We start from the raw sequence: 57,671 nt of genomic DNA, 5'->3' as shown, positions 1-57,671 counted from the left end.
GCTTCTTTCTCCGCTTGCTTTTTCGCTTCATCCGTTGCTTGGGAAGCCAAATATTCAAAGCCCACTTCTTGCTTCAGAATGGACTCCTTAAACGCATCGATCTCTAAATATTGCGCTTGTTGTGGAGAGAGAAATTTCATGATTTTCTGATCCATTGCAAATTCCTTTTGTGTAATCGTTCCACCTTTATAAGTGGCCACAGCTTGATTATCATCCGCACTATTTCCACATGCTGCTAGCATAGAAAAGGAAACTGCCGCTGCCAATGAAACGAGCAGCACTTTCCATGATTTTGTTTTATTTAACGACATTGTGTAGTTCTCCCTTCGATTTAAAAGACTGTTTAGCTTCCTTAAGAAACTGTTCAAGCAAGTCAAGCAGCTGTTTATCACTTAAATCTTTCGATTTGACCCGGATACTGGCTTTCGCATCCCTATCAAATTGTACACGTCTTTCGAAGCTATTTCCAACTTTGGCGAGTTTCGCTGTGTCTAAAGCGCCGAGACTTCCCTCATAGAAATTCAAGGTAACATCATCTCCGCGTCTAATCATGGAATCAATGCCATACATTTTTCCATACACTTTCAAACGAGCGACCGATAGTAGATTTACCACGGCTTCAGGTAACTCACCGAACCGATCCAAGAGCTCATCTTCAAGCTCGGAAGCATCATCAAAGGAGGTTACTGCCGCCACTTTTTTATAAATTTCAATTTTTTGGATACTGTCGTAAATATACTCTGACGGCAGATACGCGTCAATCGACAAATCAATGACTGTATTGCCTTCTTTCAGGGATGTATCTTCCTCCCCAAGCACAGTAACCTTACGCTTACGAATTTCCTCCGCCAGCATTTGTGAGTACAGATCAAACCCCACGGATGCGATAAAGCCATGCTGCTCTGCACCCAGCAAGTTACCTGCACCGCGAATAGACAGATCTCGCATCGCTATTTTGAAACCAGAGCCCAGCTCCGTAAATTCCTTAATAGACTGCAGACGTTTCTCTGCAACCTCTGTCAGAACCTTGTCCCGTTGATACGTGAAATAAGCGTAAGCGATCCGATTGGACCGGCCTACACGTCCACGCAGCTGATAGAGCTGAGACAAGCCCATTTTATCCGCATCATGCACAATAAGTGTATTAACGTTCGGAATATCTACGCCCGTCTCAATAATACTTGTGCTGACGAGCACATCGTATTCTCCGTCAAGGAAATCGAGAATGGTCTTCTCCAGCTCAGATTCCGACATTTGACCATGTCCGATGCCAACTCTAGCCTCAGGAACAAGCATAGAGATTTGAGCAGCCATTTCTTGAATGCCCTGCACACGATTATAGAGATAATAGACTTGACCACCACGAGCTAATTCCCGCTCTACAGCTTCCCGCGTAAGGGTCTGGCTATGCTCCACTACATACGTTTGCACAGGGAATCTGTTCTCTGGCGGGGTCTCAATGACAGACAAATCCCGCACTCCGAGCATCGACATATGTAGCGTACGAGGAATTGGAGTTGCAGTCAGCGTAAGAACGTCTACATTCGTTTTCAGTTTTTTCAGCTTTTCTTTATGAGTCACGCCGAAACGCTGTTCTTCATCCACAATTAATAACCCCAGATCCTTGAATACAAGGTCCTGAGATAACAGACGATGTGTACCGATAACTACATCGACAGTTCCTGCCCTAACGCCTTTAATCGTCTCGTTCTGCTCTTTACGGCTGCGGAAACGACTTAAGACCTGAATATTAAGCGGGTAATTAGCGAAACGTTCCCGGAAGGTCTCATAATGCTGCTGAGCCAAAATCGTTGTCGGGACTAGCACCGCCACCTGTTTACCTTCAATCGCTGATTTAAAAGCCGCCCGAATAGCCACTTCAGTCTTACCATACCCAACATCACCGCAAAGCAATCGGTCCATTGGCCGGTTTTGTTCCATATCCTTCTTAATCTCTTCGATAGCCCGAAGCTGATCTCGGGTCTCCTCGTAAGGGAACATTTCTTCAAATTCATGCTGTTCCTGTGTATCCTTTTCAAAACCATATCCTGCGGCACTTTGGCGCTCAGCATATAGCTTTATTAAATCATCAGCAATATTCTGAACGGAGGAACGAACCTTATTGGTCACTCGTGTCCATTCATTGCCGCCTAGCTTATATACTTTCGGCTCTTTATCTTCGGAACCGACATATTTCTGAATCAGGTCAATCTGCTCAATCGGAACTGAGAGCTTATCGCCGCCAGCATACAAAATATGCATGTAATCACGGTGAATACCGCTGACCTCAAGCGTGCCGATTCCCATATATTTTCCGATACCATGGTTCTGATGGACGACATAATCACCGATTTTCAGCTCTGTGTAACTCTTGATCCGTTCTGCATTATCTATTCCTTTGGAGATCTTCCGTGCCTTCCGCTGCTTCTGAGAGAACATTTCTCCCTCAGTTATAACAGCTAGATGAATAGAGGGCAGCTCAAAACCAGAACCCAGATTTCCTTGTATAATCATCGGCTCGTTAATGCCGTAATCATAAAGAACTCTGCGCACTCGTTCAATCCGTTCCTCACTGCTCGCAAGCATCATTACCTTAACACCGGACTTCTGCCAACGCTCCATTTCCGATTTCAGCACATTCATCTGGCCATGGAAATCCTGCATTCCACGACTGATAAACCCAAGAATGTTCTGAGGCTGAATATGCGGAACCTGACGTAAAAAGATTGACATAAACAGGCTTTGGAACGGGCGCTGATACATAACAACATCCGTATCGACAGAGAGATCTAGATCCGGCAATGATTTGCCGTTTTGCAGCAAATGCAGATTCCATTCCGATTCATCCCGTTCAAGCTGTCTCGCCGTTTCGAGCAGTCTTGTCGGCTCATCTAGAATAAGAATGGTATCCTGGGCCATGTAATCAAATAAATGAGAGCGTTCAGGATATAAAAGACTGATATATTTATAGATCTCCGGGAAATAAGTACCTTCCCGCAGCATTTCCAGCTCACGGCCAATTTCTTCCCGCAGCCTGAGCTTCGCCTGGCGATCCGCCATCTTCTCCAACTGTCGCTCCATCATAGCTGAGGCTTCAGCAGAAGCAGATTCCTGGCGCAATCTACTAGCTATAATCTCTTTAGCCGGTGTAATCTTCACACTACGTACCTTATCAATAGAACGCTGATCCACTGGATCAAAAGTTCTTATGGAATCAACCTCATCGTCAAATAACTCAACCCGATAAGCCAAAGGAGATGTCATTGGATAAAAATCAATTATTCCACCCCGTACGCTCAGTTCACCACGATTTTCAACCCGCTCTACTCTTTCATAGCCCATTTCAATCATGGACATCAAAAATTCATCCAGAGCAAGCGTTCCATCTTGGGAAACGGTGACTTGTGCCTCTGCCATAACCTCTGGGGCTGGCAGCAATCTACGCACTCCTGAGTAAGGAACTACAACAATACCACGGAAGCCCTGAGCGCATTTGGTCAGCACATCTATACGCTGAGCCAGTGTCTCTGGGCTTGATACAGCCGCTTCTGCAGCCACTAGTTCATTGGCGGGATAGAGCAGAACCCGGTCAGGGGAAAGCGCTTCCTGCAAATCATCGGCCATCTTCTGGGCCGAAAACATATTATGAGTCACTACAAGTAAGGGACGAGTTGTCTCTTCATGTAATGCTGCAAGCATAATCTGTCTAGCAGAACCTGTAAGCCCCGAAATGAGCTGCTCTTTCATACCTGCAGCAACACCATGGGTGATAGACTGGAAATCGGGATCCTTGGAAAAAGCTTCTATAAGACCTTGTAACAACAGGCGCACCTCTCTTACTAAACAGGCTAACGGTGGCATAGCCACCGTCACCTATTATGATTGGAATCGAAAAGAAGCCTCAGCTGTAACGCCAAGGCTTGCGGATGACGATAGAGACAGGCGCTTCCACCTTACTGAAGCGGACTTGTCAGCAGGCTAAGCTCCGGATTGTTCTCTAAAGCCTCCTTGCAATAGTCGCAAGTAACCTTTACCGTGATTTCACCTTCTGAATTATACGCTATTATATCTCTGCGCTCCGCAGGGGTCAAGGAATGAAGGCCCAACTGCATTTCTGTAACATCACTTCTATTAATACTGCCTAGAGATGTCTTACAGTGCCTACAAACATAGTTTATTGCCATCTATATGCCTCCTGAAGGTACTATATACCTTCAGTATGTCCGGGCAGCTTCATCTTTAGCCTTAAAAACAACAGGGTTTACAGATTAACCATTGAACTTAGCCATTGTCTGCTCGAATGAATGCTGTAAGCTGTATTCCAGTGCATCACAAGTATTAAGGATCATTTGCTTAAGCGGATCGCTTTCCTTCTTAGGAAAAGTAGAAAGAACATAATCGACAATAGCAAAACCTGGCTCAGGACGAGAAATACCCATTCGTACCCGATTGAAATTCTGTGTTCCTACATGCTGTATGATGGATTTAATTCCATTATGTCCACCAGCGCTTCCTTGATAACGCAAGCGGACTTTTCCGATTTCTGTATCCAAATCATCATAAACGACGATCATATCTTCAAGTTGAACTTTGTAATAATCCATATAAGCGCGAACGGCCTCACCGGATAAGTTCATAAAGGTCATGGGCTTAATCAATACGGTTTTGACGCCACCAATGACCCCTTCACCGATGACGGATTTACATTTGCTCTGGTTGAAGGCAATTCCGTTCTGGGCAGCAAGCTCATCCAAAGCCATAAAGCCAACATTATGCCTTGTTTTCGCGTACTGTGTTCCGGGATTTCCCAATCCGACAATCCATTTCATTATCGAACCTTTCCTTTCCGTTCGGGCTCTCCGGCAAGAGGAGTCCGTTTTTGGTACAATAGATCTAATCTACATATCTCTGTGCAACCAGAGCGAAATTATACTCCGAAGACAGGTGATAACCCATGCCGCACAAAGGCGAATTATTGACACATCAACGCCATTTTCAGTACCACATCCAATATGCTGTGCCCGTGGAAATATACAAGGGCGACGTGCATATTGATATCGGTGTATTAACAGCGGTAGACGAAGCTTTCGTGGAGCTACAAGGGACACTATATAACCGCAGTTTATTCACCTTTGTCTCCCGTCCCGGATATTAAATCCAGTAGTTCTACCTGTAGCACGCCGATAAGGGTTACATCTCCGAGAACGGAGGTGTAACCCTTTTGTACTATTCATTCGTTATATTTATTCAATCTCGAACAATTTACTAATCGACAACTCTTCATGAACGCGGATAATTGCCTCACCCATAAGTGGAGCCACGGACAACACCTTGAGCTTAGAGGTTGGATTCGCGCTGCGAATTGGAATGGTATCCGTCACGATAATTTCTTTGATTGGAGAATTCTCCAGACGCTCGTGTGCAGGACCAGACAATACTGGGTGTGTACAGCATGCGTATACTTCCTTCACGCCGCCTTCCATCAAAGCATTAGCACCAAGTACGATCGTTCCAGCGGTATCGATGATATCATCGATCAGGATGGCTGTTTTGCCTTCGATATTACCGATGATGTTCATAACTTCGCTGACGTTAGGTTCTGGACGACGCTTGTCTATAATAGCCAGTGGAGCGTTCAGGAAATCAGCAAGCTTTCTTGCACGTACTACACCGCCATGGTCCGGCGATACGACAACTGGGTTCTCGATTTGCTTGGAACGGAAATACTGAGCCAGAATCGGTACACCAAGCAAGTGATCCACTGGAATATCGAAGAATCCTTGAATCTGCATGGCATGAAGATCCATCGTGATTACACGGTGAGCGCCAGCCTTTTCAATTAGATTCGCTACCAGCTTAGCGGTAATGGGGTCACGGGAACGGGCTTTACGATCTTGACGGGCATATCCGTAGTAAGGGATAACCACGTTGATGCTTTTTGCGGAGGCACGTTTAAGCGCATCTACCATAACCAAAAGCTCCATCAGGTTATCATTTACAGGGCCACAAGTGGATTGAACAATATAAACATGGCATCCCCGAACGCTTTCTGACAGCTTGACCTGAATTTCTCCATCGCTGAAACTTGTGGTGTGTGATTCACCCATCGGAATCCCGATGTAATCAGCAATTTGACTAGCTAGCTTAGGATTGGAGTTACAGGTGAAAATCTTTAACTTGGAATCACAATAAGTCATAAAATATAAACCCTCCGTGACGGAATTTAGCTTTCCAAAGGCGCCGGCGCGGAAATATAAGTCCGTCCGGCGCTTCTTAGCAACGCTTTACGATGGACTCGAGTGGTCTTTCTTCGCTTTTGCACGGGAACGGATCTTCTCTGCATATCCCGGTTTGTTCTCTTGTCTTACTCTAGCTACAGCCAGATCGTTCTCGGAAACGGAACGTGTAATTGTCGAACCTGCTACAACAAAAGCCCCTTTGCCCACAGTAACTGGAGCAATAAGGTTAACATTACTGCCAATAAAGGCATCGTCTGCGATTGTTGTCTTGAATTTATTATACCCGTCGTAGTTAACGGTAATCGCACCGCACCCGACGTTTACATTCTTACCTACAGATGCGTCGCCGACATAACTAAGATGTGACACTTTTGAACCGTCACCAATAGTAGCATTCTTGATCTCGACGAAATCTCCAACCTTAACTTCTTCTCCAAGCACAGAGCCTGGACGCAAATAGGCAAAAGGCCCAACGGTTGTCCGTGCGCCGACTTGAGCTTGATTCAATACGGACTGCTTAATCGTTGCATCATCCATAATCTGACAGTCTTCGATTTCACTAGCCGGTCCGATCACACAATTGTCCCCGATTACAGTCTTCCCTTTCAGGATGGTTCCTGGATAAAGCGTAGTATCTGATCCGATAACTACATCTGCTCCGATATAAGTGGAGGCTGGATCAATGATGGTCACACCGCCCAGCATGTGTTTACGATTAATACGTTGACGCATAAAGGCTTCCGCTTCGGACAAAGCTAAACGATCATTAACGCCGATAGACTCAGCTGCGTCATGGGTCTGATATCCTAGTACGGTATCCCCTTGTGAACGAAGAATCCCAATCACATCAGTCAAATAATACTCCTGCTGGTTATTACTGTTCGTTACCTTCTCGAGTGCAGCAAATAATTTAGCATTATCAAAACAATAAGTGCCTGTATTGATTTCTTGAACGGCATCTTCTTCAGTAGTGCAATCCTTCTGCTCTACAATCTTCAGAACGCCGCCATCTTCACCACGAATAATTCTTCCGTAGCCTGTAGGCTTTTCCATAACAGCTGTCAATACGGTTGCAGCCGCATTACGCTGTTCATGAAGCGCCATGAGTCCTTCCAGGGTCTCCGTGGTTACGAGTGGTGTGTCTCCACAAATAACTATAGTTGTTCCTTCTTCGCCAGCAAGTAAATCCTTTGCTTGTTTGACAGCATGGCCAGTGCCGAGCTGAGTTTCCTGCAGAACGTATTCCGCTCCTTCACCTACATAGGCCTTAACTTTCTCTGCGCCATGCCCAACAACAACAACGGTGCGCTGGCATCCGGTCGCTTTTACTGTATCAAGCACGTGCCCTACCATCGGCTTACCGCAAACGGGGTGCAGCACCTTATATAATTTAGATTTCATTCGCTTGCCTTGACCTGCGGCAAGTACTACAGCCATTCTTTTCAAGAATGCCAACCTCCTACTCTTGAACTCACTACTGAATATATCTCATTCCGGGCAAAAAGAAAAGAGAACCATGAAGTCATGGTTCTCTTTTCTATAAACCCCAAGTTAGAAAAGCATTTATCGCTGCCTTTCGAAGATGTCGTCAAATCCTTCACCAGCAATAGCTTTTCTTGCAAGATCAGGCTGCTAATTCATGAAGTGTATGTCGGTGTGATCTTATCAAAAACGGCGGATCCTACGCCACCCAAAAGGTAGCCGTCTTCCGAGGAAGCCTAAGCTCCCTCTTCAATAACTTCTTCTTCTTCCGTAGCGGCGCGATCGTACTCGGCCAGAACCGCGGATTGAATCTTCTCGCGTGTTCCCGAAGAGATCGGGTGCGCGATATCGCGGAATTCGCCGTCCGGTGTACGCTTGCTGGGCATTGCAACAAACATCCCATTATTGCCATCGATGACGCGAATGTCATGAACAACAAACTCGTTATCGATGGTAATGGATGCGATTGCTTTCATTCTCCCCTCAGAGTTAACGCGGCGGAGTCTGACATCCGTAATTTGCATGTGTGTGTTCACCACCTTTTTCCATCAGAGACTTGGTGTATAATTCCACACAGCAAAGCGAATTCCTTCTTTTTGATTCCATAAAATACCTAAAAAAGAAATATATTTTTTGGGATATGTTGTTTTCGACATACATCGAGTAGTTTTCTTAATATTCCTTACGTTTTCGACAATTTCCACGCTTTTTGAAAATGTAAGAGAATGGCTAATCAAGAGGAAAAGTAGTTGCCCGGATGCGCCGAAATTCTCCGCTCTTTCGAGTCTACTTCACTTAGTTTTACCAAGGACACGTAATCGTGCAACAGACGCTCTTCCGTCTCTACAGCGCCTGATTCCACTAAAACGCCTACCCCAGCAACCTCGGCATTAAATTCACCGAGCAGATCGACCATACCACGTACAGTCCCTCCCGCCTTCATGAAGTCATCTACGATAAGTACTCGCGATTTCTCCTTGAGTGCACGTCTGGAGAGAGACATTGTGTGTATGCTTTTATGAGATCCTGATACGTAGTTAATACTTACTGCTGATCCCTCTGTAACCTGATGGTCACGTCGCACAAGCACTACCGGCAAGCCTAGCTGTGCTGCTGTTGCATAGGCTAGTGGAATGCCTTTCGTTTCAACGGTCATCACCACATCGATTTCCGATCCGTAAAAGGCCGTTGCGATGATCTTACCCGCCTGTTCCATCAAAGACGGCAACCCAAGTAGATCCGACATATACAAATAACCGCCAGGCAATATCCGGTCAGTCTGCTCTAGCTGCACACATAAGCGCTGCACAAAGGTAAGCGCCATATCTTTAGGCATAACCGGGATATAACGTACTCCACCCGCTGCACCAGCTAAAGTCTGCAGCTCTCCGATGCCTTCACCTTCAAATACTTCTTTTATGATTGCCAAATCTTCACTAATGGAGGACTTAGCCGCTCCATAGCGATCGGCAAATATAGACAGCGGCAGTAGTTCATGCGGCCGCTCAAGTAAAAACTGAGTCATGTCTACCAAACGTTGGCTTCTTTTTAATTTCTTCACGGAATGCTCCTCGCCAAAACCGAATATTTTAGAAAAATATATCACTTTTGTACGGGTTTACACAAGAGAAGCAGACTAATTCAGTGATCTCACTGCGTAGACTTCCTTGCAGAACCCTCGCAGTCCGTTGTAAATCCTTGCTACTTTAGACTGCTTGGACACTAACCCGAATACGGTAGGTCCGCTGCCTGACATCAGTACGCCATCTGCTCCAAGCTTTATCATCGCTTCCTTAAGCTGCTGAACCTCTGGATGCAGCTTTAGGGTAACATCTTCAAGCACGTTGCCCAGATGGTTGCACACGCCCCCAAAGTCTCCAGCTTCTATCGCTTGCTGCATCTTTCGAGCAGAAGGATGAACCGCTATATTATTGCTCCGAACGCGTCCATACACTTCTGCAGTCGATACATTGATCGGTGGTTTCGCCAACACAACCCAGCATTGTGGCGGGTTATTGATTGGTGTCAGCTTTTCGCCTCGTCCTGTAGCCAAGGCTGTGCCGCCTGTGACGCAGAAAGGTACATCAGAACCCAGCTCAGCGCCAAGCTCCTGTAGCTCCTGCGCAGGAATACCCAGACGCCACAGACGGTTTAGACCGCGTAGCGTAGCTGCGGCATCACTGCTGCCGCCAGCCAGGCCAGCCGCAACCGGAATTCTTTTATCCAGATGGATATGTACCCCATTCTTCACGTTATAACGGTCTTTAATAAGCCTTGCCGCCTGGAAAGCTAAATTTTTCTCGTCCAGGGGAATATAACCAGCCTGACTTGATATTATAATAGTATCCCTTGGCAGCTCAGACAGCTCTAAGCGGTCTGCTAAATCTACCATGGTCATAATCATTTCCACCTCATGAAAACCGTCAGCACGTTTGTGCAGCACATCCAGCATCAAATTAATTTTAGCTGGTGCCTTTTCATACATTTTCAAGGCGTTCACCCACCTTCAGCTTTTCCCGTAAAAACAACTTAACATATTATATGAGAAACTTCTAATGAAGTCCAATAATAAAAGGGTGTCGCCATTTAGACGCACCCTTTTTCAGTAATATTCACTTTATAGCCTAAAATTTAAGATTTCCGCGCAGCCTGTTCAGCAAGCTGTATCGCTTTTTTCACCATGTTGCCAGCGTCTTGAGTTGTAATTCCACCCCAGCCCTCACGTTCCACGGTTTCATAAAAACCCAGCTCCTTGGCTAACTCTGTCTTCAATTCCTCCGACATCATGCCTCGTTTTCTGCGGCTCATTACGGAATTCCTCCCTTATGAAAATAAATGATTAACCCGTTGCCCAATTAGTATGCTTGCTTAGCACACGGATCATGCACCAAATATTTGTCCCAAAAAACGCAAACAAAAAACAGCCTCCAAGGGAGACTGTTCGTGAAACATTAAGCTTTAATATACATAATCCGCATCTGCCCATCGTCTTCACAAACTGTGATTTCCACAGATTCAGTAAGTATATCGGCATAGCTATAGGAGACTCGCTTAAAAGTTTGCTGCTCCTGATCCAGTTTGACAATAAATACAGAAGGGTACGTTTCTTCCAGGACACCTGTGCGTTCAACGGTTTTACGACGACCTCCGTTTGCACGCAATGTGATCTTATGACCGACGTGAGCTTCAAGACTGCGTTTGATTTCCAACAGCGCGTTATTAGCCATTACCTGACGACCACCTCTTTTCTTGTCCATTATACAACTTTTTCAGGACAATGTCAAAGCAAATAAATAATTAATTATAGTTGATGCATATTTCGTTGTCAACGGAATTTTTTTGCGAGAAATCAGCGCCGGACTAATATCCTTGTTATCTGTAATATAGGCATTACAAAGAAAAAAAGAAAGGGTTAAGCTCAGCGCTCACCCTTTCTTTCGGATATTCTATTCAGCCCATTCAAATTACCTATATTCCTGACACCATAGACCTATCTCTGCCGCTTAAATGGCTGATGGTGTCACTTTTAGCGCCGACAGATTCTGCAGTCGCGGCATTCCGATGCGGAAGCTGCCACGGGTCTCAACACCACCAATACCCTGATTGCCGCTGATGGTATTATTCAGAACATCGCTAAGATTTACAGTATCCCTGATGGAAGTAAAGGATGATTTTGCTGCTACATACACGGGATCCAGAGCATGGATCAAAATTCGACCAGGTGAACTGGCAAAATTAGCTCCAGCTCCAAGTAAGGCCTCGAAATGAGATTGACAAGCACCGGCAACAATAGTCAACGCATCAAAATTCCGCTCATACTCCCTAGCTACCCTAATAGCAGCTATAAAGTTTTGCGAATTTTTATAGCTATTCAGACTATACAGATCGTAAGTATGCTGTTGCTTCAGTACCCCATCATGACCAGTGATCACTACAATATCTGGGCGTACACGGGGCAACAGCCGGTATAACGTATCAGCCATTGCAGATTCATGAACATGATGCCCTTCAGCGGGAATCCGCAGCTGCTCGTATAAGCTAAGGCTCTTATTCAAATATGCCGGATCGCCATCCAGATGCAGTACTTTACCTGGCACTTCAAAATAAGGAGCTTCCTTGGACGGTGGAGCCCATGTCCCCTCTGTTAGGGTTCCCCCGCTCCGCTGACTTTGCTCCTGACGGTCCTTCCGCAGCTGTGTCAGTGATTCCTTCGCTTTGATCTGTGCTTGCTGTCCCCGTTCCGTTATTCGGGTAGGAGGCACTTGAACCAGGTCATCCAGAGGAGAATCCGCCAACAGGCGGAAATCTGTGCCTTTAATGACGGCTCTATCCTGCACGATATTATCTACACGAAATGTTAAATCACCGCCATAAGATTTGCGAACGACCAAGTCTCCTAAATTCATTACAACCACCACCTCTACCCCATCGTATGGGCAAAGGCCTCAGTTGGTTCATAACTCGCCATATTTTTAAAATATAAGAATGTATAATGCTCCACCAAAATAACATCCTTATATTTCTACGAGAAACGGTTGTCGTCCTTTAAGACAACAACCGTTTCTTATTGCTTATTCAATTCCAGCGGCTAGCAAAACACTGCTTAAGCGGGCGTATTCTTCAAGACTGAGTGTTTCTCCGCGACGGGTCGGTTCAATACCCGCTTCTGCGAGTAAAGCCTCCAGCTGCTCACGTCCTTGTTCAGGGAAGTAACGAGCCTTCAGATTGTTAGCAATCGTCTTGCGGCGCTGTGTGAAAGAAGCGTGAACCACTTCAAAGAAATGCTTCTCACTCTCCACCTTTACCGGAGGATGCTCTCTAACCTTCAGACGGATAACAGCAGACTCCACATTAGGTTGAGGGATGAATACCGTACGTGGCACGATACAGACGAGCTCAGGCTCGCTGTAGTACTGCACGGCAATGCTAAGACTTCCGTATTCCTTTCCACCTGGAGATGCAGCCATACGCTCCGCAACCTCCTTCTGAATCATTACAACGATGTTATCAAGGGGAAGCTTCTCTTCGAGCAGCTTCATCAGAATCGGAGTAGTCACATAATAAGGCAGGTTAGCAACCACACTGACCTTGTTCACAGTGGTGAAATCTTCCTTGAACATTTCCTGCAAGTTCACATTGAGGACATCATCGTTACGAACCTTAACATGGGGATAGGGGGAAAGTACGTCTTTTAATATTGGAATCAGTCTACGGTCAATCTCTACGGCAGTTACAGCACCCGCTGTTAGTGCCAGACGCTCCGTCAGCGCTCCAATTCCCGGCCCGATCTCCAGCGCCCCAGAATCGCTATCTAGTCCAGCAGCGTCTACAATCTTGTCCAAAATATTTTGATCAATCAAAAAATTCTGTCCCAGGCTTTTCTTGAACTTGAATCCATAACGTTGAATAATCTCTTTGGTCCGTTTTGGAGTCGAAATTTCCTCTCTACCACTCATGAAGTAATGCCTCCCTGATCAATTTGGGCGAGAGCCCCGGCAAATTCCTCCCGCGTAATCCCAAACATCGCCAGCCGCTTGTACAGCTGTTTGCCGTTACAATATCCGATTCCAAGCAAATTACCAAGCGCCATACGTCTTTCAGCAGCCCGAGGGTGTACAAGCATTCCAGCGGCCATAAGATCATCAATACCAATCAAAGCAGGTGCTCCTTCAAAAGAGGTATGTACATTACGCAGCGCATGACGAATCGCCTCTGGCGATGCATTCTCTACACCGATATCCCCTTTTCGAGTTGCGTCCTTCTCTGGAATAAAAGCATGCTTGCAGCCCGGCACCTTCGCTGAAACGATTTTACGAATTCGCTCCCCAGCATGGTCCGGGTCCGTAAGAATAATAACCCCTCTACGTTCCATAGCAAGCGCGATCTTAGCAATTACAGTCCGGTTTACAGCAGAGCCGCCTGTCTCAATGGTATCCGCTTCTACAGCACGCTTAATGGCTACGGTATCGCTTTTGCCTTCAACGACGATTAATTCCTTAATCATATTTCTTGACTCCTTCCAAAAAAAGCAAAAAGAAGAGGATTCGCTCCTCTTCTTTTGGTTAAAGAATGTATAAGTGATGAGCGGTTGCTCTGCGATCAACGAAATGATCATCCAGCGTTCCTTAACGGTTATCATCACTATAGCTTATCAAAGGATTTTTTGCAAAAGCTTCAGTTCTAGTTAAGCTCTGGTTTCACAGGTCCAATCACATAAACAGTACGTGATTTACGGCCGAAATTACGAGCATGGCTCAGGGAATCATAATAGACATCCACTTTATTGCCTTTAATGGCACCGCCAGTATCCTCTGCACGGCGGAATCCAAGCCCATCGATATAAACCCACCAGCCAATAGGAATTACATTCGGATCTACTGCAATTGTACGACCTTCCGTTACGCGTGTTCCGGAGGCAGTTTTAGTACCTATCCCTGGCTCTTCTGACGAATAAGCTGTCATGGAGACGTTCTTAATCATCTTCTTGTACTCAAAGTCTACGCCAGCCTTGCTTGTGACGTTCTTAGTCTTAGCGCTAACTTTAGTCGTTTTGGAGGTAGTGCTTGATTTGGAAGTTGTTGTAGCTTTAGCAACTACAGTAGGCTTAGGAAGTGCTTTAGTACCAACGGCAATGATCTTATCTTTTGTTACCGTTTGTACTTCCTTGCCGATCATGCGCATAGAGGCCAGTTCTCCGTCTTGATAGATCTTTTCAATATGCTGAACCATGACGCCTGGTTTGCCTGCCTGTGCCACTCTAACTGTTCCCACAGTAAGGGAGGGATCTGCTGTCTTAATAACACGGAAAGGTAAGTTAGTTGTTCGCTGTACCGTTTGCTTGTTGATACGAACGATCTTAATCTCCATGTCAGCAGAGATGGTGGTGTCTAACGAAGGAAAAATCTTGTCATAGCCTTCTAGGTTGATACCCAGTTTGTCAATCGCTTGACCGATAGTGTCTTCGGTCGTATATAACGTTTTTGTTGCTCCGTCCGCAGTAAGGCTAAATTTCTGCGCACGATTGATAACGACACGGTCACCGTCTTTTATTTCATCACTCAGACCTAAAGATAATTCATCATGCGGCTGCAGCGAAATTTGCTCTTTCTCCAACACATCACCAAGAAGTGCTTCTCGCGTTTCAAGTGTCTGTGTTTGCCCGTCTATTACTAAAACTAATTGTTTATTACTTTGACCGTGTACGTACAGCAGAATTAACAGCGCGATTGCGATTGAAATCACACCTGCAAGTAAAAGTACGCGAGTATTTACTTGCTCCCACCGTAATGCGAAAGACCTGCTGGATGACTGCGAATCATGGGATACCTCTGGTTGGAATAAGCCCATTCTCTCCATCCTCCTTACATAGCCTCGTCGTCAATTTGTATATCATGAGGACTGAATTTCTTTGACGAAACTATTTGAGATTGTCACAGGATACGCACGTATTAACTTAGCGTCTCCTGCTCATGGATCGCCTGCTCGGCACAGCTACTCCCACACCTGTTATATAACAGTATGCGGGCAACATTCAGTTTATTCAAAAATAAAGAAGCCTAAAAAGAGTTCTCTTGAGGACTCTTTCGTGGCTTCTCCGATGTCAGAATACGCGGGAATGTTTGTGCACGAGGTTGCCTCTCTTACTTGCGCTTACGGGGTTAGCTGTCGGGTTCGGACGAAAGAGAGACGCCCTATTTCAGGTCACCCGCTCACGGCGGTTGCCCTTAAATTCACCCCAAAGACCACGTGAAGAAATCAAATATTGTTCTGCGGCAATTCCTAGTCGTATTCAAGATACAGGCATGCGGCAGTTCAATATTGGTTCCCCCGTTCTCCATACGGAGACTCAGCGAGACGATCCATGAATCAATGGCTGTCACAATAACAACAGCTCACATCACTGAAAAGATGATATCCTGTTTTGATGCATGTTGTAAAGGACGATTCAACCACGTTTACGCAAATATATGGTTAAAATATTGTAATAATCAGCCGTTTTTATATTAAAAAAGTTTAATATATCGGCCATTCTCTATTTTTCACCCGTTTTACTCCTGTTTTCAGACAATCCCAAATCGTTCCAGTGCGTTCGCATACGTAATTTTAGCCAATTCTTCCCATGTTAACCCTTTAATTTCAGCCGCAGCCTCTGCTACTAACTTCACATGAGCACTCTCATTTCGCTTGCCTCGGAAGGGGTGTGGAGTCAAATATGGAGCGTCTGTTTCGATCAATAATCGGTCCAATGGCGTCTGTGCAAGCACCTCTTTAGGCACTCTGGCATTTTTGAACGTGATCGGTCCTCCAAATGACAAATGAAATCCTAGATCTAGACACATTTTTGCGGTTTCCCAGCTGCCTGAGAAAGAATGCATTACGCCACCAATTTCATTTGCTTTTTCCTCCCGTAAAATCCGTACGACATCTTCATGGGCATCACGGTCATGTATGCAAATTGGCATTTTTAGTTCACGGGCTAGTCCAATTTGTTTGCGGAAGACCTCCTGCTGCACATCCTTGGGAGAGGTATCCCAATAATAATCCAACCCAATCTCTCCGATGGCCACCACTTTCTCATGGCTGCAAAGAGAGGCGATCCAATCGAGGTCCCCCTCTTTCATATCAATCGCATCCTGTGGATGCCAGCCCACCGCTGCATAAATATAATCATAAGATTCAGCCAGCTTCATCGTTGAAGGGATCGTTTCCCGATTAAATCCAATATTGATCATCTTGCTAACTCCGGCCTCTACTGCACGAGCTATAACTTCCTCGCGATCCTCGTCGAATTGAGGCGCATCTAAATGTGTATGAGTGTCGAACAGATACATTTTAAAGCTCACTCCTTGTTGTTTTTATCAATAGTTCCATAAATATTTGTATTATTTTGCAAAAATCTCTGCTACAGAAGAGGGCAACCGTGTAAGGGCTTTTTTCAGCTTATCCTGTGGGAAATATAGGTGATATCTGCCACGATGAATCCCGCTTATTGAGCGCACAATATCCGATACCTCTGAAATTTCCCGCAATTGCTCATTCCGATCAAGCAGTAAAATTTGATTATTGTCGAAGGCTGCTCCTGGACGGAACACATCATAAGGCAAATCTGTCGGATAATCAATCTCTAAGTCATATTCTGGGTTAAGTCCCGCTCCCGCAAAACTGCTGCGGATTTCCGTAATCATATCTGTATCCAAATTCTCGATCTCTACATATTTATACAGTTTACGATGAATAAAACGGGTACACAAGTCGCTTAATAACTCATCTTCTTCAAGGGTCCATTGCATAAAAGCAGTCTGTACCAGTGCCTCATCAAGCATTAAATATTGCTTCACTGTTACTTCTCCTCGAAAGAGATCTTCCAGCGGAGCGATCATAAAGCGAAATTTGTATCCCTCTTGGAACAACTCTTTAGCTCTACGGAAGATTTGACGCAAAATAATTTCAGAGCTGCGCGTCACCGGATGAAAATATACCTGCCAGTACATTTGATAACGCGACATTAAATAATCTTCAATGGCGTGCATACCTGATTCTTTTACTACAATCCGCCCATTATAAGGACGAAGCATTCTCAAAATCCGATCAATATCGATGGTTCCATAGTTTACACCTGTATAGTACGCATCACGCAGCAAATAATCCATACGATCAGCATCCAGTGGACTGGAAACCAAATTGACAACAATTTCATGCTCATATGTCTTAGAGATAACTGAGGCTACTTTACGAGGAAAATCTTCCTCCACATCACGCAATATTTCGGTAATCTCCGTGTCCTCCAAAATAATCCGGCAGGTCCAATCCTCATGGTTCATTTCAAAAGCTTCTTCTATAGAATGTGAAAATGGGCCATGCCCTAAATCATGCAGCAAAGCCGCACACAAAGTAAGCAAACTTTCTTCTGGAATCCAATCCTTATACCCGCTGCGCTCAAATTGCGAAATGATTCTGCGTGTAATTTCATATACTCCTAAAGAATGAGAAAAACGACTATGCTCTGCACCATGAAAAGTGAGATATGAGGTACCTAACTGGCGAATCCGGCGTAAACGCTGAAATTCTTTTGTATTAATTAGTCGCCAAATAATCGTATCCTGTACGTGAATATAATTATGAACGGGATCCTTGAAAACTTTTTCTTCCGTGAGCGGCTGCTTCATGAGATCAACTCCTTCTAATAATTTAATATGATTTTAACTAATATCAGTATATAATAAGTAATTATGTCGTACTTTGTCGAAAAGTATCATTTTTGGTCTTGGTAAATCGACAAAATGCTTTCAGGGTAATTCTTAATTTTTATAGGGACATTCAAAGTTCTTATGGAAATTTTCTTATTCAGCCTATGAAAAAAGGTTGACTGATTTGGGAATCGTTGGTATTATAAGTATCATAAAACAGTGAACAATGTCGAATAATGACGTTTTTGGAACATTGAGAGGAGTAACGATTGTTATGATGAAATCAACAGGAATTGTAAGAAAAGTAGACGAACTTGGACGGGTTGTTATTCCTATTGAATTACGCCGTACACTTGGCATTGGCGAAAAGGACGCACTGGAAATTTACGTTGATGGCGAACGGATTATGCTTAAAAAGTATGAGCCTGCCTGCATTTTCTGTGGCAACGCTGAGAACGTAACTTACTTTAAAGGAAAAATAGTTTGTCATGAATGCATATCTTCCATCCCTACCCCTGTGACAAACTAAATTAAATAGTATATAATAGAACTAATCAAATTGTTAATTCTAACCTTTTCATATCTCCTTGACCTCCCGTGACCGCGGGAGGTATTTTTTATGTCTGGGTTTGCCCTCCTGGTTATCCCCTCCCTAAGGGCAATGTGCTTCAAGACGGAACTAGTAATACTTAGTTGTATTTCTTACAGTTATTTTAAATGCTTTTTACCATTAAACGAATTAATTGTATTTTATACACTTATATTTCCTATATCTCCGTGAAATCAATCCTTTCCACCTTTATAACTGTATGAAGTACAACTAAACGAACAAATACATAAAAAAATTCAAAAATAACTGTACAAAATACATTAACCCGCAGATAAATCATTCAAGCTCGAAACGGCTCCGAAAATCCTTAGTTATTCTAGGAATTCGTCTATAACACTTACTCTTCTGCTCTATCAAGCAACGCATTATAAATATCCCGTTTGGCTACACCCCGGTCTGATGCCGCTTTTTTCATAGCCTCTTTCCGTGGTACATCCTGTGCTTCGTAATGAGCTACATGATCTTCAATGCTTAACTGACGCCACCACGCCGATTCTGCGATTTCTGCATCTTCCTTGCTCTCCCCTTCTACGACAATAACATATTCGCCTAGCGGAGGATGTTCAGCCAGCCATAGTGTACATTCCTCAATCGAACCGCGTAGAAACTCCTCATATCTTTTCGTTAATTCACGTGCCAACACAATCTGGCGATTACCGAATGCTTCTTGAAGATGAGCAAGTGTCTTAACTACGCGATGGGGAGATTCGTAGAACAACAAAGTGCCTTGAGCCGAACGAAGTGGACTTAATACTGCTCGGATGTCCTTACGCTCTCGGGGAAGAAAGCCGATAAAGGTGAACGTATTCGTAGATAGACCAGAAGCGATCAAAGCTGACAACGCTGCGTTAGCTCCAGGGATAGGAATCACCGGAATTCCATGACTTATAGCAAGGGCTACAAGATCCGCTCCAGGGTCAGAAATCGCTGGTAAACCGGCATCGCTGACGAGTGCCAAATTTTTTCCTTCTATTATATAGCGTACAAGCTCAGGTCCACTGGCGGCCTTATTATGCTCATGATAACTAAACAACATCGAAGGTGAAATCTCAAAGTGGCTGAGTAATTTTCGGGTCTGTCTCGTATCTTCCGCGGCAATAATATCACATTCCTGTAATGTGCGGACTGCACGATAGGTCATATCCTCCAGATTACCGATAGGTGTAGCCACCAGAAAAAGCGACCCTGTTGTCTCCTGAGTACTGGTATTAGTCTTGTTTTGAAAACTGCTTTGGCATGATATCATCATGATTTACCCTCTTTAGCACCATAGTAGATGTCCATAATCTCTGGACAGTATTGATTGTCCTCATTATATACGATGAGCGGTGGTTGTAAACGAACCTCAGGCTTTCCATCACGTGCGGCTTCGATTAATACCATATTTGCCTCCAGATGGGCACGTGGATGTACAAACCGAATAATCTTTGGCTCGAGTCTATATTGTCTCATAAGACTGATAATATCAACCAACCGTTGTGGTTTATGAACCATACTTACCTTTCCGCCCGTCCGAACCAATCGCACACAAGCCTGAATGACCTCCTCCAGTGTACAGCCTATCTCATGGCGAGCCATAGCTTGATGGTTGTTCAGCTTCAGATCACTGCCATTAAGCGGCATATAAGGAGGGTTTACCGTTATTGCATCATACACCCCATGTCCTGCGGTAGTATATAACTCGCGCAAATCACCTTCATGAATTACAACCTGATCCTGAAGGCCATTTAGAGCCACGCTACGACGAGCCATATCAGCTAAACGAGGTTGTATTTCAATGCCTTCTATAGAAGCTTTTGTCCGGGTAGTCATTAAAATCGGTATTACACCATTTCCCGTACAAAGATCTAGAACTCTTCCACGTGGCGGAACACTGGCGAAACGAGCAAGCAATACAGCATCCATAGAAAAACTAAATACTTCATCACTTTGAATAATGCGCAGGTCATGTGTTAGTAAATCATCCACCCGCTCCGTCGGTAACAAGGGGACAGATATATCATTAAAAGAATTCGTCATGTAATAATCTCCTAAAGGTTTTGATGAGAAAAACTTGTTTCAAAGGCATATGCCTATTGGCTAAAATTCAAAAAAAACCGTAGGATTAATCTCCTACGGCTGGATATCCTCATTTATTAAGAAAAGAAAGACAGAACAGACAGTCACCTTCCGTGCGTAAATGTCCAAAATAAACATTACAGATGTGAAAGCCTTCGTGGTAAAGTCGAGCCAAGTTGTCATAACCTTCCCCGACAACCTCTTCTGTTCCCTCTCCGGTAGCTAAAAGAGCTTCCGCCTCCGCAGAATCTACGGTAGGATCCAAAGGTGCATCCCGCTTTAAAATTTTGCGAAGCTGTTCATTCTCCAGAGTTAACCTCTGGTTAGCTTCCATCAGTTCTTTTACCGTCTGTTTCCATTCTCCAAGATTGGCGCGCATCGTTTCCATCTGCGCTTCCATATCCTGCATGTGTGCAAATATATTTTTCTTCTCCAAGTTTCCACCCCGAAAGTAACCTTATATGGTTTACTTGACGACAACATCATCCATTGGAAGTTCCTTAACTTTGCCCACTTCAAACAACTGTACATGAACCGTACGGTTTCCGGCATTGATTCCTACTACTTTGCCATCCCCCAATGAGGTCACGACAATCTTGCCGACCGCTGGCATTTCTTCCTTTACACTCTCATAATTGTCATGCTCAAATTTCAAACAACACATCAGACGTCCACAAAGTCCGGAAATCTTCGTCGGATTAAGTGAAAGGTTCTGATCCTTGGCCATTTTTATGGATACGGGTTCAAAATCCCCTAACCAAGAGGAGCAGCAAAGCACTCGTCCACAAGGTCCAAGTCCACCTAGCATCTTAGCTTCATCACGTACCCCAATTTGCCGAAGCTCAATGCGGGTCCGAAAAATACTTGCCAGATCCTTAACCAATTCTCTAAAGTCAACGCGTCCTTCAGCCGTAAAGTAAAATATAATCTTATTACGGTCAAAAGTAAACTCTACATCTACGAGCTTCATTTTGAGACCGTGGTCGCGTATTTTATTTAAACAGGTGGTAAAAGCCTCCTTAGCGGCGCTTTTGTTCTCCTCAACAACGCGTGCGTCGGTTTCTCCGGCAATACGCATCACTTTTTTGAGGGGTAGTACAACATCGGACTCCTCCACCTCTTTTTTGCCTACGACAACCTTACCGTATTCCACCCCACGTGCTGTCTCAACAATAACACATTGATCTCGTTCAATCGGAAAATCAAGTGGATCAAAATAATATATTTTACCCGCTTTTTTAAAACGGACACCTACTACGCTGTACAAAAATTAACCCCCTTGTTTGCCGGTAAAAGGAACCTATGGGCATGTCCGCTCCCTGATGATCCATGCTTGTCCTTCCTCGTCTGTTAAAACGATACTTCCAGGTAAAGCGACATCCGGAGGATATATCATTGCTAATCCTTTAACTTTCCAGTCGGATTAAGAACTGCTCCAGACACAACTGGGCATTGGCATTGGAACGCAGCTTCTTAGTACTCTCTGCAGCATATCCCATATAAGCCACCCATTGTTCCGCACTGCGCCCACGGGCATGCCTGGAAATAAAGTCTAACTGATCTATAAAAACGATACTTTCGTGCTTGCGGTACAGGAAGTAGAGCATATCTTTAAACCATAGATGGAACATGCTGAAAAGGATATCCAAATGTTCAGCGAGCCCAGTCTTGAACAGCTTCTGCCCGGCAGTTGCTACCGTGGAGCTGCCCTTGCTTAAGGACTCCTTAGCTAATTGTAACACTAGATTTCTCATTTCTGCAAACCAATTCTGTTCCAAAAGTTCCCTGCAACCATCAAGTCCCGAACTGAGTGATACTGCACATCGAGCTAAGGGGATCGGCACACCCTCACTTGCTAGCGCTTGAAGCATAATATCCGGATTTAACGGACTAAATGGGATCCGCTGAGTCCGTGACTGAATCGTCGGCAATAAAGAACGACTATTATCAGATATTAGGATTCCCACTGCCGGAGCTGGCGGTTCTTCCAGAAACTTCAACAAACTATTGGCAGCTTGTACCGTCATTTTGTCTGCCCCATCTATAATATAAACCTTTGGATTCACACCCTCAGATCGATAGGAAAAGACACGCTGCAGCTCACGGATCTGGTCTATTTTTATGCTTGCACCGTCGGGCTGCAGCAATGACAAATCAGGATGGTTTCCATGCTCAACCTTTCGGCACTCTAGACATTCGCCACAGGCGTCATCCTTGCTTTCCGTGCAAAAAATTGCTTGGGCAAACATCAGCGCCGTCTTCATTTGTCCACTGCCTGCTGGTCCTGTAAATAAATAAGCATGGCTCACAGCATCCTTGCGCAAGGCATTTTGGAGTAGCCGTTTAGCATGCTCCTGGCCTACTATATCATGAAAAGGCATAATTTCCTCCCAAAACTTTAAAAAGAAAGGTTGATTAACAACCCACGAATTTCTCCAACACGTCCCAACAGATCTATTCGGCCCTGCTCACTATTCAGCAGATCGTCTGCCATAGATAGCAAAGCCGCATCAATTTCCTCAAGCAGCTTGTAACGCTTACCCCGCCCACGTCTATCCCATCCACGTGTCTCTTTCAGTATAACGCCTCTACGAGCGGTTTCTTCCAGAAACCTTTTGATCATCATCCGGTAAATGGTGAGTTCACGAATGGTCATAGACTTAGATAAACGGTCGCCTTGTGACTGTATTTCTTTGATCTGGCGGTTTAGTTCATCTTTGGTTTTCTGTTCACCTTGCTGCTGAAAAACGTCAGAGAACGATTTCTGCTGAACAGGCTTATTAGCCCCTTCTGCATTTGGAAGCTCACTCTTTAAGGGCCTATATCCCGGATTGATCTTCAAAGGTTATCTACCGCCCCTTTTTTGTAAATGACTTACTCATTTATATTATACTTAATAATGTTCGAAACGATCTACAGGAAGCACGAATACAGTAGCGCCACCGACCTGTACTTCAACAGGGAGCGGTAAATAGGAATCCGTCGTGCCACTCATCGGAGTTACTGGAGTGACTAGTTGTTCACGCACTTTACAGCTGTTACGGATAACGTTCAATACAGCTTCGATCTGACTGTCTTCTACCCCAATCATAAATGTCGTATTTCCCGCCCGCAGAAATCCACCTGTACTTGCGAGTTTGGTAGCACGGAAATTGGCTTTTACTAGCTCACTGGATAACCGGTTACTGTCTTTATCCTGGATAATTGCAATGATCAACTTCATCTTCGCATTCCCTCCCAAAAAAGTTTTATGGAGTATTACTACTTAATGTGTTCTTAGTAGTAACCTCACTTCATAAGCAAACGCTTAGTTATATGCCACTTCTCTTATTATATTAGACAAAACACCCTAAAAACCCTTTAATACTCTCTCTTCAAGAGTTCTCACGATATCTTGTTCTACCAGATGAATAGGGCGGTTTGCATCAAGAACTACTATTCTCTCCGGATTCGCCTTAATTAATAAATGATAACCTTCACGAACCTTCTGATGAAAGGCAAGACTCTCCATATCCAGACGATTGACTTCGCGATCTTGATTGGCCGCAATCCGTGATAATCCAATCTCAGGGTCTACATCCAGATAAAAGGTTAGATCGGGCATGCGATTTCCAATAGCAAAACGGTTAATACTCCACACCTCTTCCATACCTAATCCTCTTGCATGTCCTTGATAAACGAGACTGCTGTCTACAAAGCGGTCACAGAGGACTGTAAGCCCTTCTCTAAGAGCTGGCTCTACTACTTCAGCGAGATGTTGGCTTCTTGATGCAGCGTACAGCAATGCCTCTGTACGTGCATCCATTGCAGTATGGGCAGGATCCAGAATAATAGAGCGAATTTTTTCGGCGATTTCTATGCCTCCAGGTTCACGTGTAATTCGATAGGGCATGGACCGATTCTGCAAATATGCTGCTACTCTGCCCAGTACCGTTGTTTTTCCGGAGCCTTCGCCCCCTTCTAATGTTATGAAGAAACCTTCTTTGCCCACTTATACTTCTCCGCCCTTCTGAATGTTGTATACCTTAATACGCTGTAAGACCGGATCAGCACAAGCCTGGAACTTCGCGCCTCCATAAGCTAAACCAGTCAGTCTTTGCTGTATCTGATCTGTGATGACCTCACCCGGATATAATAATGGAATGCCTGGTGGATAGGGAATTACCATTTCTGCAGCTACTCTCCCCACGCTGTGTTCAAGATTAATACTTTCTACCTCATTGGCTGACACCGGCTTCAAAGAGAAGGGAACGGGTACCGAGATTTGTAAAACATTCAAATTGTTCCACGTGGAAATATTTTGAGATTCTAAAATGCCAGCGGTGTGCGGTGATTCGGATGTATCCTCCGACTCTATTTCCCCCAGCGCCTGCAATAACCTTGCTGCATCTTCAGCCTTCGAACCGAGGCTGAACAGCAGCACTACGTGCCGGTCGTCACTCATCTCCGGCACACAGCCCTTAGCCTCGAGCCTGCGCTGCAGCTCGAAACCGCCTAGGACCCCGGTGGCGTCATAAATGACGACTTTGAAGGGGTCCTGCGTCTCGTACGCCGCCTTATGCAGCGGCGTACCGTCGTGCAGCGGCTCTGCCGGCTGCACCAATCCATAGCGCGGCAGCTCGGCAAGGCCGCGCCGCAGGACATCCACGGCGGCCAGCCCCGCCGTGAAAGCCTCGCTGCCCCGGCTGTGCAGCAGCCGCCGGGCAAGATCAAGCGACGCCATCATAGGATATGATGGGCTGGAGCTCTGCACCATGGCGAGCCGCTGCGAGAGCAGGGCGCGGTCGAGCCGCTGCCCTTGAACATGCAGCATAGCGCCCATGGTCATCGCAGTGAGCATCTTGTGCGTGGACTGCACTACGCCGTCTGCGCCACAAGCAAGCGCCCCGGCAGGCAGTGCCGGGTGCTGCCCGTAATGCGCCCCATGCGCTTCATCGACAAGCAGCGGTACACCGCTGTCGTGGCAAATACGCGCGAGGGGCGCAAGGTCACTGCCCATGCCGTAGTAATTGGGCATGGTGACAAATACAGCGGCGGCTTCCGGATAGGCTGCAAGTGCAGCCTCAACAGCTTCTGCCGCCGGCGCTACTGCCAAGCCGCTGAGTGGATCAATCAGCGGTTCGACGAAAACAGCCCTCACTCCAGCTAACATAAGACCATGAATCACTGATTTATGCACATTTCGTTGAAGAATCAGAACCATTCCTGGCTCGGGGCAAGCCGTTAGAATCAGCGCCAGGTTACCCGCCGTACTTCCGCCAACTAGAAAAAAACTCTCCTCTGCTCCAAAGCAATCCGCAGCCAATTCCTGTGCTTCCTTAATGACTCCCTCAGGATGATGAAGATCATCCGTGCCGGTAATCTCCGTAACATCGTACTTCATGACCTCATCTAGAAACCCAGCGCCTTCTACGCCGTCATATGCCGCTCCATTTTTATGTCCTGGCACATGATAAGATATATTACCCACAATTCTATATTGCTCCAGCATTTCGTATACAGGTGCCCTACATCGTTGTAATTTATTCATATTAAATTCCTTCCCATAGGGTTCCTTCTATTTTAACGTAAATATTCAGAAACTCCTATGTTTCCTCATAAAAGCATCTGACTGAACAGCAAAACGGCTCCCCCCGCTTAAACAACGAGGAAGCCGTATATGAATATCTCTAATGCAGCCCTTATATCTTTCATCCAGACTGCTCTCTTATCCGCATCAATTAACAGAGTTGCTCTACTTAAGCGTTCTTTTGCAATCCGATCTTCTTCATCTGGCCAATAAAAAAACGGTACTTAGCATCTTCTGCCTCGGTACGGATCATTTCTGCCTCACAATCCTCACAAATAAAATGCGAGACAATCACAATACCTTCTTCTTTTTCCTGCCCACAAATGATACAAGCTTGCCCGGTTTGCTGTTCCATAACCATCCCACCTTGACTCTTTTAAGAACAGTATGATACACCTTCTATCATTTTAAACCTTTTCATAGTTTTTTCATATCCTTCGTTTCGTGTATTATATATATTCCGCTGCCCCTATATCGGTGAATATTCGCCCATAGTTTAATAAAATGCTTTCATTCGCCGATATTAAGAACATATGAATCTGTGAGGAGGTTAGTCTATTTTATATGGAACCCAACACCAAAGGCGCTGCTACATTCTATCAATATAAATTAATCAAAAAAATTAATCTAACGGCACCTCTGCTGCGTGTTTATATTTTGCTCCCTCTTTTGGTCCTTGTGCTCGAGACAGTCTTTCTTTCTTGGTGGAGTATTCTCTACTTAATTATAGCTGCTCCGGTTATGTTCTGGGTTCAATATGTTATTTCACGCTCAGTACTTCTAATCTCCGGGCATCCTATTTCAAAAAGATGGTCCATCTCATTTAAAATCCCGTGGCTTGGCTTCATGCCAGATCAACACATTAGTTACCGCATTTTCCGTAAAGTACAGTTACATAATTTTTATATTGGTCTTTGTATCGCAGCTCTCTTTATTTTTTGGTCACCACCGGCATTTACAGTATCCCTGATTATTTGCCACTTGTGGCTTTTATTGCCCCGTCTCTATACACTGTTCAAAATAAATCAACGCAACAAGGAAGGCATGCTTAAGTTTAATCCAACCGATGCCTCCTATTACTCTCAATAGATTACGATTAATCTGTATTCGCATATAAATAAATAATCGCCATCCATAAAGGACGGCGATTATTTATTTTGTCTTAAGACCTTTAATTAAGGCCTTCTTTTCTTTAGGGATCATAACTATAAAATAATCATCATGCACTGTTAAATGAACCGTTACTCCATCCTTCTGAAAAACACCAGATGAATCGGTATTCTCCTCTTCCTGTTCAACCCATCCCCAGGCCTTAATAGTATCCATATACTCCTCTGGGATGCCGTTCTTCTCCTTTAATCCAGGTAAAGAATAACGCACATAATCCATAGCAACGTTTGTCGTAGTCTGGTCTGGTGAGTACGCCTCTTGGGGCACAGGGAAATTTTTCTCGTTTAGCGCACCCTCAAAAGCATCCCAGCTGGGCGCTTTCGTACCGCAGCCTGCCAGTATTAAAGCTACTATACACGAAAAAATTAATATCTTAATAATTCTTGTTTGTTTCATGCCTTAAATCCTCCTTACCTCCACAATGCATCTAAAGACACAAGAAAATTCAAAGTTAGAATTTATGAGTAGTTCCTTCGTATTAGAGATGTTGCTTATTATTTGCACTTATCTATTATACTTGTATCGACCTCAGCGTCGGTAACAAAAATGTCACTCAATTACTGCCCCTTCAGATGTTGTACTCCCCTTCAAACAACACTCTTGTCCAAAAAAAACAAAAAAGCCACTGCTGATAAATCAACAATGGCTTAATGTGCTTGGCAACGTCCTACTCTCCCAGGACCCTTCGGTCCAAGTACCATCGGCGCTGGAGGGCTTAACGGTCGTGTTCGGGATGGGTACGCGTGGAACCCCTCCGCTATCGCCACCAAACATGCGTCTATGAAACAGACGCTGCCGCGTGAAATTCGGTTCATCACAGAAGTGAGAATGAATTTCTAAGCGTGTTACAGGCTTGATGCCTGAAAACTGAATCCGAAACAAATCTGCATTCTACGTATAGGATAAGCCCTCGACCGATTAGTATTGGTCAGCTCCATGCATTGCTGCACTTCCACCTCCAACCTATCTACCTCGTCGTCTTCAAGGGGTCTTACTAATTGGGAAATCTCATCTTGAGGGGGGCTTCACGCTTAGATGCTTTCAGCGCTTATCCCGTCCGTACGTAGCTACCCAGCCATGCTCCTGGCGGAACAACTGGTGCACCAGCGGTACGTCCATCCCGGTCCTCTCGTACTAAGGACAGCTCCTCTCAAATTTCCTGCGCCCACGACAGATAGGGACCGAACTGTCTCACGACGTTCTGAACCCAGCTCGCGTACCGCTTTAATGGGCGAACAGCCCAACCCTTGGGACCTACTTCAGCCCCAGGATGCGATGAGCCGACATCGAGGTGCCAAACCTCCCCGTCGATGTGGACTCTTGGGGGAGATAAGCCTGTTATCCCCAGGGTAGCTTTTATCCGTTGAGCGATGGCCCTTCCATGCGGTACCACCGGATCACTAAGTCCGACTTTCGTCCCTGCTCGACTTGTAGGTCTCGCAGTCAAGCTCCCTTATGCCTTTGCACTCTGCGAATGATTTCCAACCATTCTGAGGGAACCTTGGAACGCCTCCGTTACTCTTTAGGAGGCGACCGCCCCAGTCAAACTGCCCGCCTGACACGGTCCCCGTACCCGGTAAGGGTACTAGGTTAGAACCTAGATACGATCAGGGTGGTATCCCAACGGCGCCTCCACCGAAGCTTGCGCTCCGATTTCTACGGCTCCCACCTATCCTGTACAGATCGTACCCAAATTCAATATCAAGCTGCAGTAAAGCTCCATGGGGTCTTTCCGTCTTGTCGCGGGTAACCTGCATCTTCACAGGTATTAAAATTTCACCGGATCTCTCGTTGAGACAGCGCCCAAGTCGTTACGCCATTCGTGCGGGTCAGAATTTACCTGACAAGGAATTTCGCTACCTTAGGACCGTTATAGTTACGGCCGCCGTTTACTGGGGCTTCGGTTCATAGCTTCGGGTTACCCCTAACCACTCCCCTTAACCTTCCAGCACCGGGCAGGCGTCAGCCCGTATACTTCGCCTTGCGGCTTCGCACAGACCTGTGTTTTTGCTAAACAGTCGCTTGGGCCTTTTCACTGCGGCCCCCTCGTGCTATTCACACTACCGGGGCACCCCTTCTCCCGAAGTTACGGGGTCATTTTGCCGAGTTCCTTAACGAGAGTTCTTCCGCGCGCCTTAGAATTCTCTTCTCGCCTACCTGTGTCGGTTTGCGGTACGGGCACCTTCTCCTGGCTAGAGGCTTTTCTTGGCAGTGTGAGATCATGACCTTCGCTACTATAATTTTCGCTCCCCATCACAGCCCAGCCTTAATGATGTGCGGATTTGCCTACACATCAGCCTCACTGCTTAGACGGACATCCATCAGTCCGCGTCACTACCCTCCTGCGTCACCCCATCGCTCATAGCGGATTACGGTGGTACAGTAATTTCAAACTGTTGTCCTTCGACTACGCCTTTCGGCCTCGCCTTAGGTCCCGACTTACCCTGAGCGGACGAGCCTTCCTCAGGAAACCTTGGGCTTTCGGCGGATCAGATTCTCACTGATCTTTTCGTTACTCATACCGGCATTCTCACTTGTGTAGTGTCCAGCGCTCTTTTCAGTACACCTTCAACCCCTACACAACGCTCCCCTACCCCAGATGCAAAGCATCTAGCCATAGCTTCGGTGGTGTGTTTAGCCCCGTTACATTTTCGGCGCAGAGTCACTCGACCAGTGAGCTATTACGCACTCTTTCAATGGTGGCTGCTTCTAAGCCAACATCCTGGTTGTCTGTGCAACTCCACATCCTTTCCCACTTAACACACACTTGGGGACCTTAGCTGATGGTCTGGGCTGTTTCCCTTTTGACAATGGATCTTAGCACTCACTGTCTGACTCCCGGCAATAAGTATATGGCATTCGGAGTTTGACTGAGCTTGGTAATCCTTGCGGACCCCGCACCCAATCAGTGCTCTACCTCCACTACTCTTATACCGAGGCTAGCCCTAAAGCTATTTCGGGGAGAACCAGCTATCTCCGAGTTCGATTGGAATTTCTCCGCTACCCCCACCTCATCCCCGCACTTTTCAACGTACGTGGGTTCGGGCCTCCAGTGCGTGTTACCGCACCTTCACCCTGGACAGGGGTAGATCACACGGTTTCGGGTCTACGTCCACATACTAATTCGCCCTATTCAGACTCGCTTTCGCTGCGGCTCCACCTTCTCGGCTTAACCTTGCATGTTAAACGTAACTCGCCGGTTCATTCTACAAAAGGCACGCCATCACCCATAGATCGGGCTCTGACTTTTTGTAAGCACACGGTTTCAGGTTCTATTTCACTCCCCTTCCGGGGTGCTTTTCACCTTTCCCTCACGGTACTGTTTCACTATCGGTCGCCAGGTAGTATTTAGCCTTAGCAGATGGTCCTGCTGGATTCATACGGGGTTTCACGTGCCCCGCACTACTCGGGATCCGTCTCGGAGAGAACACAGTTTAGGTTACAGGGCTTTTACCTCTATCGCGGGCCTTTCCAGACCTCTTCACCTACCATATTCCTTTGTAACTCCATGTGAGACGTCCCACAACCCCTAAGAGCAAGCTCTTAGGTTTAGGCTGTTCCGCGTTCGCTCGCCGCTACTGACGGAATCACTATTGTTTTCTCTTCCTCAGGGTACTTAGATGTTTCAGTTCCCCTGGTCTGCCTCTACACACCCTATGTATTCAGGTATGAGTAACTGCGAATTACCACAGCTGGGTTTCCCCATTCGGACACCCCCGGATCAAAGCTTGCTTACAGCTCCCCGAGGCAGTTTCGTTGTTCGCCACGTCCTTCGTCGGCTCCTGGCGCCTAGGCATCCTCCGTGTGCTCTTATTAGCTTAACCTTGATTTTTCCGTAGGAAAATATCATACGATGACATTCTCTTTTGGAATCATCTCACTAATAACATTTACTTGTTTGCACAAGTTGCTAAAAGATGTTCTAAAACGCAAATTCGTTTCGGTATCCAGTTTTCAAGGATCAAGTCTTACTTGAGAGCTTAAACTCTCAAAACTGAGCAACGAGTGAGTAACAGGCCTAAACCTGAGTTTTGGAAGCTGAGCTTCCGATTTGAATGTCCTCATTGCAGAGAACGATTCTCCATAGAAAGGAGGTGATCCAGCCGCACCTTCCGATACGGCTACCTTGTTACGACTTCACCCCAATCATCTACCCCACCTTCGGCGGCTGGCTCCCTTGCGGGTTACCCCACCGACTTCGGGTGTTGTAAACTCTCGTGGTGTGACGGGCGGTGTGTACAAGACCCGGGAACGTATTCACCGCGGCATGCTGATCCGCGATTACTAGCAATTCCGACTTCATGCAGGCGAGTTGCAGCCTGCAATCCGAACTGAGACCGGCTTTGATGGGATTGGCTCCACCTCGCGGCTTCGCTTCCCGTTGTACCGGCCATTGTAGTACGTGTGTAGCCCAGGTCATAAGGGGCATGATGATTTGACGTCATCCCCACCTTCCTCCGGTTTGTCACCGGCAGTCACTCTAGAGTGCCCAGCATTACCTGCTGGCAACTAAAGTTAAGGGTTGCGCTCGTTGCGGGACTTAACCCAACATCTCACGACACGAGCTGACGACAACCATGCACCACCTGTCTCCTCTGTCCCGAAGGCCGCTGCTATCTCTAGCAGATTCAGAGGGATGTCAAGACCTGGTAAGGTTCTTCGCGTTGCTTCGAATTAAACCACATACTCCACTGCTTGTGCGGGTCCCCGTCAATTCCTTTGAGTTTCAGTCTTGCGACCGTACTCCCCAGGCGGAGTGCTTACTGTGTTAACTTCGGCACCAAGGGTATCGAAACCCCTAACACCTAGCACTCATCGTTTACGGCGTGGACTACCAGGGTATCTAATCCTGTTTGCTCCCCACGCTTTCGCGCCTCAGCGTCAGTTACAGCCCAGAAAGTCGCCTTCGCCACTGGTGTTCCTCCACATATCTACGCATTTCACCGCTACACGTGGAATTCCACTTTCCTCTTCTGTACTCAAGCCACCCAGTTTCCAGTGCGACCTCAGGTTGAGCCCAAGGTTTAAACACCAGACTTAAATAGCCGCCTGCGCGCGCTTTACGCCCAATAATTCCGGACAACGCTTGCCCCCTACGTATTACCGCGGCTGCTGGCACGTAGTTAGCCGGGGCTTTCTTCTCAGGTACCGTCACTCCGGTAGCAGTTACTCTACCGGACGTTCTTCCCTGGCAACAGAGCTTTACGATCCGAAAACCTTCATCACTCACGCGGCGTTGCTCCGTCAGGCTTTCGCCCATTGCGGAAGATTCCCTACTGCTGCCTCCCGTAGGAGTCTGGGCCGTGTCTCAGTCCCAGTGTGGCCGTTCACCCTCTCAGGTCGGCTACGCATCGTCGCCTTGGTGGGCCGTTACCCCACCAACTAGCTAATGCGCCGCAGGCCCATCCCTCAGTGACAGATTGCTCCGTCTTTCATTCTTCTCTCAGGAGAAAAAAGAAATTATCCGGTATTAGCTACCGTTTCCGGTAGTTATCCCAGTCTGAAGGGCAGGTTGCCTACGTGTTACTCACCCGTCCGCCGCTAAGTTATTTTGAAAGCAAGCTTTCAAAATAACTCCGCTCGACTTGCATGTATTAGGCACGCCGCCAGCGTTCGTCCTGAGCCAGGATCAAACTCTCCAATTAGTATTGAAAAGAGCGATATGCTCATTTTGAAACATCTGACGAGAAAATTAATTCTCTAATTTGGATTTCACTTACGTGATTTCCTACTCACTCGTTGTTCAGTTTTCAAAGATCAAGTTCTCGTTGGCGCCGTTTAATGTCTCAGCAGCAACTCTTATACTATATCATGTTCGGCTATTTAATGTCAAGCTCTTTTTTCAACTTCTTTTTCGAGCTCGGCATGTGTACTTCTTGGCCGGACTTAGAATATATCATGAATGGAGATGCATTGCAAGAGTTTTTTTATATAAAATCAAAAGCATAAAACATCATCTATGTATTATCGTATTATAATAACTACCTCCCCTTATCATCTAATTATCTAGAAAGTAAAAAAACAACTGCAGAAGATAACAGTTGTTTTTTAGAAGAAGCTTAGACGATTCTAGATTAATTCCGCTTCCTTCGCTCCAGTAATTACGGCAATGATATTGCTTCGAAGTGCCTCCGCATTGTGCGCTTCATATGGATCCACTTTGAAAACAACAGCATCTGCAATAAAACCTTCTGCAATTTGTCCCAGCTCGTTACCGCTCCCCAGAATATCAGCAGCACTTTTAGTCGCAGCCTGCCAAGCTTCTCTCCGAGTTAAGCCATAATCAATCAATGTATCCAGTTCTTGAAGGTTATAGCCATGTAGTGCAGGTGTGGCATAATCTGTACCGAATCCAATACGAACGCCTTCTCTTTTTGCATAATGAATGGCCTTGGAATGACATTCGGCAGCGCGGGCAGCTCGGTCGCAAATGATCGGGTTCAACGCTAGAACGCCTTTTGGGTCTGCAGCAATACGATAAATTGATGTGGTGGGTACAAACGCTACCCTCGAGTTAGCAAGTCTTCCTGCCTGATCCTCAGTTAGAAACATCCCATGCTCTATTGATTCCACGCCGGCCTGGATGGACCAGTCTATCGTCACTCCGCCCCAGGTATGAACCAGTACCTTCTTATCATGGGCATGTGCATTACGAACAATGAACGAGAACTCTTCTTCGGAAAAGATCGGGTCAACGACTTTCTCGGTAGGTGCTCCAAGCCCGCCTGTGGCCATGATTTTTATCCAACCCGCTCCTGTAGCAAAGATTTCCGCCATGCGTTGTTCTAAATGCTTGAGACCACGGGCATCTGCTGCTCCAATCATATCGCTACTGGTCTGCACTCTTAATGGATGCTGATATTGCTGGACAAGATGCTGCACTGTGCTCGGCAGAATCCCACCTGCATCACGGGCAGTCGTTACACCCGTTCTAAGAGTAGCTTCAAAAGCTTGTGCCTGCATAATTTCGATCTGGTTGGCATCGCGCTTCAATTGATCAGAGTGGTCAAAATCTGTCCAAGCTAAATGCGTATGAAGATCAATAATACCCGGACTTAGCCACAGATCTGTTCCTGCAAGATTTGACTCTACTTGATGCGGATCCGCTTCAGTAATGGATGAAAAACGACCATCCTTTATCACGACATCAAAACGTCTGCCTTCGATACCTGCTATAAAAATGTCATTGAACGTTTGCAGTTCTGGATGCTTATGAATCATCTTCATTCCCCCCATGCCAGCCGAACAGCTGCTAATGCCTGAACAGGGTCTTGTTTCAACAATTCGGCAAGCGTGGATATAGCTTTCTCCACACTTTGCCGCTCAGCATTCGTTCCAAAATGGTTGATCCGTAGAAGATGGCCAAATAATTCTCCGTCTCCGGGAGCCACAATGCCTATAGGCTGCTCAATCCGCAACTCTTGCTTTCCAGAAATCCGCACCGTTGTAGTCAGCGTAGAATAATGTCTGCTGTCCTTTTGCCAAGGCTCAAGCCCCAAGGATTTAATACCAGCTACAGCAGCTGCTGCGGCTCGCTCATGGCGTTTGATTACTTGATCCAATCCTTCTTCTTCAATTCGTGTCAAAGCTTGAGTCAAGGCTCTAGCCTCCAGCGTAGGAATGTTTGGGGCAACCCGCAATGGCGCGGCGTCTCCCAGTGATGGTTTCAGATCCAGCAAGGATAAAATAGAATTGCGTGGAGCATTTTCATTCGACTCAAGAAATTCCCAGCCACGTGGAGAAATACTTACGGCACTAACACCGTTGGGTCCAGCTAAGGCTTTTTGCGCACCTATAACTGCAAAATCAACGGACCATTCATCCACCAGCAGGGCCTCTCCCCCAACCGCAGATACGGAGTCAGACACAGTAATAAGATTGAATTCTTTTGCAATTTCAAATATTTCTTTAGCAGGATTAGAGCCTCCAGTAACCACTTCAGCTTGAACAAAAGAAAGGGCACAAGGTTTAAACTCCTTAATCGCAGAAGCAACTTGGTCGCTAGTGACCACTTCATCAAAAGGAACCTTTACTTCAACAACCGTTGCTCCACCCCGCTCAAGCCATTTTCCAAATAAACTTCCATAAGGACCTGTTACTATATTTACAATGGTTCGACCGGGTGCAGCTATTCCGGCGGCTACCGCCTCGATTCCAAGGATTGCCTCAGCCGGAATGATAACTGGAGGGTGCTCAGTAAACAAGACTTTGGAAATTAAATGTGTTAGCTTATTGTACTCAGCCAGTGAAAGTGGCACGTATCCTTTATGTTCTCGGTTCATAAAAAAACCTCCTGATGTACTTTATTTTGGCATTTTCGGAACCGCCGACAACAGCTCATAACTGTATTCATGTTTAGGACGGATGAAGAATTGGTCCCGCGGACTCTGCTCCACGAGCTTTCCTTGCCGCATAACTGCTACCGTATCGCTAATTGCATTGATTACTCCTAGATCATGAGAAATAAAAAGCATGGTGAGATTAAGCTCAGCCTTCAGCGTATTGAACAGTTCGAGCACACTAAGCTGCACAGATACATCCAACGCACTTGTAGGTTCATCCGCGATCAGGATGTTTGGCTCAACACTTAATGCACGAGCGATCGCTATTCGTTGACGCTGGCCGCCGGAAAATTCATGTGGGAATTTGTCTAACGCCTTTTGTTCTAAATGAACTTGATTCAAAAGCTCTTTGCATCTTTGTTCAACATCTGTACGCCCCACTATTTTATGAAACAATAAGGGCTCGGAAAGAATTTGCCTAATCGAATGTTTAGGATTTAGCGAAGCATCTGGATTTTGGAATATCATCTGGATTGTTTTGTGCTGCTCACGGCTTCTTTTCTTTTTTAATTCTTGGGTTCCCAACAGAATCTGTCCCTCATTTGGGGCAATCAGTCCAGCAATTACTCGCGCCAGCGTAGATTTCCCTGATCCGGATTCTCCAACAAGCCCAAGGGTGGTGTGCTGCTCAAGATTCAGATTGATATGATCCAGTGCAGTAAAGCCGCCATAATGAACAGTTAAATCTTTTATTTGTAAGGCTAATTCCATGAGTCTCTACTCCCTTCAAGCTCTGGCAAAGGAAGCACCGAATCAATCAGCATCTGTGTGTAAGGGTCTTTCGGATTTCGCAAAATATCAAGGGTATTGCCCTGCTCAACAATCTGTCCCTGTTTCATTACACATAGCCGTGAACACAAGTTTGCTGCAATCGCTAGGTTATGCGTAACAAATACCATGGCAAAACTGAGCTCATGCTGGAGGCTCGTGATCGTCTCAATAATTTGCCGTTGAACCGTGACGTCAAGTGCCGTTGTCGGCTCATCACAGAGAAGTATGCCTGGCTTGCACGCCAGTGCCAGAGCGATGACTACCCGTTGACACTGACCGCCTGACAGCTGACTCGGATACCGGTCCTTTTTCTTCAATGAATCGGGGAGACCAAGCCTTTCGAGCAGTTCCAGTGCAATTACCCGCGAAGTCTTACGGCTTACTCTCTGTCTGTAATACACAACTTCAGCCAGTTGTTTGACAACCGTACAGAGCGGATCAAGCGCACCTCTTGGATCTTGAAATACCATCGCACTGCTTACGTCACTTTTAATGGTGCCACCAGTCTGTTCAACACCATTTGGAAGCAAGCCTAAAATTGCACGCAGTGTAAGCGATTTTCCTGATCCCGATTCACCTACTAATCCCAGACTCTCCCCTTTACCCAGCGAAAAACTAACATTATTAACCAATCTCTCATTTGACTTAGCTGCCAGCGATAGCGCCTCTATTTCTAAAATGGGTTGTATAGACATTATTTTTTCCTCCATATGTCTGCCAAACCATCACCTAGGAGCGACAAAGCTATCCCCGTATACACCACTGCAAATCCCGGAACGGCCGAGAGCCACCAAGCTGTAGTGATGAAGGGCTGTCCATCTGAAATCATTGTCCCCCAGTCAGGAGTTGGCGGTGTAATGCCGATACCAAGATACCCGAGCGTAACAATGGCAACAAGCAATCCAATCATATCTGTCATAAGGACGACCACGGCTTGCGGAAGTACATTCGGCAGGAGATGACGCAAAATAATTTTCACTCCTGGTAGCCCTAAGGTTTGAGCGGACGCCACCCATTCCTGATTACGAAAAGAAGCACTAAGACCTCTCACGACACGGGCAAAGACAATCCATCCTACAAAGATAAAAGTAATATAAATGCCTCGTTCTCCTGCTCCACTGGCAAAAGCAACGATAATAACGATCAGATAAAAAGGAAAGGCGATGAATGTATCTGACAACAGTGTAATAACTGTATCGATCCATTTGCCGTAATATCCTGCCAGCATTCCTAGAAATACACCTGTGCAAAAGGGAATGATTTCTGCCAAGACCATGATTTTCAAATCAGTCCTCGCTGCATAAACCAGTCTGGTAAACAGATCACGCCCTAATTGATCAGTTCCCAACCAATGTTCGGCTGACGGAGGCTGTAAAAAGGCACTCAAATTTTGCTCAGAGGGGTCATAAGGACTTATATAAGGTATAAACACAGTCAAGAGAATAAGAGCTGCAAACATAATAATTCCCACTAGAAGTGATGGGGTATTCCATATTCGCTTTAAGCCGCTTGTTATCTTACCGTCTTCATACAATCGCGAGTCTAGTCTTATAGTTTTCATTGTTTTCCTTTCGTTCTGGGATCAAGCCACCAGGAAATGATTTCAATCAAGAGACTGATGATCACAACAGATAGCGCACAGTAAAGTGCTATTCCTTGAATAACCGGAAAGTCCCGTTTCGAAATTGAGGTGAACAATAAGCTGCCAATTCCCTTAATTCCAAATACCTGCTCAACGACCAAGGTGCCTCCGATTAAATAAGAAATATTCACACCCAGCAGCATTAACGTAGGAAGAGCAGAGTTGCGCAGCACATGTTTAAATAAAATAACCCTGTTTGGTATGCCCGCAGCCTTAAGGGTGACTACAAAATCCGATTCTAACACTTCAAGCATCTGCGCTCTTAATGAACGAACAAGCGTAGGAACCTGTGAAAAAGCAACAGTGATTGCTGGAAGTGCAAGACTATGCAAGGTTCCGACCCACCCTTCACTTACTCCCCCAACAGGGAACCAGCCAAGCCGGACACTAAAGAGCAAAATTAAAAGTAAGCCAACCCAGAAGATTGGCATACCTAGAGTAATTGTAGGAAAAATACGTATCAAATGGTCCAGCAGTTTATCCTTATGCGTAGCGGCTACCGTAGCGAGCAGAAGGGATACAAAAATCGCCAACACACAAGCCATCACGATGAGCAGCAAAGTAACAGGGGCCCGTTGTGTAATCAACTCTCTTGTTGATGTCCCCATAATAATGGAGTTTCCAGTATCTCCTTGAGTAAACAGCGTCTTCACAAATCGGATGAATTGCTCCCATAAAGGGAGGTCCAGCCCAAGAGTATGATGCATACTCTTGAGCGCCTCAGGGGTACTGTATTCTCCCAAAATCATTTTTGCTGGATCTCCCGGCACGATTCGAATGATGAAAAAGACTGCTATCATTACGCAGAAGATCACTGCCAGTGCTTTTATAAGAGATATCACAAGCCAGTTGTAAGAGCCCTTGCTTCCTTTCGGTTGATTTAACACCTGCTTAAGATTCATCATTGGCTGATGCGGACATCTTCGAAACGGGCACTGCCGTTCGGTAGAACAACAAGACCGTCAACTGAAGAACGAATACCTTTTAAAACATCTGGATAGTAAAGCGGAATATAAGGAACTTCATCAGCAAGGGTCTGCAGCAGCTTAGTATAGATTTGTGCACGTTCATCGCCATCCGCAGTTTTTTGTCCCTCATATAGAAGCTTCGTTACTTCATCATTTGTATAATGCGTCCAATATGATTTGCTGAAGCCTTCCGGATCGGTCTGGAAAGCAATAATAGAGTTCGCTTCAGGGGAATCCGCTTGGCCGCTGTTCAGCATTGCCGCAAAATCATATGCGAAGAAACGTTCACGGAAAGTGGCAAGTTCAATCGATTCAATCTCAATCTTAATCCCGATCGTTTGACCCGCTGCCTGAATAATTTGTGCCTCTTGAGCTCTTGTGCTATTACCGGATGCTACAAGTAATTTGGTAGTGAAGCCATTAGGGAAGGCAGATTTTGCAAGCTCCTCCTTGGCTGCTTCGATATTAAAGTTCAGTGCTTTGATTGTATCATTTGCGTTATAAGGAATCGTTGTTGGCAGCAATGAGTTTGCTGTTTGTGCATAACCAAAGGTTAGCGCCTTGGTCAAGCCCTCACGATCAAGCGCCAGCGCCAGAGCACGACGGACATGCACATCAGAAAAATGTTCATCCAACGTATTAAAGAACAATTGCTCTGTCACCCAACTACCGTTAGTAACTACTTTAGTGTCAGCCCCATCTTTAATCTCATTGGCATTTTGCAGGGCCAAAGATTCAATAGCATTAACTTCTCCAGCCTTCAGCTGGTTAATTGCTTGACTGTCATCTTCAATCAGTTTATAAACGAGCTTATCAATATAGGGTTTACCTTCTTGCCAGTAGAATGTATTCTTAGTGAAGGTCAGATCACCTGCAGTGTCCCATGTTTCAACAACAAAAGGTCCCGTACCGATTGGTTTCTTGAAGAATTCTTCTTCGGATAATCCACCGAAATTGTTAGGAAGGATACCATTTGAGAAATTAGATAGCTCCGAGATAAATGGTGTATAAGGCTCTTTAAGTGTAATAACAAGCGTTTTGTTATCTTGCGCTTTGATTGTGTCGACTTTTGCGGATATTGCCAGCGGGCCGCCTACCTTCAAGTGCCGCTCAAGAGAGAATACAGCATCTTCTGCGGTCACATCCGTACCATTGGAAAACTTCAACCCATCACGAAGCTCGAATGTATACGTCAGACCATCTTCACTGATATTATGTGACTTAGCAAGCCAATCTACAATTTCACCTTTGCTGTCAAAAGCGACTAATGATTCAAAAACTTTGTCGATTGCAAAAGCATTGTTGGACGTAATCTGATTATGCAAATCCAGCGAAGTTACAGAAGCAGGTCGTCCATAGACGAAAGTCCCTCCCGTTGCAGGTTCTGCAGTTTGAGGACTTTGAGTTGCCGGACTCGCACTTTCCTGTGCCTCTTTATTTGAATCAGCCTTATTATTAGACCCCGAGCACCCTGCAATTAACATCAATAGCAAAACTGCTATTGCCCCCAACAGAATCGGTTTCTTAATAGATACACTAAAGTACGACATAATTCGCTCCCCCTATAATTCTTATATGTTTAGTATGAATTGTATTATGGGTTAAACACTCTAGTCTGTCAAACATAATTTAATTTGCAACAATCCTTAAGTAAATATACATAACAAAAAGACCACTGTCGATTACTCAACAGTGGTCTTGTGTGCTTGGCAACGTCCTACTCTCCCAGGACCCTTCGGTCCAAGTACCATCGGCGCTGGAGGGCTTAACGGTCGTGTTCGGGATGGGTACGCGTGGAACCCCTCCGCTATCGCCACCAAACATGCGTCTGTGAAACAGACGCTGCCGCGTGAAATTCGGTTCTTCACCAGAAGTGACAATGAATTTCTAAGCGTGTTACAGGCTTGATGCCTGAAAACTGAATCCGAAACGAATTTGCATTCTAAGTATAGGATAAGCCCTCGACCGATTAGTATTGGTCAGCTCCATGCATTACTGCACTTCCACCTCCAACCTATCTACCTCGTCGTCTTCAAGGGGTCTTACTAATTGGGAAATCTCATCTTGAGGGGGGCTTCACGCTTAGATGCTTTCAGCGCTTATCCCGTCCGTACGTAGCTACCCAGCCATGCTCCTGGCGGAACAACTGGTGCACCAGCGGTACGTCCATCCCGGTCCTCTCGTACTAAGGACAGCTCCTCTCAAATTTCCTGCGCCCACGACAGATAGGGACCGAACTGTCTCACGACGTTCTGAACCCAGCTCGCGTACCGCTTTAATGGGCGAACAGCCCAACCCTTGGGACCTACTTCAGCCCCAGGATGCGATGAGCCGACATCGAGGTGCCAAACCTCCCCGTCGATGTGGACTCTTGGGGGAGATAAGCCTGTTATCCCCAGGGTAGCTTTTATCCGTTGAGCGATGGCCCTTCCATGCGGTACCACCGGATCACTAAGTCCGACTTTCGTCCCTGCTCGACTTGTAGGTCTCGCAGTCAAGCTCCCTTATGCCTTTGCACTCTGCGAATGATTTCCAACCATTCTGAGGGAACCTTGGAACGCCTCCGTTACTCTTTAGGAGGCGACCGCCCCAGTCAAACTGCCCGCCTGACACGGTCCCCGTACCCGGTAAGGGTACTAGGTTAGAACCTAGATACGATCAGGGTGGTATCCCAACGGCGCCTCCACCGAAGCTTGCGCTCCGATTTCTACGGCTCCCACCTATCCTGTACAGATCGTACCCAAATTCAATATCAAGCTGCAGTAAAGCTCCATGGGGTCTTTCCGTCTTGTCGCGGGTAACCTGCATCTTCACAGGTATTAAAATTTCACCGGATCTCTCGTTGAGACAGCGCCCAAGTCGTTACGCCATTCGTGCGGGTCAGAATTTACCTGACAAGGAATTTCGCTACCTTAGGACCGTTATAGTTACGGCCGCCGTTTACTGGGGCTTCGGTTCATAGCTTCGGGTTACCCCTAACCACTCCCCTTAACCTTCCAGCACCGGGCAGGCGTCAGCCCGTATACTTCGCCTTGCGGCTTCGCACAGACCTGTGTTTTTGCTAAACAGTCGCTTGGGCCTTTTCACTGCGGCCCCCTCGTGCTATTCACACTACCGGGGCACCCCTTCTCCCGAAGTTACGGGGTCATTTTGCCGAGTTCCTTAACGAGAGTTCTTCCGCGCGCCTTAGAATTCTCTTCTCGCCTACCTGTGTCGGTTTGCGGTACGGGCACCTTCTCCTGGCTAGAGGCTTTTCTTGGCAGTGTGAGATCATGACCTTCGCTACTATAATTTTCGCTCCCCATCACAGCCCAGCCTTAATGATGTGCGGATTTGCCTACACATCAGCCTCACTGCTTAGACGGACATCCATCAGTCCGCGTCACTACCCTCCTGCGTCACCCCATCGCTCATAGCGGATTACGGTGGTACAGTAATTTCAAACTGTTGTCCTTCGACTACGCCTTTCGGCCTCGCCTTAGGTCCCGACTTACCCTGAGCGGACGAGCCTTCCTCAGGAAACCTTGGGCTTTCGGCGGATCAGATTCTCACTGATCTTTTCGTTACTCATACCGGCATTCTCACTTGTGTAGTGTCCAGCGCTCTTTTCAGTACACCTTCAACCCCTACACAACGCTCCCCTACCCCAGATGCAAAGCATCTAGCCATAGCTTCGGTGGTGTGTTTAGCCCCGTTACATTTTCGGCGCAGAGTCACTCGACCAGTGAGCTATTACGCACTCTTTCAATGGTGGCTGCTTCTAAGCCAACATCCTGGTTGTCTGTGCAACTCCACATCCTTTCCCACTTAACACACACTTGGGGACCTTAGCTGATGGTCTGGGCTGTTTCCCTTTTGACAATGGATCTTAGCACTCACTGTCTGACTCCCGGCAATAAGTATATGGCATTCGGAGTTTGACTGAGCTTGGTAATCCTTGCGGACCCCGCACCCAATCAGTGCTCTACCTCCACTACTCTTATACCGAGGCTAGCCCTAAAGCTATTTCGGGGAGAACCAGCTATCTCCGAGTTCGATTGGAATTTCTCCGCTACCCCCACCTCATCCCCGCACTTTTCAACGTACGTGGGTTCGGGCCTCCAGTGCGTGTTACCGCACCTTCACCCTGGACAGGGGTAGATCACACGGTTTCGGGTCTACGTCCACATACTAATTCGCCCTATTCAGACTCGCTTTCGCTGCGGCTCCACCTTCTCGGCTTAACCTTGCATGTTAAACGTAACTCGCCGGTTCATTCTACAAAAGGCACGCCATCACCCATAGATCGGGCTCTGACTTTTTGTAAGCACACGGTTTCAGGTTCTATTTCACTCCCCTTCCGGGGTGCTTTTCACCTTTCCCTCACGGTACTGTTTCACTATCGGTCGCCAGGTAGTATTTAGCCTTAGCAGATGGTCCTGCTGGATTCATACGGGGTTTCACGTGCCCCGCACTACTCGGGATCCGTCTCGGAGAGAATACAGTTTAGGCTACAGGGCTTTTACCTCTATCGCGGGCCTTTCCAGACCTCTTCACCTACCATATTCCTTTGTAACTCCATGTGAGACGTCCCACAACCCCTAAGAGCAAGCTCTTAGGTTTAGGCTGTTCCGCGTTCGCTCGCCGCTACTGACGGAATCACTATTGTTTTCTCTTCCTCAGGGTACTTAGATGTTTCAGTTCCCCTGGTCTGCCTCTACACACCCTATGTATTCAGGTATGAGTAACTGCGAATTACCACAGCTGGGTTTCCCCATTCGGACACCCCCGGATCAAAGCTTGCTTACAGCTCCCCGAGGCAGTTTCGTTGTTCGCCACGTCCTTCGTCGGCTCCTGGCGCCTAGGCATCCTCCGTGTGCTCTTATTAGCTTAACCTTGATTTTTCCGCAGGAAAATATCATACGATGACATTCTCTTTGGAATCATCTCACTAATAACATTTACTTGTTTACACAAGTTGCTAAAAGATGTTCTAAAACGCAAATTCGTTTCGGTATCCAGTTTTCAAGGATCAAGTCTTACTTGAGAGCTTAAACTCTCAAAACTGAGCAACGAGTGAGTAACAGGCCTAAACCTGAGTTTGGAAGCTTAGCTTCCGATTTGAATGTTCTCATTGCAGAGAACGATTCTCCATAGAAAGGAGGTGATCCAGCCGCACCTTCCGATACGGCTACCTTGTTACGACTTCACCCCAATCATCTACCCCACCTTCGGCGGCTGGCTCCCTTGCGGGTTACCCCACCGACTTCGGGTGTTGTAAACTCTCGTGGTGTGACGGGCGGTGTGTACAAGACCCGGGAACGTATTCACCGCGGCATGCTGATCCGCGATTACTAGCAATTCCGACTTCATGCAGGCGAGTTGCAGCCTGCAATCCGAACTGAGACCGGCTTTGATGGGATTGGCTCCACCTCGCGGCTTCGCTTCCCGTTGTACCGGCCATTGTAGTACGTGTGTAGCCCAGGTCATAAGGGGCATGATGATTTGACGTCATCCCCACCTTCCTCCGGTTTGTCACCGGCAGTCACTCTAGAGTGCCCAGCATTACCTGCTGGCAACTAAAGTTAAGGGTTGCGCTCGTTGCGGGACTTAACCCAACATCTCACGACACGAGCTGACGACAACCATGCACCACCTGTCTCCTCTGTCCCGAAGGCCGCTGCTATCTCTAGCAGATTCAGAGGGATGTCAAGACCTGGTAAGGTTCTTCGCGTTGCTTCGAATTAAACCACATACTCCACTGCTTGTGCGGGTCCCCGTCAATTCCTTTGAGTTTCAGTCTTGCGACCGTACTCCCCAGGCGGAGTGCTTACTGTGTTAACTTCGGCACCAAGGGTATCGAAACCCCTAACACCTAGCACTCATCGTTTACGGCGTGGACTACCAGGGTATCTAATCCTGTTTGCTCCCCACGCTTTCGCGCCTCAGCGTCAGTTACAGCCCAGAAAGTCGCCTTCGCCACTGGTGTTCCTCCACATATCTACGCATTTCACCGCTACACGTGGAATTCCACTTTCCTCTTCTGTACTCAAGCCACCCAGTTTCCAGTGCGACCTCAGGTTGAGCCCAAGGTTTAAACACCAGACTTAAATAGCCGCCTGCGCGCGCTTTACGCCCAATAATTCCGGACAACGCTTGCCCCCTACGTATTACCGCGGCTGCTGGCACGTAGTTAGCCGGGGCTTTCTTCTCAGGTACCGTCACTCCGGTAACAGTTACTCTACCGGACGTTCTTCCCTGGCAACAGAGCTTTACGATCCGAAAACCTTCATCACTCACGCGGCGTTGCTCCGTCAGGCTTTCGCCCATTGCGGAAGATTCCCTACTGCTGCCTCCCGTAGGAGTCTGGGCCGTGTCTCAGTCCCAGTGTGGCCGTTCACCCTCTCAGGTCGGCTACGCATCGTCGCCTTGGTGGGCCGTTACCCCACCAACTAGCTAATGCGCCGCAGGCCCATCCCTCAGTGACAGATTGCTCCGTCTTTCATTCTTCTCTCAGGAGAAAAAAGAAATTATCCGGTATTAGCTACCGTTTCCGGTAGTTATCCCAGTCTGAAGGGCAGGTTGCCTACGTGTTACTCACCCGTCCGCCGCTAAGTTACTTTGAAAGCAAGCTTTCAAAGTAACTCCGCTCGACTTGCATGTATTAGGCACGCCGCCAGCGTTCGTCCTGAGCCAGGATCAAACTCTCCAATTAGTATTGAAAAGAGCGATATGCTCATTTTGAAACATCTGACGAGAAAATTAATTCTCTAATTTGGATTTCACTTACGTGATTTCCTACTCACTCGTTGTTCAGTTTTCAAAGATCAAGTTCTCGTTGGCGCCGTTTAATGTCTCAGCAGCAACTCTTATACTATATCATGTTCGGCTATTTAATGTCAAGCTCTTTTTTTAACTTCTTTTTCGAGCTCGGCATGTGTACTTCTTGGCCGGACTTAGAATATATCATGTATGGAGATGCATTGCAAGTCTTTTTTTGAAATATAATAGATAAATGAGAGACTGTGCTGCCATAAGCCTCAATACTGCGATATATAATGGCTAGCACAGCCTTATTCCCTTGTACCTACGCCCTAAGCAATGATCTCTTGAATATACAATTCACGTTCCAACATCAAGTTAACTATTGTTTCCTCTATTTTAACCATCGGACGTGTAGGGTTTGCGCGATCAGTGAAGATAATCTCCCCATGACGGCCATCACTTAATTTGATTCTAGTGCCATTAAAGAGATCAGTACTCTTCTGTATAAACGTCTGCACAATCACTGGGTCAAGCTTACCGAAGCTTTCTGTCAGAATCTGCTCTAGTACCAAATAAGGAGACTGTGCTCTTCTGTAGGCTCTTTCTAAGGTCATAGCATGGAATATATCTGCTACTGCGACTACTTTAGCGTAGAAATGAATCTGACTGCCGTCCAGCTTCAATGGATAACCAGAGCCATCAATCTTCTCATGATGCTGCAAGGCGGCAAGTCTTACCCCTTCATTAATCGCTGTAACATTGCGTAATAATTGATAACCATATGTAGTGTGTCGGCGAACCTCTTCTATTTCACTATTGTTAAGTGACTCCGGTTTCTGTAAAAGTGAGCTGTCTACTTTTGCATTGCCGATATCATGTAATAATCCTGCAAAAGCAATCTGCATCCAATCCTTTTGTGGGTACCCACACCACTGAGCAATTTTATAGGAGGTCAACGCGGACAACACAGCATTGTGATAGTTGTAATCCTCATATTTTAAAGTGCGCGGTGTAAACTTCAAGACATGATAATCCTTCAAATAACCTATTAATGTCTCTAACTGACTGCGAAGCTCAAAAATAGGAAGTGAAGCTGCCGTTACCGATCGATAGCTGTTCTTAATAAGAGTGAGCATTTTATCGTATTCATCATGTAGAGGAGAATTAGTCTTGGCCAACATCGATTCGTTGATAATGGCTCCAGCTTTAGGGGAAGCTTGCTTAGCTGTTGTTTTGGCTCCATCCGAACTCGCCTCACCTTGGTCACCTTCGATTTCCACTTGCCCAATCAAAAAAGCCTGTAAAATATCTAGATCACGAGGGAGCAATATTTTTCCCTTAGTGAATAAAGTCCCCCCTAAAGGTGTAATTACATCCTTTATTATCTTTGAGCCTGCTTTAACTTCTCCAACCAATATATTTGGCATATACTCAGCCCCTTAATTTCTATAAGCCGTACACCCAGCATTACCTCACATTGATAAGACAGATAATTTCTGAGAAATTAGTACTTTATAGGATTCTATTGGCTAATTATAGTACGGATAAATGGAAGACACTAGTGCAGTGAAAACTATTCTTTCAAAATATTTATTTTATTTTTTGAAGCATCGGTCATTCAAAAAGCAACAAAAAGAGCAAGAACTTCTGTAATAGAAGCCCTTGCTCTTTTTTGAATTCAACCTATTCTAAGTCAGTGTCTTCGTCCTCAGTCAGGATCTCAGGCTGATCAATATCGCCAGATTCCTCGACTGTATCTTGCCCATCCAGGCCTTCTTGCCCTTCCAAGCCTTCCAGACCTTCCACTTCCTCAGATTCATCCTCTTCGTTCTTGTCAGCTCTACACAGGGTAGCTACTGCGTCATCCTCACGGATGTTAATCAGCTTAACCCCTTGAGCATAACGGCCCATAGTAGAAATTCCATCCATGCTGGTACGAATCAGGGTACCGCTAGTCGTAATGATCATTAAGTCTTCATCCTTCTTAACGACCTTAAGACCCACGACAGGACCATTCTTATCGGTGAGATTAATGGTCTTGATCCCTTTACCGCCACGAGTCTGGGAACGATAATCACCGGCTGGTGTCCGTTTACCATAGCCCTTGGTAGTAACAATCAGAACCTCAAGCTCCTTATCGACACAGTCCATACCAATGACATGGTCATTTCCGTCAAGCGTAATACCCTTAACGCCAGTCGCGCTACGTCCCATAGAACGCACATCATTCTCTGAGAACGTGATCGACATTCCGCGAGCTGTACCGATAATGAGATTTTGCTGTCCATCAGTCAGCTTAACCTCGATTAGGGAATCTTCTTCACGAAGATTAATAGCAATAAGACCGCCTTTACGGATGTTGTTATAATCCCCAAGAGGCGTCTTCTTCACGATACCCTCGCGGGTAGCAAAGAATAAATATTTGTCGCTATCGCCATCTTCCACTTGGATTACCGCACTAATCTTCTCACCTTGTTCGATTTGAATCAGGTTGATGATTGGCGTCCCCCGGGCTGTACGGCCCAATTCTGGGATCTCATAAGCTTTAATCCGGTAAACTTTACCCTTATCGGTAAAGAACATCAGATAGTTATGAGAGTTACTCACGAAGAGATGCTCCACGAAATCCTGGTCCTTGGTGTCCATCCCCATGACTCCGCGACCTCCGCGCTTCTGACTGCGGTAGGTGCTGACAGGTAGACGTTTGATATATCCTGTATGTGTAATAGTGATAACAACCTCTTCACGTGGAATAAGGTCTTCATCCAGGATACTTTCTTCACCAACCGTGATCTCTGTCCGGCGTTCATCAGAATATCTATCACGGATATCCTGCAGCTCGTTGCTGATGATTTCCAGTACAAGATGCTCGTTAGCCAGAATTTCACGGTACTCTGCAATTTTAACGATCAATTCGTTATATTCATTCTCGATCTTTTCCCGTTCCAGACCGGTCAGACGTTGCATCCGCATATCGAGGATAGCCTGAGCCTGCTCTAAACTGAGGCTAAAGGTGCTCATTAAGCCTTCGCGGGCTATATCAGTTGTCCGTGAAGCACGGATTAACGCAATCACCTCATCCAGATGATCAAGCGCAATGCGCAGACCTTCTAAGATATGAGCGCGTGCTTCAGCTTTTTTAAGATCAAATATAGTACGACGACGAATAACTTCAATCTGGTGCTGCAAATAATGATAAAGTACATCACGCAGATTAAGAATTTTCGGCTCGTTATTTACGATGGCAAGCATGTTGATCCCAAATGTGGATTGCATAGAAGTATGTTTATATAGATTGTTTAATACTACATTTGGATTAACATCGCGTCTCATCTCAACAACTACACGCATACCGTTACGGTCAGACTCATCTCGAAGATCCGTTATACCTTCGATCCGTTTCTCACGTACTAATTCTGCGATTTTCTCAACCAATCTTGCTTTGTTAACCTGGTATGGAAGCTCATGCACAATGATGCGAGCCTTGCCGTTGTTCTCTTCGATCGTTGCCTTCGCACGCATGGTCACTGAACCACGTCCCGTACGATAAGCCTGACGAATGCCCTCACGACCCAAAATATATCCAGCCGTAGGGAAATCCGGACCTTGGATAAACTCCATCAATTCCATTGGCGTGATATCAGGATTCTTAATCATCGCCTGCACACCATCGATAACTTCACCAAGGTTATGCGGTGGAATATTAGTAGCCATACCTACAGCAATACCAGATACCCCATTTACGAGCAGATTCGGATAACGGGCTGGCAATACAACCGGCTCATTCTCTTCACCATCATAGTTGGGTGCGAAGTCAACTGTCTCTTTGTTCAAATCACGAAGCATTTCGCCTGCAATCTTGGAGAGACGGGCTTCTGTGTACCGCATCGCCGCGGCCATATCACCATCAATCGAACCAAAGTTCCCGTGACCGTCTACAAGCATATAGCGCATCGAGAAATCCTGAGCCATCCGTACCATTGTTTCATAGACAGCTGAGTCACCGTGAGGGTGGTACTTACCGATAACCTCACCGACGATTCTTGCAGATTTCTTATGAGGCTTATCCGCAGACATTCCAAGCTCCGACATCGCAAACAAAATGCGTCGGTGAACCGGCTTGAGTCCGTCCCGCACATCTGGCAAAGCCCGGCTAACAATGATGCTCATTGCGTAATCCATAAAGGATTCACGCATTTCCACGCCAATGTCCCGATCTTTGACTTGTGGGTTATTTTGTTCAGCCATGAGTTGCTGGACCTCCTTCAGTTAAAAAACCGCTACCCTTAATTATATTACTTTCACAAAAGTAGCACAATTAAACATGATAGCCTTTTATCTTCTAATATTGATTTCTTTTTGCGCTTATCAGGGTATTTGCCCTTTCCGCAAATATCTTTACTACATAGACTGTAAAGACAAGAAACACGGTTTTATTATCCTAATATCGTTCGATAAGGCATAACCCCATATCCTTATATTATACCATTGTTTAGGTAGCTTGTCCTGATTTTCAGCTGTCAAAGATTATGCTGCCACTGCATTTTTTACAACAAGGAACCCAAAGGACCTATTCCTGCACAAAACTCATAAGGAGGAAGATAATGAAGATTCAACGCGTCCCAAGCAAATGGGCTAAAACGAAAGTCATCCTTCAAAATCACTCTCTATTGCAATATGTGCCTGATACCCGTAAATTCGATGTCAATGCTCTTAAGGAGATGCTTGCGTTATATACAATGGTCTATATTAAGCCAGATCGAGGGAGTTATGGTATCGGTGTAATGAGAGCTGAGCAGCGTACTGTAACTCTTAGCACTAGCAAACAGAAAGCTGAACACGGTGCCGACCTCGATAATGTTAATAAAGAAGAGCCCGAAGAACAGATCTTGTATATTTTAAGATATGGGAAGACTGCGGAAGTGTTTTTCTCACCAGAAGAGCTGTATGAGAACTTACAGAAACGAATTCAGAATCGAACCTATTTGATTCAAAAAGGGATTGACCTTCTGCGTCATCAAGACCGCCCTTTTGATCTCCGGGTTCTTACCCAAAAGACTCCATCAGGAGTATGGGAAACAACAGGAATGCTTGGAAGAGTAGCTGCCCCTCAAAAAATCGTCACCAATTATCACAGTGGAGGCAGTATCCTTTCCGTAAGTACTCTGCTAAAAAATTATATGCCGCCCTCTGAAGTCCTAGTTACGATCAATCACTTAAAAGCTTTGGGTATACAAATCGCGACACAGCTTCAATCTGCCTATCCAGGAATCAAAGAGATTGGTCTGGATATTGCCATGGATCAACATCTGGATATGTGGCTGCTGGAAGTCAACACTCTTCCGTCCATTGCTGTATTCAAATTATTTCCTGATAAATCAATCTATCGTAAAATACATCGCTATGCCGTAGCCTATGGACGTGTAAAAGCAAGAAAATCCCCTTATTCGGCCCGCAATAAACAATCCACAAGAGCCTAAAAAGAAGCTTGAAATCAAAGAACCTCCAGCGTTCTCATTCCGTTAGGAATAGAAGCCGGAGGTTGTATTAAATATTGTTCTTACACATCAAGGTATCTAACGTTCTTGGCATGCTCATGGATAAAGTCACGTCTTGGTTCAACATTGTCACCCATAAGTGTATCAAAAATACTATCTGCCAGCATTGCATCTTCAATCGTAACCTGGAGCATCATACGGGTCTCAGGGTCCATCGTTGTGTCCCAAAGTTGGGTTGCATTCATCTCTCCCAAACCTTTGTAACGTTGGACGTTAACCTTAGCATTTTCTCCAAAAGAAGCGATAATATCATCGCGTTCCTTCTCGCTGCCTGCGTAGCGGATAACCTTATTGCGCTCAATCTTAAAGAGAGGAGGCTGTGCAATATAGATATAACCCGCGTCTACTAGCTTCCGCATGTAACGATAGAAGAACGTTAATAATAGCGTTCTAATATGGGCTCCATCGACGTCGGCATCGGTCATAATAACGACTTTATGATAGCGAGCCTTCGATAAGTCAAAGTCATCGCTGATCCCTGTGCCCAAAGCCGTAATGATGGCGCGGATCTCGGCGTTAGATAAAATACGGTCAAGGCGAGCTTTTTCAACGTTTAGGATCTTACCACGCAACGGTAGAATCGCTTGAAAATGGCGATCCCGGCCTTGCTTAGCCGATCCACCCGCTGAGTCACCTTCGACGATGTATAGTTCGCTGATCGAGGCATCCTTGGATGAACAGTCGGCGAGTTTACCAGGCAGAGCACTGACTTCAAGCGCACTCTTCCGACGGGTTAACTCACGTGCCTTACGGGCAGCTTCTCGTGCGCGCGACGCGGAAAGTGACTTCTCAAGAACGCGACGTGATACTGCTGGGTTTTCTTCCAGGAACTCTTGTAATTTCTCTCCGAACAGTGATTCTACGATACCCCGCACTTCACTATTTCCGAGCTTAGTTTTCGTTTGACCTTCGAATTGTGGATCTGGAATTTTGACAGAAATAATGGCTGTCAATCCTTCACGCACGTCATCACCAGTCAGATTCGAATTGCTATCCTTCAATACTCCCGCTTTACGAGCATAATCGTTGATGATACGGGTCAGCGCACTTTTAAAGCCGGATTCATGCGTTCCGCCCTCATGCGTATTAATATTATTCGCAAAAGAGTAGATGTTCTCAGTATACGAATCGTTATATTGGAGAGCCACTTCAACTTGGATCATATCGCGTGAGCCTTCCACGTAGATCGGATCCTCATGTAGTGCTTCTTTTTTCTCATTCAAATATTTCACATATTCAACGATACCACCCTCGTATTTGAACACGTTGGTGACATCCGTCCGCTCATCATGAAGTGAAAGCTCGATTCCTTTGTTAAGAAAAGCCAGCTCCCGAATACGAGTAAGCAGTGTCGAATATTCAAAAACTGTGGTTTCCGTAAATATTTCAGGATCCGGATGAAAGGTTGTAGTCGTTCCTGTCTCATCTGAATCGCCAACGATTTTGATGTCATACTGCGGTGCACCACGTCTATATTCCTGTTGGTAGATATGACCGTCACGTTTGACCTTAACAAGGACCTTTTCAGACAAGGCATTCACTACAGAGATACCCACGCCATGCAAACCACCGGAAACTTTATATCCGCCACCGCCGAATTTACCACCTGCATGCAGCACGGTCATTACGACTTCAAGCGTCGACTTCTTAAGCTTTACATTCTCACCTACAGGTATGCCACGTCCATTATCGATAACAGTGATCGCGTTATCCTCATGTATAATCACTTGAATCCGGTCACAATAACCTGCGAGTGCCTCATCGATACTATTATCGACGACCTCCCATACCAAGTGATGGAGACCTTTAGAACTAGTCGAACCAATATACATGCCCGGACGTTTCCGAACCGCTTCCAGCCCTTCCAGTACCTGAATCTGGCTCTCATCATATGTCGGTTGATTCATTGACATGCCTTCACCTACTTCTTTCTGATTATCTCTTTGTTACCCAATGCAAGTTATATTTCGAGCAAAATTTTGGCTCTTTTTTTAAGAGTGGAGGAGGAAATGGGGGAGTAATACACGATATTTTTAGTTACGACAATAGATTTTGCTTCCTCTTCGCCAATCCGCTCAAGCTTCTTATCCTGCTCAGAGTGAATAACGAATTGCTTAGATACCTTGGAAGATTTCTCAATCGAAATATCAAATATAGCAATTAACTCCGAAGACCTAATGATCTTCTCCCCGCCCAAATGAATATACATGATCGTCCTCCGCTCTTTTATAACTCAACTTTTCCATCATGAACATGAAATAGGCTGGCGCCCTTTAATTTATCGGCATTCAGACCCTCAATTCCTGTAGCGGTAATGAATGTCTGTACCTTGCTTTGAAAGGTTTCAATAAGCTGGGTCTGGCGGTAAGGATCAAGCTCGGATAAAACATCATCAAGAAGCAGCACAGGATATTCTCCGATTTCCTCATGGATCAGCTCGATTTCCGCCAGCTTAAGCGATAAAGCCGTGGTACGCTGCTGTCCTTGAGAACCGTAGACCTGAGCTTCCCTTCCGTTGATAAAAAAGGACAGGTCATCCCGATGGGGACCCGTCAGCGTCATGCCGCGCCTGATTTCTTGTTCTCTCGTTTGTGATAACTTTAACATAAAATTGTCTAATAAGACAGCTTCATCTTCCTCATCCCGATCGCCGAAAGAGGGGACATAGAGCAATTTCAGTTCTTCTCCGCCGTTCGTAATCCCCCGGTGAATGCTTTCAGCCCATATTTGCAGCTTCTTTATGAATTGTTTCCTTTTTTTGACGATTTTAACACCATGCTCTACAAGTTGAGCATCCCAGATTTCCAGAAGCTCTTTCCCTGCAGCCTCTTTTCCCCATAATTGCTTTAAGAGATTACCTCTTTGCAAGAGAATTTTTTGATACTGCTGTAGGTGAAATAGATAACTAGGCTGGACTTGGCCGATCTCCATATCAAGAAAACGCCGTCTGATACCAGGGGTCCCTTTTACAATCTCTAAATCTTCCGGTGCAAACATGACCACATTCAGAGATCCAACAAACTCACTAAGGCGCCGCTGCTCCAAACCATTGATCTTGGCTTTTTTACCTTTGGCAGATAGGGTGAGCTCCAGCTTGAGATCGCCATACTTGCGTTCCACCTCGGCAACGATCTGAGCTGCATCTCCGGGGGCATCGAAGGAGATAAGTTCGCGGTCCTTAGAGGTGCGGTGGCTTTTGGTCATCGCCAGGACGAACAATGCCTCCATGAGGTTTGTTTTGCCTTGGGCGTTCTGACCCAGAATCAGATTCACATCGCCCAGGCTCTCCAGACGCAGCAGCCCGTAATTCCGATAATGCTGCAGACCGATATTTTTAACAAACACGAAATGGTTCCTCCCCTAGCGTACTACTCTTTTACTCCTCCGCCTTCAACCTCAAAGGTACCGTTATCCTGCACTTCGATTTTGTCACCCGGATAAAGTTTTCTGCCGCGCCGTTCCTCTACCTCTCCGTTGACCAATACGTGACCTTCCTGCAATAAAGCTTTGGCCATTCCACCTGTGGATACACAATCTGCGAGTTTCAGAAATTGGTCCAGCTTAATGTATCCACTGTGGATAAGTATTTTTTTCATGGTTTTTATCCTTTCAGCCACTTATCCACATGTTCATGAATGTTGGCATTAATTTGTTGTACGGTAAGGCAAAATGATATACAAGCTATTGGTTTGGTCAAGTGGTTTCAAAATGATCGGACTCATCATCCCTGTAAATGCAATAACGAGCTGCTCGCTCTCTATGACCTTTAATACATCAAGCATATATTTCGAGTTGAAAGATATTTTGAGAGGTTCACCTTTGAAATCAATGACTTCAAGTTCCTCGCGAACCTTACCCAGCTCTGATGAGCTTGAAGAAATTTCAATACCGCCTTGATCAAGCGTCTGCATACGAACAATATTTGTTTTTTCTTCCCGGGACAGCAAATAAGCACGATCAATCGATTCGCTTAATTTTTTTGTATCTAAAGTTAGTTCTGTTTTGTAGGTTGTTGGAATAATTCTAGAAGTATCAGGATAAATCCCATCTAGGATCCGTGAATAAAACAGTACTTTGTCGATTTTGAAGAGAACTTGATTATCCGCAACGACAATATCAACCAGCATATTTTGGTCAGGGATAATTTTGCTGAGCTCATTAAGGGTTTTACCGGCAATAACAATATTTCCGAAATTGACATTTTCCGTGCCTTCAAGTTTAGCAGCTCTTGTTGCCAAGCGGTGACGGTCAGTCGCTGTAAACTTAAACTCATTGTCGCTCAGATTCCATAGTATACCCGTTAATATCGGAGTTGTCTCTTGGGTAGAAATAGAAAAGGCTGTTTGTTTAATCATATTTTTCAGCAAATCACCTGGTAGAGAGATCGTGTCATTCTCTTCAATGCTCGGTAACACTGGGAATTCTTCAGGGTCTAAACCTACCATCTGAATCTCAGTGGATCCGGAAGAAATGTACGTTTGGAATCCTTCTTTTACTTCCATGTGGATTTCTTTGGAGGGCAGCTTCTTAATAATCTCGACGAAAAATTTAGCGGGAAGGACAACACTTCCTGGCTGATCTATCTTCACGATGGTGTGGCTGTCATTCTCTGCTGGAATAAACGATTGAATAGAAATATCGGTATCACTTGCAGTTAATGTGACGCCTTGATGGCTAACTTCCAGTTTAATACCGGTCAAAATAGGGATTGTTGTTCTGCTGGATATAGCTTTGGATACGTGTTGAATGGATTCGTTGAGCTCATTTTTAAGAATGCTTATTTTCATGATTTCACTCCTAGCTGAAAAATTGGGAATTTCGATGGATTTGAGTCTGTTAATTACGCGTCTTTACATGATGAATTATTATAGTTATTTAATAGTATTAGTAGTAGGGGCGACGAATATGTGGATAACCCCACCAAACAGCATAAAATTAAGCCTACCCACATGTGTATAGATTGTGTATAGGCTCTTTGTTCCTCTTAGGAAGGATTTTTAATTTTCTCCGCAAGATTATTTACCACTTTGTACAACTCCTGATCGACCTTTAATGCCTGTGTAATTTTATCGTGCGCATGAATTACGGTCGTATGGTCACGTCCTCCGAAAGCCTCACCAATCTTAGGCAGCGAATAATCCGTTAGTTCACGGGATAGATACATTGCGATTTGACGTGGAAACGCTACGGCTTTGGTTCTTTTGCGTGCTTTGAAGTCTTCAAGGCGCAAATTGTAGTATTCTCCGACTTTTTGCTGAATATCAGCGATGGTGATCATCTTGGGACGACTGGAAGGAATAATATCCTTGAGCGCTTCAGCTGCCAAATGAGTGGTTACATCCTGGTTGGTAAGCGAAGAATAAGCAACTACCCGGATTAATGCACCCTCAAGCTCACGAATATTGGTGTCAATCTGGTTGGCAATATACATCATGGCCTCATTAGGGATATCAAGGTTCTCTGCCTTAGCCTTTTTGCGTAAAATCGCAATCCGGGTCTCCAGATCTGGTGGTTGAATATCCGTAATCAAGCCCCATTCGAACCGGGAACGCAGCCGTTCTTCCAGTGTGGGAATTTCCTTTGGTGGTCGGTCGCTGGAGATGATAATTTGCTTGCGTTCTTCGTGGAGCGCATTGAAAGTATGGAAAAACTCCTCCTGTGTAGACTCTTTTCCAGCGAGGAATTGAATGTCGTCGATAAGCAAAATGTCAACATTACGATACTTGTTACGGAAGCTTTCACCGCGGTTATCACGGATCGAATTGATAAATTCATTCGTGAATTTCTCAGACGAGATGTAAATTACCTTGTTATTTGGGTTATGTTCCAGGACATAGTGCCCAATTGCGTGCATCAAATGGGTTTTGCCCAGACCTACACCACCGTATAAAAACAAGGGATTGTATGCTTTGGCTGGTGCTTCGGCTACTGCCAGTGAGGCTGCATGCGCAAAGCGGTTCCCAGAGCCGATTACAAAGGTGTCAAAAGTGTACTTTGGATTGAGCAGATGCGTTTGTGCTTCTTCTCTTGATACTACGGGAGTCGGAGCGGATTGTTGAACCACAAGCTCAGGCGGCTTGCTTTCTTCAATCACGAATTTTACATCCACTTGTTTCCCTGTGACTTCGTAGACGGTTGCTCCTACCAGTTTGGTGTAACGACTTTCCAGCCATTCTACTGCAAACGTTGTAGGTGCCGAGATAATGAGAACCTGGGAGTTGAAGGTTATCGCTTTAGTAGCCTTAAACCAGGTATCAAAGCTCGGCTTGCTTAATTTGGTTTGAATAATCGATAAAATTTGCTGCCATAATTCGGAAGTATGGCTGTCCAC

General features: G+C 45.8%; 47 protein-coding genes, 6 rRNA genes and 1 riboswitch (1 of these 54 running past the window's edge). Of the genes, 4 read left to right on the top strand and 49 right to left on the bottom strand.

From position 1 onward, the window contains the following. From NST94_RS00265 to pth, 4 genes are all read right to left on the bottom strand, one after another. Positions 1 to 311: the 5' end (the start) of a peptidylprolyl isomerase gene (locus tag NST94_RS00265; protein WP_076307260.1), read on the bottom strand. It extends 742 nt beyond the left edge of the window; the window shows 311 of its 1,053 coding nt (coding positions 1-311); it begins with the start codon at positions 309 to 311; its stop codon lies off the left edge, out of view. Beyond that, positions 298 to 3,822, bottom strand: coding sequence for a transcription-repair coupling factor (mfd, locus tag NST94_RS00260; RefSeq protein WP_076138493.1), 3,525 nt, complete (start codon positions 3,820 to 3,822; stop codon positions 298 to 300). Before mfd ends, NST94_RS00265 begins: the two co-directional genes overlap by 14 nt. A gap of 131 nt (positions 3,823 to 3,953) precedes the next feature. Beyond that, positions 3,954 to 4,184 carry an anti-sigma-F factor Fin family protein gene (locus NST94_RS00255; RefSeq protein WP_036678789.1) on the bottom strand — a complete coding sequence of 77 codons (231 nt, stop codon included), beginning with the start codon at positions 4,182 to 4,184 and terminating at the stop codon, positions 3,954 to 3,956. A gap of 84 nt (positions 4,185 to 4,268) precedes the next feature. After that, positions 4,269 to 4,829 carry an aminoacyl-tRNA hydrolase gene (gene pth, locus NST94_RS00250; protein ID WP_076130069.1) on the bottom strand — a complete coding sequence of 187 codons (561 nt, stop codon included), beginning with the start codon at positions 4,827 to 4,829 and terminating at the stop codon, positions 4,269 to 4,271. Positions 4,830 to 4,954: 125 nt separating this feature from the next. Between pth and NST94_RS00245 the strand changes: the two genes are divergently transcribed. Continuing rightward, positions 4,955 to 5,155 (top strand): hypothetical protein, encoded by a 201-nt coding sequence (locus tag NST94_RS00245; protein ID WP_036678792.1) that lies wholly within the window; start codon positions 4,955 to 4,957, stop codon positions 5,153 to 5,155. A gap of 88 nt (positions 5,156 to 5,243) precedes the next feature. On the opposite strand, the gene NST94_RS00240 is transcribed toward NST94_RS00245, so the two are convergent. The 13 genes from NST94_RS00240 to NST94_RS00180 all read right to left on the bottom strand — a co-directional run bounded on the left by NST94_RS00240 (position 5,244) and on the right by NST94_RS00180 (position 17,887). Then, positions 5,244 to 6,197 (bottom strand): ribose-phosphate diphosphokinase, encoded by a 954-nt coding sequence (locus NST94_RS00240; protein ID WP_036678796.1) that lies wholly within the window; start codon positions 6,195 to 6,197, stop codon positions 5,244 to 5,246. Between the two features lie 87 nt (positions 6,198 to 6,284). After that, positions 6,285 to 7,685: a bifunctional UDP-N-acetylglucosamine diphosphorylase/glucosamine-1-phosphate N-acetyltransferase GlmU gene (gene glmU / locus NST94_RS00235; protein ID WP_076138495.1), complete on the bottom strand. Its 1,401-nt coding sequence runs from the start codon at positions 7,683 to 7,685 to the stop codon at positions 6,285 to 6,287. A 272-nt stretch (positions 7,686 to 7,957) separates the two neighbouring features. Continuing rightward, complete coding sequence (gene spoVG / locus NST94_RS00230) at positions 7,958 to 8,245, bottom strand: septation regulator SpoVG (RefSeq protein WP_020425826.1); 288 nt, start codon at positions 8,243 to 8,245, stop codon at positions 7,958 to 7,960. A 209-nt stretch (positions 8,246 to 8,454) separates the two neighbouring features. Continuing rightward, the gene (gene purR, locus NST94_RS00225) at positions 8,455 to 9,282 is read right to left on the bottom strand and encodes a pur operon repressor (RefSeq protein WP_036678807.1); all 828 of its coding nucleotides are present in this window, start codon (positions 9,280 to 9,282) and stop codon (positions 8,455 to 8,457) included. 75 nt (positions 9,283 to 9,357) lie between these two features. After that, positions 9,358 to 10,212 carry a 4-(cytidine 5'-diphospho)-2-C-methyl-D-erythritol kinase gene (gene ispE / locus NST94_RS00220; protein ID WP_076194958.1) on the bottom strand — a complete coding sequence of 285 codons (855 nt, stop codon included), beginning with the start codon at positions 10,210 to 10,212 and terminating at the stop codon, positions 9,358 to 9,360. A 140-nt stretch (positions 10,213 to 10,352) separates the two neighbouring features. Continuing rightward, a complete protein-coding gene (locus tag NST94_RS00215) occupies positions 10,353 to 10,529 on the bottom strand; it encodes a small, acid-soluble spore protein, alpha/beta type (RefSeq protein WP_036678812.1) in 177 nt (58 codons plus the stop codon). A 143-nt stretch (positions 10,530 to 10,672) separates the two neighbouring features. After that, the gene (locus NST94_RS00210; protein ID WP_019914493.1) at positions 10,673 to 10,948 is read right to left on the bottom strand and encodes a Veg family protein; all 276 of its coding nucleotides are present in this window, start codon (positions 10,946 to 10,948) and stop codon (positions 10,673 to 10,675) included. A 276-nt stretch (positions 10,949 to 11,224) separates the two neighbouring features. Then, entirely contained in the window at positions 11,225 to 12,127 is a 903-nt protein-coding gene (gene yabG / locus NST94_RS00205; RefSeq protein WP_036678813.1) for a sporulation peptidase YabG, read from the bottom strand. A gap of 165 nt (positions 12,128 to 12,292) precedes the next feature. Next, positions 12,293 to 13,177, bottom strand: coding sequence for a 16S rRNA (adenine(1518)-N(6)/adenine(1519)-N(6))-dimethyltransferase RsmA (gene rsmA / locus NST94_RS00200; RefSeq protein WP_076138498.1), 885 nt, complete (start codon positions 13,175 to 13,177; stop codon positions 12,293 to 12,295). After that, the gene (gene rnmV / locus NST94_RS00195) at positions 13,174 to 13,725 is read right to left on the bottom strand and encodes a ribonuclease M5 (protein ID WP_036678817.1); all 552 of its coding nucleotides are present in this window, start codon (positions 13,723 to 13,725) and stop codon (positions 13,174 to 13,176) included. Before rnmV ends, rsmA begins: the two co-directional genes overlap by 4 nt. 176 nt (positions 13,726 to 13,901) lie before the next feature. Then, positions 13,902 to 15,068 (bottom strand): 3D domain-containing protein, encoded by a 1,167-nt coding sequence (locus NST94_RS00190; protein WP_076105834.1) that lies wholly within the window; start codon positions 15,066 to 15,068, stop codon positions 13,902 to 13,904. Positions 15,069 to 15,353: 285 nt separating this feature from the next. Next, positions 15,354 to 15,583: riboswitch (cyclic di-AMP (ydaO/yuaA leader) on the bottom strand. A 198-nt stretch (positions 15,584 to 15,781) separates the two neighbouring features. Beyond that, positions 15,782 to 16,552 (bottom strand): TatD family hydrolase, encoded by a 771-nt coding sequence (locus tag NST94_RS00185; RefSeq protein ID WP_036678823.1) that lies wholly within the window; start codon positions 16,550 to 16,552, stop codon positions 15,782 to 15,784. A 51-nt stretch (positions 16,553 to 16,603) separates the two neighbouring features. Continuing rightward, positions 16,604 to 17,887: an HD domain-containing protein gene (locus NST94_RS00180; RefSeq protein ID WP_076186801.1), complete on the bottom strand. Its 1,284-nt coding sequence runs from the start codon at positions 17,885 to 17,887 to the stop codon at positions 16,604 to 16,606. 295 nt (positions 17,888 to 18,182) lie between these two features. Here NST94_RS00180 and NST94_RS00175 point away from each other — a divergent pair, with 295 nt between their 5' ends. Then, complete coding sequence (locus NST94_RS00175; RefSeq protein WP_036678829.1) at positions 18,183 to 18,437, top strand: AbrB/MazE/SpoVT family DNA-binding domain-containing protein; 255 nt, start codon at positions 18,183 to 18,185, stop codon at positions 18,435 to 18,437. Positions 18,438 to 18,855: 418 nt separating this feature from the next. Here the strand turns inward: NST94_RS00175 and rsmI are convergent, their stop codons facing one another. The 10 genes from rsmI to NST94_RS00125 all read right to left on the bottom strand — a co-directional run bounded on the left by rsmI (position 18,856) and on the right by NST94_RS00125 (position 26,500). After that, positions 18,856 to 19,767 carry a 16S rRNA (cytidine(1402)-2'-O)-methyltransferase gene (gene rsmI, locus NST94_RS00170; RefSeq protein WP_280753818.1) on the bottom strand — a complete coding sequence of 304 codons (912 nt, stop codon included), beginning with the start codon at positions 19,765 to 19,767 and terminating at the stop codon, positions 18,856 to 18,858. Further along, positions 19,764 to 20,537 (bottom strand): tRNA1(Val) (adenine(37)-N6)-methyltransferase, encoded by a 774-nt coding sequence (locus NST94_RS00165; protein WP_036678833.1) that lies wholly within the window; start codon positions 20,535 to 20,537, stop codon positions 19,764 to 19,766. Before NST94_RS00165 ends, rsmI begins: the two co-directional genes overlap by 4 nt. A gap of 109 nt (positions 20,538 to 20,646) precedes the next feature. Further along, positions 20,647 to 21,012 (bottom strand): DNA replication initiation control protein YabA, encoded by a 366-nt coding sequence (yabA, locus tag NST94_RS00160; protein ID WP_036678835.1) that lies wholly within the window; start codon positions 21,010 to 21,012, stop codon positions 20,647 to 20,649. A gap of 30 nt (positions 21,013 to 21,042) precedes the next feature. After that, positions 21,043 to 21,843, bottom strand: a complete 801-nt coding sequence (locus NST94_RS00155; RefSeq protein WP_036678838.1) for a stage 0 sporulation family protein — start codon at positions 21,841 to 21,843, stop codon at positions 21,043 to 21,045. A 139-nt stretch (positions 21,844 to 21,982) separates the two neighbouring features. Beyond that, entirely contained in the window at positions 21,983 to 22,957 is a 975-nt protein-coding gene (holB, locus tag NST94_RS00150) for a DNA polymerase III subunit delta' (RefSeq protein WP_076099912.1), read from the bottom strand. Between the two features lie 17 nt (positions 22,958 to 22,974). Beyond that, positions 22,975 to 23,418 (bottom strand): YaaR family protein, encoded by a 444-nt coding sequence (locus NST94_RS00145; RefSeq protein WP_036678842.1) that lies wholly within the window; start codon positions 23,416 to 23,418, stop codon positions 22,975 to 22,977. A gap of 51 nt (positions 23,419 to 23,469) precedes the next feature. Further along, positions 23,470 to 23,799, bottom strand: coding sequence for a cyclic-di-AMP receptor (locus NST94_RS00140; RefSeq protein ID WP_036678844.1), 330 nt, complete (start codon positions 23,797 to 23,799; stop codon positions 23,470 to 23,472). Between the two features lie 126 nt (positions 23,800 to 23,925). Beyond that, entirely contained in the window at positions 23,926 to 24,567 is a 642-nt protein-coding gene (gene tmk, locus NST94_RS00135; RefSeq protein ID WP_036678846.1) for a dTMP kinase, read from the bottom strand. Next, complete coding sequence (locus tag NST94_RS00130) at positions 24,568 to 26,106, bottom strand: aminotransferase class I/II-fold pyridoxal phosphate-dependent enzyme (RefSeq protein ID WP_339281537.1); 1,539 nt, start codon at positions 26,104 to 26,106, stop codon at positions 24,568 to 24,570. Between the two features lie 208 nt (positions 26,107 to 26,314). Next, positions 26,315 to 26,500 carry a sigma factor G inhibitor Gin gene (locus NST94_RS00125; protein ID WP_036678851.1) on the bottom strand — a complete coding sequence of 62 codons (186 nt, stop codon included), beginning with the start codon at positions 26,498 to 26,500 and terminating at the stop codon, positions 26,315 to 26,317. A gap of 209 nt (positions 26,501 to 26,709) precedes the next feature. On the opposite strand from NST94_RS00125, the gene NST94_RS00120 reads away from it, so the two are divergent. Further along, complete coding sequence (locus NST94_RS00120; RefSeq protein WP_076130063.1) at positions 26,710 to 27,234, top strand: hypothetical protein; 525 nt, start codon at positions 26,710 to 26,712, stop codon at positions 27,232 to 27,234. A gap of 63 nt (positions 27,235 to 27,297) precedes the next feature. Here the strand turns inward: NST94_RS00120 and NST94_RS00115 are convergent, their stop codons facing one another. The 16 genes from NST94_RS00115 to gyrA form a co-directional block, all read right to left on the bottom strand. Then, positions 27,298 to 27,711, bottom strand: a complete 414-nt coding sequence (locus NST94_RS00115; protein WP_036678856.1) for a hypothetical protein — start codon at positions 27,709 to 27,711, stop codon at positions 27,298 to 27,300. A gap of 258 nt (positions 27,712 to 27,969) precedes the next feature. Continuing rightward, positions 27,970 to 28,086, bottom strand: a 5S ribosomal RNA gene (rrf, locus tag NST94_RS00110). A 127-nt stretch (positions 28,087 to 28,213) separates the two neighbouring features. Next, positions 28,214 to 31,139 (bottom strand): 23S ribosomal RNA (locus tag NST94_RS00105). A gap of 263 nt (positions 31,140 to 31,402) precedes the next feature. Next, positions 31,403 to 32,960, bottom strand: a 16S ribosomal RNA gene (locus NST94_RS00100). The 16S, 23S and 5S rRNA genes sit together here, the layout of an rRNA operon. A gap of 424 nt (positions 32,961 to 33,384) precedes the next feature. After that, positions 33,385 to 34,536 carry an amidohydrolase family protein gene (locus tag NST94_RS00095; protein ID WP_076130922.1) on the bottom strand — a complete coding sequence of 384 codons (1,152 nt, stop codon included), beginning with the start codon at positions 34,534 to 34,536 and terminating at the stop codon, positions 33,385 to 33,387. Positions 34,537 to 34,538: 2 nt separating this feature from the next. Further along, positions 34,539 to 35,597, bottom strand: a complete 1,059-nt coding sequence (locus NST94_RS00090) for an aminotransferase class V-fold PLP-dependent enzyme (RefSeq protein WP_076195264.1) — start codon at positions 35,595 to 35,597, stop codon at positions 34,539 to 34,541. A gap of 21 nt (positions 35,598 to 35,618) precedes the next feature. Continuing rightward, on the bottom strand, positions 35,619 to 36,368 hold the full coding sequence (locus NST94_RS00085) for an ATP-binding cassette domain-containing protein (protein WP_248549756.1): 750 nt from the start codon (positions 36,366 to 36,368) through the stop codon (positions 35,619 to 35,621). Beyond that, a complete protein-coding gene (locus tag NST94_RS00080) occupies positions 36,359 to 37,123 on the bottom strand; it encodes an ABC transporter ATP-binding protein (protein ID WP_280753846.1) in 765 nt (254 codons plus the stop codon). Before NST94_RS00080 ends, NST94_RS00085 begins: the two co-directional genes overlap by 10 nt. After that, complete coding sequence (locus NST94_RS00075; RefSeq protein WP_139330225.1) at positions 37,123 to 37,989, bottom strand: ABC transporter permease; 867 nt, start codon at positions 37,987 to 37,989, stop codon at positions 37,123 to 37,125. The genes NST94_RS00080 and NST94_RS00075 overlap by 1 nt, the downstream gene beginning before the upstream one ends. Continuing rightward, entirely contained in the window at positions 37,986 to 38,975 is a 990-nt protein-coding gene (locus NST94_RS00070) for an ABC transporter permease (RefSeq protein ID WP_076130914.1), read from the bottom strand. Before NST94_RS00070 ends, NST94_RS00075 begins: the two co-directional genes overlap by 4 nt. Then, positions 38,972 to 40,588, bottom strand: coding sequence for an ABC transporter substrate-binding protein (locus tag NST94_RS00065; protein ID WP_076278188.1), 1,617 nt, complete (start codon positions 40,586 to 40,588; stop codon positions 38,972 to 38,974). The genes NST94_RS00070 and NST94_RS00065 overlap by 4 nt, the downstream gene beginning before the upstream one ends. 154 nt (positions 40,589 to 40,742) lie before the next feature. Then, positions 40,743 to 40,859, bottom strand: a 5S ribosomal RNA gene (gene rrf / locus NST94_RS00060). 128 nt (positions 40,860 to 40,987) lie between these two features. Next, positions 40,988 to 43,913 (bottom strand): 23S ribosomal RNA (locus tag NST94_RS00055). A 261-nt stretch (positions 43,914 to 44,174) separates the two neighbouring features. Further along, positions 44,175 to 45,732: ribosomal RNA gene (locus NST94_RS00050) — 16S ribosomal RNA — on the bottom strand. A gap of 379 nt (positions 45,733 to 46,111) precedes the next feature. Next, entirely contained in the window at positions 46,112 to 47,209 is a 1,098-nt protein-coding gene (locus NST94_RS00045) for an HD-GYP domain-containing protein (RefSeq protein WP_076124333.1), read from the bottom strand. A gap of 256 nt (positions 47,210 to 47,465) precedes the next feature. After that, positions 47,466 to 50,030, bottom strand: coding sequence for a DNA gyrase subunit A (gyrA, locus tag NST94_RS00040; protein ID WP_036677722.1), 2,565 nt, complete (start codon positions 50,028 to 50,030; stop codon positions 47,466 to 47,468). Between the two features lie 356 nt (positions 50,031 to 50,386). Here gyrA and NST94_RS00035 point away from each other — a divergent pair, with 356 nt between their 5' ends. Further along, positions 50,387 to 51,262 carry a YheC/YheD family protein gene (locus NST94_RS00035; RefSeq protein ID WP_076301557.1) on the top strand — a complete coding sequence of 292 codons (876 nt, stop codon included), beginning with the start codon at positions 50,387 to 50,389 and terminating at the stop codon, positions 51,260 to 51,262. A gap of 80 nt (positions 51,263 to 51,342) precedes the next feature. Here the strand turns inward: NST94_RS00035 and gyrB are convergent, their stop codons facing one another. The 6 genes from gyrB to dnaA form a co-directional block, all read right to left on the bottom strand. Further along, a complete protein-coding gene (gene gyrB / locus NST94_RS00030; protein WP_036677726.1) occupies positions 51,343 to 53,253 on the bottom strand; it encodes a DNA topoisomerase (ATP-hydrolyzing) subunit B in 1,911 nt (636 codons plus the stop codon). A 47-nt stretch (positions 53,254 to 53,300) separates the two neighbouring features. Then, positions 53,301 to 53,549, bottom strand: coding sequence for an extracellular matrix/biofilm biosynthesis regulator RemA family protein (locus NST94_RS00025; protein ID WP_036677731.1), 249 nt, complete (start codon positions 53,547 to 53,549; stop codon positions 53,301 to 53,303). Between the two features lie 17 nt (positions 53,550 to 53,566). Further along, a complete protein-coding gene (gene recF, locus NST94_RS00020; protein ID WP_036677733.1) occupies positions 53,567 to 54,685 on the bottom strand; it encodes a DNA replication/repair protein RecF in 1,119 nt (372 codons plus the stop codon). 23 nt (positions 54,686 to 54,708) lie between these two features. Then, positions 54,709 to 54,936 (bottom strand): S4 domain-containing protein YaaA, encoded by a 228-nt coding sequence (gene yaaA / locus NST94_RS00015; RefSeq protein WP_036677736.1) that lies wholly within the window; start codon positions 54,934 to 54,936, stop codon positions 54,709 to 54,711. A gap of 48 nt (positions 54,937 to 54,984) precedes the next feature. Continuing rightward, positions 54,985 to 56,127, bottom strand: a complete 1,143-nt coding sequence (gene dnaN, locus NST94_RS00010) for a DNA polymerase III subunit beta (protein WP_036677739.1) — start codon at positions 56,125 to 56,127, stop codon at positions 54,985 to 54,987. 197 nt (positions 56,128 to 56,324) lie between these two features. Beyond that, entirely contained in the window at positions 56,325 to 57,671 is a 1,347-nt protein-coding gene (dnaA, locus tag NST94_RS00005) for a chromosomal replication initiator protein DnaA (protein WP_036677741.1), read from the bottom strand.

Origin of the sequence: Paenibacillus sp. FSL H8-0282 (genome assembly GCF_037963825.1) — a bacterium.
Taxonomy (GTDB): Bacteria; Bacillota; Bacilli; order Paenibacillales; family Paenibacillaceae; genus Paenibacillus_AQ; species Paenibacillus_AQ odorifer.
The sequence above is the reverse complement of the archived record's forward strand: the minus strand, read 5'-3'. Positions and strand labels throughout refer to the sequence as shown.

Coding starts and splice junctions, on each gene's coding strand:
- NST94_RS00095 (WP_076130922.1), bottom strand. CDS start 34,536: ATGATTCATAAGCATCCAGAACTGCAAACGTTCAATGACATTTTTATA.
- NST94_RS00125 (WP_036678851.1), bottom strand. CDS start 26,500: ATGGAACAGCAAACCGGGCAAGCTTGTATCATTTGTGGGCAGGAAAAA.
- NST94_RS00065 (WP_076278188.1), bottom strand. CDS start 40,588: ATGTCGTACTTTAGTGTATCTATTAAGAAACCGATTCTGTTGGGGGCA.
- yabG (WP_036678813.1), bottom strand. CDS start 12,127: ATGAATTTAGGAGACTTGGTCGTTCGCAAATCTTATGGCGGTGATTTA.
- dnaN (WP_036677739.1), bottom strand. CDS start 56,127: ATGAAAATAAGCATTCTTAAAAATGAGCTCAACGAATCCATTCAACAC.
- NST94_RS00025 (WP_036677731.1), bottom strand. CDS start 53,549: ATGTATATTCATTTGGGCGGGGAGAAGATCATTAGGTCTTCGGAGTTA.
- NST94_RS00120 (WP_076130063.1), top strand. CDS start 26,710: ATGGAACCCAACACCAAAGGCGCTGCTACATTCTATCAATATAAATTA.
- NST94_RS00185 (WP_036678823.1), bottom strand. CDS start 16,552: ATGTATCTGTTCGACACTCATACACATTTAGATGCGCCTCAATTCGAC.
- NST94_RS00035 (WP_076301557.1), top strand. CDS start 50,387: ATGAAGATTCAACGCGTCCCAAGCAAATGGGCTAAAACGAAAGTCATC.
- rsmI (WP_280753818.1), bottom strand. CDS start 19,767: ATGATGATATCATGCCAAAGCAGTTTTCAAAACAAGACTAATACCAGT.
- NST94_RS00140 (WP_036678844.1), bottom strand. CDS start 23,799: ATGAAGTTGATCATTGCAATTATCCAGGATAAAGACAGTAACCGGTTA.
- gyrA (WP_036677722.1), bottom strand. CDS start 50,030: ATGGCTGAACAAAATAACCCACAAGTCAAAGATCGGGACATTGGCGTG.
- NST94_RS00240 (WP_036678796.1), bottom strand. CDS start 6,197: ATGACTTATTGTGATTCCAAGTTAAAGATTTTCACCTGTAACTCCAAT.
- rnmV (WP_036678817.1), bottom strand. CDS start 13,725: ATGATTAAGGAATTAATCGTCGTTGAAGGCAAAAGCGATACCGTAGCC.
- yaaA (WP_036677736.1), bottom strand. CDS start 54,936: ATGAAAAAAATACTTATCCACAGTGGATACATTAAGCTGGACCAATTT.
- NST94_RS00075 (WP_139330225.1), bottom strand. CDS start 37,989: ATGAAAACTATAAGACTAGACTCGCGATTGTATGAAGACGGTAAGATA.
- holB (WP_076099912.1), bottom strand. CDS start 22,957: ATGCCTTTTCATGATATAGTAGGCCAGGAGCATGCTAAACGGCTACTC.
- NST94_RS00175 (WP_036678829.1), top strand. CDS start 18,183: ATGATGAAATCAACAGGAATTGTAAGAAAAGTAGACGAACTTGGACGG.
- pth (WP_076130069.1), bottom strand. CDS start 4,829: ATGAAATGGATTGTCGGATTGGGAAATCCCGGAACACAGTACGCGAAA.
- NST94_RS00255 (WP_036678789.1), bottom strand. CDS start 4,184: ATGGCAATAAACTATGTTTGTAGGCACTGTAAGACATCTCTAGGCAGT.
- rsmA (WP_076138498.1), bottom strand. CDS start 13,177: ATGAGTGGTAGAGAGGAAATTTCGACTCCAAAACGGACCAAAGAGATT.
- NST94_RS00080 (WP_280753846.1), bottom strand. CDS start 37,123: ATGTCTATACAACCCATTTTAGAAATAGAGGCGCTATCGCTGGCAGCT.
- NST94_RS00190 (WP_076105834.1), bottom strand. CDS start 15,068: ATGGGCTTATTCCAACCAGAGGTATCCCATGATTCGCAGTCATCCAGC.
- NST94_RS00180 (WP_076186801.1), bottom strand. CDS start 17,887: ATGAAGCAGCCGCTCACGGAAGAAAAAGTTTTCAAGGATCCCGTTCAT.
- gyrB (WP_036677726.1), bottom strand. CDS start 53,253: ATGTCAATGAATCAACCGACATATGATGAGAGCCAGATTCAGGTACTG.
- NST94_RS00115 (WP_036678856.1), bottom strand. CDS start 27,711: ATGAAACAAACAAGAATTATTAAGATATTAATTTTTTCGTGTATAGTA.
- NST94_RS00070 (WP_076130914.1), bottom strand. CDS start 38,975: ATGATGAATCTTAAGCAGGTGTTAAATCAACCGAAAGGAAGCAAGGGC.
- NST94_RS00085 (WP_248549756.1), bottom strand. CDS start 36,368: ATGGAATTAGCCTTACAAATAAAAGATTTAACTGTTCATTATGGCGGC.
- NST94_RS00045 (WP_076124333.1), bottom strand. CDS start 47,209: ATGCCAAATATATTGGTTGGAGAAGTTAAAGCAGGCTCAAAGATAATA.
- NST94_RS00165 (WP_036678833.1), bottom strand. CDS start 20,537: ATGACGAATTCTTTTAATGATATATCTGTCCCCTTGTTACCGACGGAG.
- NST94_RS00210 (WP_019914493.1), bottom strand. CDS start 10,948: ATGGCTAATAACGCGCTGTTGGAAATCAAACGCAGTCTTGAAGCTCAC.
- NST94_RS00130 (WP_339281537.1), bottom strand. CDS start 26,106: ATGAATAAATTACAACGATGTAGGGCACCTGTATACGAAATGCTGGAG.
- NST94_RS00090 (WP_076195264.1), bottom strand. CDS start 35,597: ATGAACCGAGAACATAAAGGATACGTGCCACTTTCACTGGCTGAGTAC.
- NST94_RS00215 (WP_036678812.1), bottom strand. CDS start 10,529: ATGAGCCGCAGAAAACGAGGCATGATGTCGGAGGAATTGAAGACAGAG.
- spoVG (WP_020425826.1), bottom strand. CDS start 8,245: ATGCAAATTACGGATGTCAGACTCCGCCGCGTTAACTCTGAGGGGAGA.
- NST94_RS00245 (WP_036678792.1), top strand. CDS start 4,955: ATGCCGCACAAAGGCGAATTATTGACACATCAACGCCATTTTCAGTAC.